We start from the raw sequence: 57069 nt of genomic DNA on the forward strand, positions 1-57069 counted from the left end.
GTGCGGCCCGCCACCCGGTAAGGGTGGCGGCCCGCACTGCTGCGGCGGTCAGCGGTTCTTGCCGCAGGGACCAGCTATCGGTGGATACCGCGCACGGCTCCCCCTGCACGATGTGCCGTGGGCGAACTTCTTCCCGCCCTTCCACGTCCAGCCGACCATGGATGCCTTGGTCAGGGCCGCGCTCACCGGGGTGGCGTCTTTCCAGGCGGTGAGCTTCGAGCGGTACCCGTCCGGGTCGTACGTGATCAGTCGGGCGCGTACCCCGGTCCCGTGGCCTTCCATGCGGGCGCCCACGTCATCGCACCGCACGGCGTAGACGGTGTCCCCGGACCGCACGACACAACGGACGCCGAGCGGCCCCGGGGTGCGCCTACACGAGCGACAACCGACCTTCAGCGGAAAACGACACCCGCCTTCACCAACAAACGACACCGACCTCACACCACCCAGCCCCCGCCACCAGGAACGATCCAACTCACGCCCAGTGCAACGGACTGTCGCCGTCCGCTGCAACTCACACGTCGCATATCACTCAGTGCCAGCCGGTATACCCGTCCTGATTCACGGGCCCGGTGTCCGTGCCCATCCCGGACAGGAGGCCTGCCGGGAAGAGAACCGCCACGATCAGCACGAGCACCGCCAGCCAGAACTTGTCCCCGGCTCCCGGACGGTCCTGGCCCCGTGGACGATCCAGCCGATCACCGTCCCCCGCACCTCCCCGGCCCTCGGCGTCGCGATCCTCGTCGGCCACCGCGCACCCCCTCTCCCCACGCATGGCACCGCGCCGCACCGCCGGCGTCAAGCCTCCGCTCAACAGCCACTCCCACCAGAACGCCCCGGGCACAGCACAGGCGAAGCCGTACGGATGGGTCGTCTGGCTAGCCAGCAGCTCAGAGGGAGATGCCTACGCGCCCGAGCGCGGGCGAAACGGTACACCTCCGCCACATGCTCGCCCGGCTCGGCGGTGGCCCAGTTCGGGTAGTACACCTCCCGGTTGGAGGCACCGCGGGCGTACCCGTGCTCGGCGAGCCACGCACCGACAGCGTCGTGGGCGGCAGCCATCGCCGAGTAGCCCTCATGTCGCTTCGTCAGGGCGGTGTACGCCTCACGGTGCGCCAGCTCGATGCGCACCCCGATCCGCTCCGCCGGTTCGACCGCGTTCTGCGTCGGGGCACAGACCTCCACCAAGCCGTCGGAGTCCGCTCACCAGGCCGTGGTCTGAGCGTTGTACTTGGCCAGCCCAGGCGGCCGGACGCGGTCAACTTCCCCAGGCGATGGCCCCGGCAACGGTCTAAGGCCTCTTCGGCCAGCTCCGTGGTCTCTGAAGCAGCACACCAGCAGGGCCGCTCACGGTGTGGCTGGCCCTGCTGGTGTGCACTGGGGCAACGGGCTGGGGACTTTACTGGTCAGCGATCTGCTGGGTGATCCGGATCTCCTTGAACTCTGCGGGCCGGGCCGGGCCGGGGCGTAGCCGACGTCGATGACGAGCCTGCCCTCTGCGGTGTCGTCAGCGGGGTTGTTGCTGTCGTCGCAGATCACGTAGAAGGCTTCCTCCGCCGTCTTGCCGACGAGTGCGCCCCGGCGCCACTGGTCCGTGAGGAACGAGGTGACGCTCTGGCGCACGCTGGCCCAAAGCTTCTCGTCGTTCGGTTCGAAGACCGCCCAGTGGGTGCTTTGGGTGATCGAGGCTTGCAGGTAGCTGGCCAGGCGCCGGACGTGCAGGTACTTCCAATCCTGGTCTCGGGAAAGGGTGCGGGCGCCCCGAACAACGAGGCCCTGGCCGGGGATGGCCCGAAGGCAGTTCACGCCAACATTGTTCAGGGGACCCTGTTCGGCGTCGGTGAGGTGGTGTGAAAGACCCGCAGCACCGCGGAGGACCTCGTTCCCGGGCGCCTTGTGGACGCCTCGCGCGGCGTCAGTCCGCGCCCAGATCCCAGCAATGTGTCCCGAGGGCGGCGTCCTTCATGTCACCGCCGTCGGCGCTGGGCACGCTCCACGGGTAGTAGATCGTGGCGAACTGCGCCTCCTCCTCGTCCAAGCCGAGCAGTTCGGGGACCTCGGCCGGTTCGGCCTCCTTAGAGGTGTGCAGGAGAGCCATCCGGGTCTGGACGTTCGCGCAGTGCCGGGCGACCGTCTTGGCGATCACGGCGCCGTCGTCCTGGGCCTCCCACAGGTCCGGGGTCATCACGATGTTCACTTCGGTGTCGAGGAAGGCCAGTGCGTCCTCGTACCCCGCGAGCTGGCCGGCTGAGCCCGTACCGGCGACCCAGTATGCACCGCCGCCGTTCTCGAACCAGCCATGCACGGCGTCGGCCAGGTAGGAATCAGAGCCGCCTGCGCCCTCGCCGAACTCCTTCCAGGACCGGATCTGGCGAGGGGCCGCGGCCTTGATGGGGCCGATGAACACAGCGGTCGAGGTTGCCGCTCCACAGATCGTGTGGACCCGCAAGGGGGAAGGTCAGTCATGAGCAACTCCTTCTACGAGAGACAGCAGCCAACGCGCACGGCTCCCCATCGCGGAGAACCGCACGCGTTGCGGAGCGTAGTCAACCAGGCACCTCAAGCGACATTCGGAACTCAGCCACCAGGCGCCCGAAAGACGGCGCAGAGCCGACCCAACGCGTACGCACCCATCTGCCAATCAGACGCCGCGAGCAGCCACCCACGACACCTCGTGTGACTGAGCCTCTACTTGGCCCCTACGGCCGAGTAGAGCGCTCAGCGTGGGGGCGGGACCGAAAAGCCCGGCCTTCGGAAGTCATGTCCCACCCAGGCCCCATGCATCGAGTCCGCCGTAGATATGGGCCCTGAGGCAGTGGCGGACGTCAAAGCCCAAGGCTTCGCCGCGGTAGATGGCGATCAGTGAGTCCTTGCCCCGCCACCAGGTGTCAGCGAGTCCCTGAACTTCAGGTACCGGCTCAAATCCGTCGAGGTCCAGCTCCTCGACGGCGCCACCCTTGATCTTCGTGATGGTCCTGGCCCAGTAACCCGCATGGTCGGCCAGAGCCAGGCACCCACCCCTCTGTGCTGGCGTGCAGCGGTGTCCAGCGGTCAGCGTCGATCCCGAACTCGCCTCCCGGCCCGATCATGAACCCGTGGGCCATGGAGACGCGACAGCCGCCGGCCGGGAAACGCCATCCGTCCGCGGCCGAGCCTTCGGGCACATCGGCTTCCAGAACCCGCGGGCCGCCCTCGTATTCGGGGGCAGGGGGCAGAGCGATGCCGCCCCAGCGCTCCTGGAAGGCCACGGCCCGGTCGATCTCCGCAGGTGGTATTCCGTGTTCGAGCCATACCTCCCGACAGAGCGTGAGGTCGCGGCGGGGAACACGCAGCCCGTGTCCCTCGACGAAGTACCGAGCTCGTCGGCTCAGGCCTTCAGGCGCCTGAGGGATCAGTGGTACGCGGGTGTCCGCCGTCACTGCTTCTGCCTCTCGCGGGAGGACGCCGGTACCGCGGCGATCTCCCATTCAGGGCGACACGCACCACCGTATGAGCAGACGAATCCGAATGCACTGGCCATGACACGGAGCCTACCGATCGCCCTAGCCACCACGTTCGTGCCCCTCTTGCATCGCCGACGACCCAGCCGCCTCCGGCACTCAGGCAGGACACCCAGGGGCCAGCAAAAGCGCTCAGTCACACACACGCGTCTCCGGCTGTGACTGAGCAGCACGACCTTTCGAGCACGGTCCTGGCTGTTCGGCATGAGGTGGGCGGACACCCGGCGGGCAAACCACCGCCGTCGCCCGGGGCCGGGCTCACAGACACCAGGAGCCGCCGCTCCGGCTCGCCCGGGCCTCCACCGTGTAGCCCTGCTCCCCGTCGAATGCCCAGGACACGGCGAGATGGGAGGTGGCGCCGTCGATCTGCTTGGTGAAGCAGAGGCCGATCCGTTCGCCGGCAGGGTCGTGGCGCCAGGCGGGCTCGTCCGGCTCGGGCGGTGCCGGCAGCCAGCCGTTGCGGGCGGCGGCCGCCCTGTAGTAGGCGACGACGTCCTCTCGGCGGGCGGGCTCGGTGTACCCCTGGCCGAAGTACGCGAAGCGGTCGTCGTCGTCGCAGCCGGAGTATGACCCGTCGTCGGCCTGTGCTCCTTGCGGGGTTCCGAGCGTCCGGACCTGGGCGGCCATCGGGTCCTGCAGTGCCGCGTCTGCGGTGGTGCAGCCGTAGATCCCGCCGTTGAGAGCCCACCAGCCGCCCATGACGGTGAGTGTGCCGAAGACCAATCCGCCCGCAACTACGGACGCTCCCACCCGAAGATCGTTCACGGGCGGGAGCGTACCGGTCGGCAGCGGCGGGGAGAACCCGGGCACCCGCACCATGAGCGACAAGGCTGCCCCTACCCCTCAGACCCAGTTCACGCCCACCAGCGGAAACCCACCCATCACTCACGGGCCAGGAGGACCTGGCCGCCGAGCGCAGCCGGACAGCCTTCCTCAGCCGGGCCGTCACCGAACTTTCGATCGAGAACGAGGTGCTCAAGAGTCGGGGCTGAGGACCAAGCGGTGTCACGCCGCTCACCGCCCGTCGCTGGGGCGGGTCAACCTGCCTGATCTGCGCTCGTGGGCCGCCCGATTCGGTGCAGCCCGCGAGGGGACAGCGCTGAGTTGACCTCCCGAACCTTCCGCGGTCCGTTGACCGGGGTGGGGCGGTTTATGCGGAGGGGGCGGGCAGGATGAGAGTGGCTTGCAGTCCTCCGGCTCACGGCCGGGTGCTGCAGGGCGGCTCGTAGGGCCGGTCCGGCAGATAGCGCTTCCACTGCTGGCGGGTGATCGGGTCACCCACTGTGGCGCAGAGGCTTGGAATGATTCGCTCCGGATCGGTGTCCCAGAGTTCCACACCCCATTGCGTCTGGACGGCGAGGGTCTTGCCGTCCGGGCTGAAGGCGAGCGCTTGGGTGCTCCCGTACTCCTCACCCGGCAGCGTGGACTCCCGTACCGGTGCAACGGGATCGGTCAGGTTCCAGAGCTCGGGACGCGTTTCGGACGACAGACCGAGCTTGACGGTTCCGGTCAGAGCGAGACGGGTGCCATCGGGGCTGAAGGCCAGCGGCCCGGTCTCGGAGCCGACATTGACGGTGACCGGGTCGCCGATGAGCTGGTGGCGCTCGACCCGCCACAGCCGCAGCAGCCCGCTGTGGTGGACCGCGAGGAGCGAGTCGTCCGGCCTGTAGGCGAAGTGAGAGCCCAGTCCGCTCGCCGGCAGCGGACGCGTCCAGAGCGCAACCGGGTGGGCCGGGTCGGTCACGTCCCAGGACTGCAGCCGCCGGGTGATTCCCATCTTGTACCCTCCCTCCCGCTCGTCGTCGCTGAAGCCCATGATCGCGGTGAGCGCCTGCCCGTCCGACGAGAAGGCGATCTCGCTCAAATCTCCTTCGATGCGGCCCGTCTCCCGAGGCTCCCGCGGGTTGGACACGTCGTAGATACGGATACCCGGACGCGACTGTCCTTCCTGTTTCCCGCCGCGGGCGGACACGGCGAGGAGCGGGCGGGTGGGGCTGAAGGCCAGTGCGTCCACTCCCCCGTCCAGGCCGAAGACCGTCAGCGGCGGACCGTCCTGGTCCGAGGTGCTCCTCAGCTGAAGGCGGCCGGCCTCAGCGCCGCCGTCTGCCTCGGTGGCGGCGACCAGGGCTCCGTCCGGGCTGAGCGCGATGGCCACGCCGCGGTAGGGCACAGGGGCCGGTCTCCGGGACAACAGTCCGGGGCTCTCCGGGGTCGTGACGTCCCACAGAGCGTTCGAGCCCAGGTTGTTCACCGCGAGAAGCCGTTTCGGCCCTGCCGACCGGTAGACGAGATCCGCTCCGGCGCTGCGGCGCCCGGGCAGGAACGCTATGGCTCCCAGCTCGGGCACGGTGGAGAGGTTCCAGACGCGGATGCTCTCGAAGCCGGCGTCCAGCAACCGGTCGGAGTGGCCGGGATCGATGGCGACGGCTCCGGGCGAGCTGGACGCGCTCGCGCCGACCGTCAGGATCCCGGTGCCGACGCCGGGAGGCGTGCCGGTCAGCCAGGCCTGCCACTGGCTGCCGCATTTCGTCACGATCTGGCGGCCGTCGGGGGAGAACGAGAGCCACTGCACGCCTTCCGCGTTGCATTTGCCCTTCTGCGCGTCGGGGTTGGGGTCACCCGCCGCGACCAGCCGGGGGGTTCGAGGCTCGTCGAGGTTCCACAGGGCCACGCCGCTCATCGGGTCGGATGCCGCAGGTACGGCGAGGTTCCGCCCGGAGGCATCGAAGTCCGCCCGGTGCAGCAGACTCGAGGGGAGGATCGCCTGTTTCGTGGGGTCGGCCGTGCGGAGTTCGGACAGACGGGCGGGGCGCGAAGGGTCCCTGACGTCCCACAACAGCACCTTCCCGTCGATGCTCACGCTGGCCAGGAGATCACCCGTCGATGCCGCGGCCAGCGAGTCGATCCTGTCGGCGTGGCCGGTCAGTGCGGGCAGTTCCTTCGGGGCCGACCTGTTGCCGAGGTCCCAGCGGTGGACCTCACCGGTGTACGACCCCGTGAAGGCCGTGCGTCCGTCCGCGCTCATGGACAGTGCGGTTCCGGCCTCGCCTACCGACAGCTCCACGATCTGCACCGGATGCGCGAGATCGGTGACGTTCCACAGCCGTAGTGTCGCGGCGAGGGACTTCGGACGGTCGAAGGGGTACGTGAGCGCTGCAAGCAGCCCACCGCTACGGTCGAAAGCCATGGGCCCGGGACGGCCCACATCGATCCGTCCGGCATCGGGGCCGCTCGCCCCGCGCAGAACGATTCCGTTGTCGGTCGCGATCGCGAGGGCACGGCCGTCGGCGCTGAACGCGAGGACGTTCGCCGATTCACCGTCGTTGATCACGCCCGGGGTGCGCTGACTGTTGGAGAGCGCACCGCGTCCGCTCCCCGCGTCGATCCGGTAGGCGAGCAGGCTGAGCTGTTTGGCCAAGCCGGGCTGGTCCCTGCGGAGGCTCTCGGCTTCGGATGCGAGGTACCGGGCGAGGTCACGCTCCTGCGCTCGCGACGCCTGCCGCTGGAACATCACGGCGCCCGCCAGGCCCAGCGAGGCGAGCAGGGCGAGGACGGTGACGAAGGCGACGGCGGCCTTGCGGCGTCGCGCGCCCCGGCGTTCCTGTCGCCACGACGCCTCCATGAACGCGGCGGGTCCCGGAGGGAGACCGGCGGCTGTGGTCGGAGCGTTCGCGGCCCTTTCCCGGACGGCGGCCAGCCGATTCCCCCGGTACAGCAACGAGGAGTCGCGCCCGGCCCGCTCCCATGCCTGGGCGTCGTCGGCGAGTTGCTGGCCGGTGCGCAGCCAGTCGCGGTCGGCGTCGATCCATTCCCGCAGCCTGGGCCAGGCGCGCAGCAGCGCCTCGTGGCTGATCCGTACCGTGTCCTGGTCGGCTGTGAGCAGGCGGGCCTTCGTGGTGAACGTGTCGATCGCCCGCTGGGCCGCCTGCGTGTCGGGCAGGCCGTGCAGCAGTTCCGAGCGGTCGGCGGGCCGGGCCGTGTCAGTGGTGTCCGTACCCACCCGGACCAGGCGGGGCAGCATCCGGCGGACGGCCTTGCGGCCCGCCTCGTCGAGTGCGGTGTACTCCCGTTCGGCGGTCTCGGCGATCGCCTGGGAGATGCCACCGGCCGCGCGGTATCCCGCGACGGTGAGGTGCGTTCCCGCCCGCTTCTCCCAGGTCGCCCACAGCACATGGGACAGCAGAGGCAGGGCTCCGGCCTCGGGGCGGTCGTGGGCTGCGGCACCGAACTCGTGCAGGATGACGTCGGCGAGGCCGTCGTCGAGCAACAGGCCCGAGGCCGCGGCCGGTTCTTCGATCGTGGCGCGCAGTTCGGCAGAGGTCATCGGCTCGACCAGGAGCTGGCCGCCGTCCAGGGCGGCCCGCAGCTCGGGGTGGGTGACGGCCTGCCCGTAAAAGTCCGCCCGCAGTGCCAGTACCACCAGGGTCCGTGGCGGGACCCCACCCACCGGAGCAGCGAGAACGGTCAACGCCTGGAGAAAGGCAGAGCGTTCCTCTTCGGCCGGGCAGAGCGTGAACAGCTCCTCCAACTGGTCGATCAGGACGACCAGCTGCCGCGCGGGCGGGTCGTCCGTCTGCACCTCGCCGCTCTGCCCTGCGATCCAGTCGGCCACGAGGCCCGGCTCTGCCCGCAGGAGGTCGGCTGCGTCTGCCGGGCCGCGGGCGCCCAGGGCGGCGAAGCCGCCGGGTGCGACTGCGCCCAGTTGCACGGCGAGGCGCCGCAGCGGGCTCGTACCGGGGGTGAACCGAACGCACGGCCAGCCAGCGGATCCCGGCAGGCCGCCGTCCCGTAAGCCCGCCAGCAGACCGGCGTTGAGCAGCGAGCTCTTACCGGAGCCCGACGCACCCACCAGGACCAGCAGTGCCGGCCGGTCGGTTGACTCGGCGCGGGACCCAAGAGCGGCGAGAACGCGCTCGGTCATCCGGTCGCGCCCGAAGAAGACGTCGGCGTCCTCCACCCTGAACGCTTCCAGCCCGGGGTAGGGGCAGCGGCCGGGGGCCGGCGGCTCCTGCGCCGGGGCCTCGACGGCTCGCCGCGCCGGGTTCGGGGCGATGACGAGACGCCCTGAACGGTCCCCCGCCTGCCGCCGGGGCCAGGGCCGTTGCTGATCGCGCAGGTTCTGGAAGACCGCGTCGTAGACCGCGTCCAGTGTCAGTGGGTGCGGCCCCCGAAAGTCTCCTGTCGTCAGTACGTCGATCAGCGCGCCGGAGAACGCAGTGTGCACGGCGTCGGAGGGCGCGTCGGCGAGCTGCTCGGCGGACCCGATGAAGTACACGCCGTGCGTGGGCTCCACGGCCAGCGCCGGAACGGATGCGGAGGTACCGAGTGAGACACGCCCCGAGAAGCAGCAGTCGAGGACGAGGACGACCGATGAAGCCCGGCTGACTTCGAGGGCCTGCCGCAACGCCGTGAACGACAGCGCCTGGTACCCCGCCATGCCGGGCGTGAGCCGATCGGTCCCACTGGCCGCGAGATGGAGCTCCCCGCCCGGGCCCAGCAGACCATGCCCGACGAAATAGACCAGCAGGACGGTGTCCGCCCGCTGCGCCTCCTCCGTGACTGCCTCTGCCATGGACCGCGCGTCGGGTGGATCGAGCAGCAGGCGCAGCCGGTCCGGTCGTACCCCGCACCGTTCGGTGAACACCGTCCGCAGGTCCTCGAACGTGCGCGCCACCGAGGGGACGGAGGGCAGGTGCGGACCGTGATGGGTGGACGTAGCGATGAGCAGGACCCGTACACCGGGTCCGGACAGGCTGGTCACCGGAGCTCGCGCCGACCGGTTCCGCCTGCCTCGCCGCCGTTCCCGCCCTCAGCGATCTCCGTGATCGCCTCGGCCTCGCCCTCCGCGCCTTCCTTGGCCAAGGCGTCCACCATGTCGGCCACCTGCCGACGCAGCGCTTCGGCGTCCAGACCGGAGACGCGCCGGGCAGTCAGCTCCAGCGAACGACGCCCCGGAAGGGTCAGTTTGATCCGCACGTCGCCACGGCGCGTCCGCAGCCAGGCGAGGACCGCGACGGAGAACGCGGTCACGGCGCCGCCAGGGCCCAAGGCCACGACCACTGTCTCAAGCACCGGCCCCAGCTTGCCGGGCGGCGGAGGCGCCTCCTCGGCCGTGACCCGGCCCCGCAGTTCCTCGACGCCGACCAGCCACTCCTGTAACGACCGGAGCTGATCGGCCGCGTCCTGGCCGTCCGCGAGCACCCTCACATCCATGATCCCCCGATTCTGGACGTCTGTGTTGCGCAATCGATCACAGGCAGCGGCCAGGTTATCGACGGAGCGGAGGAACCGGTAGGCCATTCACTGCTGTTCTCGTCCGCAGCGGCGCGGCCCACAGACAAACAGGGGGCTACAGCCCCGCTGCCGACGGGCTCGTATCGCCACGATCCGAACTCTTGGAACCCGACAGCCTCGGATCCGACACCTCACTTGACTGGTGAATGGTCCAGCTGCCGGAGGCGACCGTGCAGCGGGTACTCGGAGGGCGGGCGGGCCGGCAACTGCGCGAGGTGGCCCGCGGCGTCGACCGCAGGGTGGTGGTGCCGACGGAGCTGCCGCACAGCACGGCCGGGCAGCGGCGGTTCGCCACCGACACCCTGTCCCCCGAGGCAGCCGTGCCGCGCTGCTGTCGCTGGCGGTCGAGCTCGGGGACCGGTTGCGGACTCGACGGCAGGCGGCCGAGGCGATCACGATGACCGTCACCTTGGCCGGCCGCTCCCAGGTCCACCGCAGCCGCCACCTGCCCGGCGGCCCGACCGCACACACCGAGGACCTCCGCGACACCGCGTACGAGACTTCTCAATGCCATTGTCAAGCCGCGCGGGTGCTGTCCAGACGGAACTACGCCGCTGGTTCAACGCTCGCCGCGATAGCTCCTCTCCGAAGGTGAACCGCCAGGACCTCCATCTCGACGAGCGTGCCGATGAGACCGGTGTCGGCGAGTTCCGTCGCCTGAGCTCGTGCTTCGCCCAGGGAAAGTTCCCGTGCACTGCGGAGAGCCTGCAGCACGGGAACAAGGCTCGGCACGGCTCCAGACAGGCGAAGCCGCACTGGCCCGTGCGCTTGCAGCAGAACCTGTCGAATGTTCTCGGGCGTGACGGGGCCGCTGTCTTCCTCGCACCACCCATTCGGGCAGTCCACGCATCGCCCTTCGGTGCCCCAACAGAGCATGCCGCGGTCGAAGAACTGACCGACATCGCAGGTCGTCGTACCTCCGCAGGCACTGCACCGGCCTGTGACCTGCACTCCTTGTGCGATCACAGAGATCTCCTCAGCGTCATGGGTCAATGCTGATGGGATCCTCCCTGAGAAGTCGGCTTTGGTCGATCAGGTTTGCGATCGCCGAGAAGCCCTACTGGGCGATTGCGGTTGCTACCGGTGGCGTGAGTTCGTAGTGCCGCTGGTCTCGCAGAAGTGCCCACAGGACGTTAACTCGTCGCCGGGCTGGCGCCAGGACTGCTTGGGAGTGCCTCTTGCCCTCGGCTTGTTTGCGGTCGTAGTACCGGCGTGCTTCCGCGCACGTTGCAGTACTAGGACACGTATCCGGTTGCGATCAATCTGCGGATTCGCCCGCTCGGAGGGGATATGTCGACCTTCATGTGGTTGCGATGGTGATTCGTGGTCCATCGGAGGGCTCGATAGGAGGGCTGCGGTCAATGGGCGTGGCCGTGGGCGTCTGCCGTCGGCGTCCTCCAGTCGATGCCGTGTCGACGGGCCGCCGCGAGCGCGGTCGGTACGCCGTCCGAGTAGGGCTCGCCGTGACCGGGCAGCAGTGTCGTGGCTGTAATTGCGGCCAGGGACGTCAGGCTGTCCAATGCCTGTGCGGGGTCGTCGTTGAGGGTGCCGGGCATGATCCCGACGGCGCGGCGGCCGGTGACGACGTCAAGGGTCACCAGGGCGTCTCCCGTGATCAGGACATCGCGGTCGGCGAGCAGCAAGCAGCTGCTGCCCGGGCTATGGCCGGGCGTGTGGATCACCCGAGGCGATCCCGGTATGTCCAGGCGCTGCCCGTCGGTGTAGGACTCGGCATTCAGGATCGGTGGCACGGCGAACAGACCCGCGCGCCCCCAGCGCACGGTGAGGGCAAAGACGTGAGGTTTCCACACGTTTTGCCGAATGCGCCGGGGCGGCATGTGCAGTCCGGCGCCTTTGGCCTGAGCCTCGTCGTCGGGGTGTACGTGCACCGGCCGGCCGGTGGCGTCGGAAAGCCGGCGGATGATGCCCAGGTGATCGGCGTGTCCGTGGGTGAGCACGATTGCCCGGACCGCGTCCAGACCTTGCCCCCGCTCCTTCAGCCAGTCCATCAGCGCGGGCCAGTGACCGGGCATGCCGCCGTCCACGACGGTCAGCGCACCCTCCTGCTCGACGACGTACCAGTTGACATGGCCGTCTCCGAAACGGAACACCCCACGGGCAACCTCGATACCGACCTGACGAAGTCTCTGCATCTCGAAGCGCCTCTCCCCCAACAACTTCCACTGTGGAAGCCACTGGGGATACTACCCATTCACTTCCATCATGGAAGCCGCTAGGCTGACGACATGCGTTCGTCCCTCGCCCCCGACAACTGCCCCGCCGCCCGAGCCCTGGACGTGGTCGGCGAACGATGGGCGCTCCTGGTGGTGCGTGAAGCCCTCGGCGGAGCCTGCCGGTTCGACGAATTCCGCGATCGGTTGCAGATGAGCGAGAACACGCTTGCCCGACGGCTGGCTGAGTTGACCGCCGCGGGCGTCCTTGGGCGCACGCAGTACAGCCTCAAACCCGCCCGCTTCGAGTACCTCCTCACCGACAGGGGGCGCGCCTTGGTGCCGGTGCTCGTAGCCTTGGCCGCCTGGGGAAACGAGTGGACTGATCCCGATCCCGATCTGCCGGGGCCGCCCGCGCGACCGGGCTGGCTCGACGACAGTGTCCCGGGCGCCGCCGAGCGGAGGAAATGATCGTCCGCGTCGAGCCGCGGGCATCCGATGCCATCGGCCGGTACGACACCACGCCCGGCCGCGAACCTGCCTCCGCGGTGGAGGCAGCACGCGCCTAGGGCGCGTATGAGTCGTGGTTATTGGGTGGTCCGGGTGCGGTCTTTGAGCCAGATCATCGAGGAGCGCAAGTGGAGGCCGGCAGGGTAGCTGGCTGGGGTCTTGTCGTATCGGGTGGCGATGCCTCGCCAGGCCCTGAGCTTGTTGATCAGGCGCTCGACGGTGTTCCTCTCCTTGTAGAAGTCGGCGTCGTGGCTCACGGACCGACCACCTCTGCCTCTGGAGCCCTTCTTCTTCCGGTTACATCTCGGTGTTGGGTAAGGCCGAAGAGAGCGCCGGTGGGATCGCGCAAGACCACGTCTCCGTTGGAGTCCTGGCGAACTTCGGTCGCACCGAGCTGTCGGGCTTGCTTGGCGTCGGCATCGGGTCTGTTGCTGGCGAAACTGACCAGCCAGAGTGATCGCTGCACCGTTGGTTTCCCTGGCGGGGGGCTGGTGGCGGCGATGGAGTTGTCCGGCAACCGGAACTCGGTGTGCTCGGAGTTGGAGTTCCAGTGCAGCGCTGGTCGGTAGAAGGCGGCGGCATGCGCGAAGTGGTCGGTGAGAAGGCTGATGCCGGCGAAGGTGCCCGGTTCGTGGGCCAGCTGCACGCCGGCATGGGTGCCGGGCTGCCAGAGTGATACGGGTGCGCCGACGGGGTCGAGTGTGACGGCGGCGTGGCCGAGCGTCCCGACCCGCGTGGGTGGCACGATGATCTGGGCGCCCAGGTTCGTGAAGCGGGTGGCGGTGGCTTGGATGTCCGACACGGTAATGTTGATCGTCCAGTAGGGTGCGCCGGCGTCCTCGGCCGGCCCCAGGGCGGCGACGAGATGTCCGCGCAGCGTGCAGAGCCGGTAGCCGTTGGCGTCCGGTTGGGCGACGGTCCAGCCGAACAGCGCGGTGTAGAACGCCCTCGTCGCCTCCATGTCGGGGGTGCCGAGGTCGATCCAGCTCACGCTGTTCTCGGGGTGCCGCGTGATGTGCATTGAGATGACTTTCCGTTGAGGCCGCCTCGCCCCGGCAGTGGAGCGAGGCGGTGTCCAGACCTGACTCGGCGGCGACCTGCGGTGTCAGGCGTAGTAGGGCGAGTTCAGGTCGATACTGGCGTCTTTGACGATGTCGCCGTCGAACAGTCGTGTCGTTGCCGGGGCTCCGGCCCGGCGGGCTTCTTCGGCGAAGGGGCCCTGAGCGAAGGCCAGGGCGTTCTCGGTGCTGTCGAACTCGTAGAAGCCACCGACGGTGTGCGTTCCGATGCCGGACAGCCAGGTCTTGCGGATCAGGCCTGGCGCGGTCTTCAGCGCCGCATTGATCTGGTGCCAGTCGAACTGCTCGAACGGCACTGCCGCCTGGATTTCGGTGTAGAGAAAAGTCTTGCGCATCACGAACCTCCGGTTTCGGGGCCTGTCCGGCCCACGCCACTAGTACGTGCGTCCTAGTAATGTGAGCATGGAGTAGGATGGCCGTACTAGTCAAGGGGGATGCGATGGCCGCGGACACGAAGTCGCGCATGATCAGCGCAGCGATCGGGCTGCTGCAACGCCACGGCCTGGCCACGATGTCCTTCACCGACGTCCTGGCCGAGAGCGGGGCCGCGCGCGGGGCGATCTATCACCACTTCCCGGGCGGCAAACAGCAACTCGCGCTCGAAGCCGCCCGCCGCAACGCGGAGGACGTCCGCGGTCACCTGCACGAACTGCCGGCCCGCACGCCACGCGAAGTCGTGGAGGCGTTCCTTGGCAACGTCCGCCCCGTGGTGCAGGCATCCGCCGGGGGCGGCGGCTGCGCAATCGCGGCGGTCACCATCGACGGCGGTGCGGCCATTGCCGACCAGAGCAGCCTGCGCACCGTCGCAGCCGAAGCGTTCACCGGATGGGTCGGCGAGCTCACCGGAAAACTCACCCACGCCGGAATGAGTCCATCCCAGGCCGCCGATCTGGCCACCCTCATGATCGTCACACTCGAAGGCGCCCACATCCTGTGTCGCGCAGCGGGCAGCATCGCGCCTTTCGACAGCGCCGCCGCGGCCCTGCTCTCCGCCCTCCCGAGCTCGGGTTGACCCGGTGCCAGAACATAGGTTCGGCTCACACTCCGTGTAGCTGTTACGGAGAGTCAGATCTTCGGGGCCATGCGATGCCGGTCGGGTTGGGCACGAAGCTGGGGTGAGGTGAGTTCCAGGGCCCGGTTGTCGCGTCCAGCGCTCATGTGGTTGAGCCAGCGTTCGTACCAGTCGAGGAAGTCGGTGGCGGAGGAGACGTTGGGGCCCCAGTAGCCGTCGCTGTTACCCGTGAGGACGCGGCCCGTGAGGGGACCGGTCACCGCCACGGCACATACGTCGGTGCAGCCCATCTCGATGACGTGGAGGAAGAGGTCGCGTCCGTGAGTCCCGGATCCTGTGCCGTTGAAGCCGCGGGGTGCGCCTGGTTCCCCGCGCGGATTCATGACCAGCAGGGAACACCGTTCCAGCGGCATGAGTCCGTAGAACGGCGCCGCGCCTGAGCCGCCGATCTGCGGTAAGGAACTGCCGATAGGCGTCGGGACGGCGTCGCGGTCACGTTCGATGCCCGCGGCGGGGGTGTGGAGACCGGGGAGGTCGTCGCGTCGGACGGCGTCCCAGCCACTGCGGCCGCCGTTCCCCCTGGCGCTCGGTGAGCATCTGGGCGAAGGACCGGACGTGAGTGGTGAGGGCGTCGAGTTCGGGTCAGTGGACCAGGACGGCCTTGAGTCGAAGAAACGGATCCTCCCAGCTCATACCCCTCACCCTCCCCGGACTCCGACGTCTGATCACCCGACTCACCCACCGCCGGCCAGCACCTGTGTTCAGCACGTCCTGCACTGGTCGAACTGGCGCCGCAGACGCCAGTTCCAGGCTCGCATCAGCCACTACAAACGACGCGGCCACACACCACCAGAAGCTGCCAACCAGTCAACCCAAAGACCGTTGCAGTACTAGGTCAGGGCGAATATGACCTCTCGTGCCGCGCGTTCGCCTTCGGTGGCGCCGCCTTCCATGAAGCCTTGGAAGTCGTAGCTGCAGTGCTCGCCGCCGAGGTGGATGTTGCCCTGCGCTGTGCCTTCGTAGCGCGCGTACCGGTGGAGGTAGCCGGTGGGCCAGTACGAGTAGGCGCCGAGGGAGTAGGGGTTGCGGTGCCAGGCCGACAGTTGGGCTCGTCCGTTCCAGGCGTTTTTGGTTCCGGGGAAGAACGTGTCGATGCCGGTGAGCGTCCGGGTGGCGAGGGTTCGTACGTAGGGGTCGGTCTCGGTGGCGAAGGGGGTCGCGGGGGTGAGCGCGCCGGCCAGGGTGCCGCCTCCGTACTGGAGCAGGATGCCTCCGTTTCCGGGTTGGACCTTGGTCGTGTCCCAGGTCTGCTGGATGTCGGAGTCGGTGAAGCAGTCGCCTGCGGAGACGCCGGGCCAGGGGCCGGTGCCGCGCCAGGGCCGACTGGTGAATTGCATGTTGAGTTTGGTGCAGTAGCCCATGCGGGCGTCGCGCAGAAGGTTCCTCATGAGCGGGTCGAATCCGGCCGCGCTGAGGTCGATGCGCTGAAGGACGGGCAGTGGCAGGCACAGGATGGTGTGGTCGGCGGTGACGGTGCGGGTGGTGCCGGACTCGTTGAAGGTGAGGGTTTGGGTGCCGTCGGCGTTGGCTCGGACCGCGGTGAGTTCGCGTCCCATCAGCAGGGTGCCGGTGGGCAGGGTCTGTGCGATGGCGTTGGGGAGTTGGTCGTTGCCGCCGGTGATGTGGTAGCGCTCGTTGGACAGGCCCCAGATGTTGAAGTGGCCGGGGTTGGGCTGGTAGCCCATGAGGAGGACCAGGGCGAGGGCGGACTGGTCGACGGTGTCGGCGCCGTATTCGACGTTGTAGGCGACGTCGATGAACTGGCCGAGGCGTGAGGTGTGGCCGCCGGGGACCCGGGTCTCGATCCACTGGTACAGGGACATGTTGTCCAGGGCGGTGCCGGTGGGGGTGGTGGTGTTCCAGGTGACCTCACCCGCGTCTTGGAGGTCGCGGCGCAGGGCCTGGTAGACGGCCTTGAAGTCTTCGTCGGCCTGGGCGCGGGGGTAGTAGGCACCGTCGAACCAGAGGACTTCTTCGGCTCCGTTGGGTCCGCCGCCGAGGAAGTCTTCGGTGGGCAGGTTGAAGCGGCGGCACAGCTCGAGGATCTTCTTGTGGCTGGTGTCGATCAGCTCGCCGCCGATCTCCGAGGTTTGGCCGTATGCCCAGTGGTCGCGCTGGGTCCACATGCGGCCGCCGACGCGGGTGGGGTTGGCTTCGTAGACGGTGCAGGCGATGCCCGCGTCCTTGAGGGTGAGGGCGGCGGTCAGCCCGGCGATGCCCGCGCCGACGACGGCGACGCGGGCATCGCCCGTCGGCGGCTTCTTGCCGGCCAGTGCGGTCTCGGCCCGGGCGGGACGGGTGGCGGCGGCGCCCGCCAGGGCGGTGCCCAGGCCCAGAGCGGTGGCACGCTCCAGCAGGGCGCGGCGGCTCAGGCCCCGTACGTCGGCGGCGGGCAGGGACAGTCGGCGGGCGGCGGCGTGTTCGGCGGCGAGTTGCCTCAGGGCGTGCATGACGGAGGTTCGGGCCATGGCGGGTGGCTCCCGGGGGGTGTCAGACGTTCGCGGCGGAAGGGGAGGCGTTCTCGGTGCTGGGATCGGTGCGTTCGGTGGCGTCTTCCAGGACGATCCGGCCGATGACCTCGTAGCGCTCGGGCGCCTTGAACTTGAGGTAGAGACCGAGGGCCAGGCCACCGAGGAAGACGGCGACGACGATCCACGGGATGAGGGTGAAGACGAGGGAGTCGGCGGCGAGTCCGGCCGCGGTCTTCATGTTGATGACCAGCAGGATCACGACGGCGCTCATGGCGATCCCGCCGAGCAGGGGGGCGGTGAACGTCTTGAACCAGTGCCGGTCTTCGGGATGGTTCTTGCGGAAGTAGCCGATCACGGCGAAGGAGCAGAGGGTCTGGACGATGAGGATGGCCATGGTGCCGAGGATCGCGAGCAGGGTGTAGAGGTGGATGTAGGGGTCCTGGCCGGTGAGCCAGAAGGCGGCGACGAGGGCGATCGCGATGGCGCTCTGTACGAGGGAGGCGACGTGTGGGGAGCCGTGTCGGGGGTGGGTGCGTCCGAGGGCCGGGTGGAGGAAGCCCTCGCGGCCGATCGCGTACAGGTAGCGGGCGGCGCACTGGTGGAAGGCCATGCCGCAGGCGAAGGACCCGGTCAGAAGCAGCCACTGGAAGGAGTCGACGGCCCAGGAGCCGATGAAGTGCTGCGTGGGCGCGAAGAACAGGTCGAGGGGGTTGGCGGAGGCGGACAGCTCGACGGACTTGGTCAGGCCGTTGCCGGCGATGGTCATCCAGGAGACGAAGATGTAGAAGAGGCCGACGCCGACGACCGAGATCAAGGTGGCCTTCGGGATGACCCGCTTGGGGTCGCGGGATTCCTCGCCGTACATGGCGGTCGATTCGAATCCGACCCAGGACCAGAAGGCGAAGAAGAGGCCGAGGCCGGCTGAGGTGCCGGTGAAGGCGTTCTTCGGGTTGACCGGTTCCAGCGGGATGCCGTCCGGGCCGCCGCCTGCGAGGAGCACCGCGGTGGCGACGGCGAAGAGGACGGCTATCTCCCCGACCAGCATCACGCCGAGTGCCTTGGCGGTGAGGTTGATGTCGAAGTGCGCGAGGACGGCGGTCACACAGAGCATGACGGCCGCGTACAAAATCCACGGGAGGTCGACGCCGAGTTGATCGTGCACGGTCGTCTTGGCGAAGTACGAGAAGACGCCGACGATCGAGGCCTCGAAGACGATGTAGGCAAGGACTGCGAGCATGCCCGACGCCATCCCCGCGATCCGGCCCAGGCCGTGGGAGATGTATCCGTAGAACGCACCGGCCGCTGTGATCCGCTTGGCCATGGCCACGTAGCCGACGGCGAACACCGTCAGGACCAGGGTGGCGAAGAGATAACCGGCCGGGGCCCCGATGCCGTTGCCGAAACCGACGGCGATCGGCAGGTTGCCGGTCATCGCGGTGATCGGCGCCGCGGTGGCCACGGCCATGAACACCACCCCGACCAGACCGACCGAGTTCGCCTTGAGCCTGTGGACTTCACCGCTGGGACTGTGGGACATGAACGTCCTCTCAACGCTGGCGGCGGGTAGCCGACGGGAAGGCCGCCACTCTCTTACCGCGTGACCCACACCACAACCGACAGAAAGACATCCAATCGGCCCACGAAAACGACGAGTTGTCGGCCCGTCAGACAGCAGAACCGAATGCGTAACCGCCCGGAGATGTTCACGGAACCGGAGAGATGCTAGGACTGCGACGACCCCGACGTGGTCGATGATGCGGTCCGTCGCCGACTTGGACACACGAACAGCGGGGCGAGCCGGCGCTCGTCAGGTTCGTTCGCCAGTATGCGGCGACCGGCTGGACAGAAACCCCCGGCGGTGGTGATCACGGCCGGGCAACGGGGCGACTCCCCGCAGCTCGAGCCGCTCCTTGAAGCGATCCGGGCGCCCCGGCCCGGGCCCGGCAGACCGCGCAAGCGCCCGGACCGGGTTCGGGCCGACAAGGCGTACGACTCCCGCAGCAACCGGTCCTACCTGCGCAGACGCAATATCAAGGCAGTCGTCCCGGAGAAGAAGCAGGCCGCCCACCCAAGCCCTAGCTGAAGGACATGGAGTCCCGATCGCCGCACCTTGGTTCCTACGCGGTACGGCCGGCCTCCGCGACCTCCATCACCCGCACGGTGGCCAGGGCGAGGTACTCGTTCTCACACTCCGTGGGGTCGACCTCGGCGAAGAACGCGGAACGCTTCGGGGGTGTCGCAGCGGCGATTCTTGGTCCTGGGCCCCGACCACCCAACACGCTGGTCTCTGCAACAACCTCGCGTACGCGTACCAGTCGGCGGGACAACTCGCCCCCGAGAACCTGCCGTAGCGAAAACAGCCGAGGCGGAACCGCGCGAGCGGTAGGTGCAGCCAGCGGAGCTGAGCGCCCAGGGTGAGGCGCCTGCCGAGGACTTCCATCGGCACAGTGGAATGGCTCCGTACCGGTCGGTGTTGGTGACAGTGACGGCGGCGACGTCGCCCCATGTGGCCGGGTCACCGAAAACGAACTCACCGCCGTGCTTGGGCGGGCGGCCGCCCTGCGGCGGGCAGATCCACGGCACCGGGACCGACTTGCGCATCACCATGTCTGGGCGGAGTCGGCCGAGTACCTCGACCGGTAGATCACCGAGCAGGTGGGCAATGCGGGGTGCGTCGTAGCCGGCGTCCAGCACGACCAAGATGCTCGGGTCCCCAGCTGCGCTGTCCGGCTTCCACGAGGCGTTCGACGACGTCGCGGACCTGGTCGGCGGTGACCGCGGCGAGGTCGGCGCCGGGCTCCAGTCGGATCGCGTCCAGCAGTGCAGTCCACGAGGTGCGGCCGGCCTCCAGGGCGGCGACGATCGAGTAGGGCCAGCCGGGGACCATCTGGCGTTTGCCCAGGCCGCGGCCGAGAGTGTGGCAGAAGGATCGGTCCGAGCAGGTGTCGGCGTCCGGCCGAAGCCACGGGGAGACATCCACAGCCAACACCAGGCGGCCGTCGCTCGCGCGGGGAAGCAGCACGCCCGCCAGCATGCGACGAAGGCGGGCGACGTCAATCCGGCTCCGGTTGATCCCGGAGTACAGAGCCCCGTGCCCGCGACGGTGTTCCGGCGCGAGCGAAAGGTCCACGAGGGTCCGGACCGGCCCATCGGTGCACAACAGCGCGTCGCACAATTCGAACAGGGCATCCGCCCGCGACGTCAGGCACGCGTACAGCTCGGACCGGAACTCCGACACCGTCGCGAACGGGCCTCTTTGAACGCCGTGCTCGACCCGTTCCACGATCCCGGCCTCCGTGCTGCATCATCGCTGAGCACAGCATCCGGCTCGCGCCTTTCACACAGCCGATGAACTGGGGAAACCCCCACCAAGTTCGAGCCTCGTTCGACGCCGGAGGCTAAATGGCAAGCTGAGTAGGTCGCACGCGCGTTGGACGTTGTCGTTGCTTTGCTTCTCCGCCTCGATGAACGGGTGCACCGTCACCGGGTCTCCTTCGCGAAGGAGGGCGTGGCCCGCTTGAGGATGCCGGCGTCCTCGCGCAGGCGGCGGTCTCCCGCCGTGGCGCGGCCAGCTCCTCGCGGTCGCTGCTGGTCAGCCCGTCACGCTCCCCCGCGTCGACCGGGCCTGTTTGACCCAGTCCCGCACCGCAGTCTCGGTCAGATCGAAATCGCGCCGCCGGCACAGCTCGACGAGCTCGGCCTTGAACTCCGGCGTGAACGAACGGCGAGGGCGAGGCTTCTTCTTCCCCGTGCTCTCCATGATGGACATCCTCCCGGGGACGAACCCCTGATCTCGAACGTCCGTCAAAGCGGATCGAGCCCCATCCGCTCATCGACGGCGATCACGACTGAGGTGAGCAGCAATCCGCCGCCCGCGTGCCACGTGCCGTCGAGCATGTGGTGGTGGCGGCCTGCGATGACCACGCCCGGCGTCCGCAATCGGGCCCGGAAGGTCCCGGCGGACGCGTCGAAGCTGATGGCCGCGTCGAAGAAGCCGAGTCGGTTGCCGGTCGCGGGGAAGCATGCCTTGTAGACGGATTCCTTGGCGCTGAACAGCAGCCGGTCCCACGCGGTCCGGGGATGCAAGAGACGCAGGTGCCGGACATGGTCCTGTTCCTCCGGCCCGGCGATGGTGGGCAGCACGCCGGGCTTCAGATGGCGATCGGGCTCCGCGTCAATGCCGATCGCGGTGACGTACCGGCGCAGGGACACCGCCGCAGCCCGGTATCCCGCGCAATGGGTCATGCCCCCGACCACGTCGGAGGGCCACCGGGGCGCGCCGTGAAGGCCCGGGAGCAGGGGAACAGGTTCGACGCCGAGTCGCGCCATGGCCCGGCGCGCGCACATCCGTACCGTCGTGAACTCGGCGCGTCGCAGCGGTACGGAACCGGCCACGAGATCAGCCTCCTCCGTGAAGAGGAACCCGCCCGGCGGGTCCCCGAACTCCTCGGCGGCTGCGACGTGCGGCGGCAGCAGGGCAGCGATCACGCCGCACCGCCGGGGGCCGGCAGGATCTGCACCGGCCAAGGACGGTCGACGGCGCGCTTCAGGCGTTCCCGAGGGTAGCCGAGGGACACCTCCTCGAAGCGGACCCCGTCGTGCCACGTGGTACGCGGAATGTGGAGGTGCCCATACACGACGGCGGTCGCGCCGTACCGGGTGTGCCAGTCGGCCGTCTGTTCGCTGCCGCACCACTGCGCGAACTCGGGGTGGCGCAGGACAGCGGTCTCCTCCCGTTTCAGGGGGAAGTGGTTGACGAGTACGACCGGCAGTGCGAAGTCGATCTCGGCGAGCCGTCGTTCGGTCTCCGCCAGACGTGCACGGCACCACGCGTCCCGCGTCGGATGGGGGTCGGGGTGCAGCAGGAACTCGTCGGCGCACACCACGCCGGTCGCCACCGCCCGCGCCAGGGACTCCGCCTTGGTGAGCGTGCCGGGCGCGCGGAAGCTGTAGTCATAGAGGACGAACAGGGGCGCTACGACGGCCGGCCCGCCGTCGCCCTGCCACACCGCGTACGGGTCCTCCGGGGTCAGCACACCGATGGAGCGGCACAGGTCGACTAGGTGCGCGTAGCGTTTCTCGCCGCGCAGTCGGCAGGGGTCCTTCGGATGCGTCCACAGCTCGTGGTTTCCCGGGGCCCAGATGACCCGTTCGAACCGCCGCGCCAGGATGCCCAGCGCTCGTTCCACATCAGAGACGAGCTCGCCCACGTCGCCGGCGACGACGAGCCAATCGCCTTCCGATGTCGGGCGTAGACGCTCCAATACCGAACGGTTCTCGGCGTACGCGACATGCAGGTCGCTGACCGCGAGAAGCCTGGCACTTGTTGTGAGCAACCCGCCGGGGTCGGCCTCCGTCACAATTCCCTCCCGTGTCGCAAGATACCTCATTTGATTTCCGCGGTTTCTGTCGGGGTGGGCACGTAAAACAGAACCCCACACCCTGTTTGTTGAATCTTGCATGGTTGTAGTGGGTGGGATCAGCATGGGTTGCACCAGCGAAGGATGCGGCCGGGCGGCCGGTCAAGGTTCCAGCGTCAGAGGATCGATCTTGAAGCCAACCTACGGGGAAACATGGCCGGTTTTCGTCTATCAAGGCAGCAGATCCATTCCGCTTGCGCCCGTGCGCGCTTGGCCCGTGCGGCCTGGCTGCGGGCAAACAGCAAACGGTGAAACTCCACTTCAAGTCCGGGCCGGCGGCGCCCTTGAGCCACTGACCGCCGGACAGGTGGGGTCAGCCCATATCGCCTTGACAGATCGCCTGAGCGGTTGCCAGGGTGGTCGTAGATCAACGGTGCACGGATTGGGCTCTGGCCTGCACATCTGTACATCGTTGCAACGGGGGAGAGGGTTCGGTGAAGTTAGCGCAAGAATTTATATTAAATGTGGCCACCTGGATTCCCGACGGCAGGGAAAGCGCGAGCGCGATGGTCGCCGCCGGACGTTTGACCGTCGGTGACGCCGAGGACCTGGCACTCACAGAGGTGCCGGTCTCGGAAGATCTCGCGGCACCCGAGATGGCTGTTCGAGCCGCTCGCCGTGTGCTCGCCGACGCCGCGTGGGACCCGGCCCGCATCGCCCTTGTCGCCCACGGGTGGACCTATTACCAAGGGCACGACTTCTGGTCGCCGGCCCATTACATCGCCCATCACATCGGCGCCGGCGCCGCTCTGCCACTGGGCGTGCAGCAGATGTCCAACTCCGGGGCGGCTGCTCTGGGGATCGCAGCGCAGAAGCTGGTCGCCGATCCGCGGGCCGAGGCGGCCCTGGTCACTACCGGGGACAGGTTCTCCCTGCCCGGCTTCGACCGGTGGGCGTCGGACTACGGCGTGGCCTACGGCGACGCCGGTACGGCCGCGCTACTGCGACGCCGGGGACCGGACGAGCGTCCCGGGGCTCTGCGTCTGCGCTCCTTGGCCTTCGTCACGGACGCCTCCTTCGAGGAGATGTACCGGGGACGCGACCACTTCAGCGTCGCGCCTCTCGCGCACGGCGGCGGCCGCGTCGACGTCAAGCGCCCGAAGAAGGCCTACCTCGAAATGCACGGGGGCATCGAAGGATTCCGGGGCGCGGCCTTGCGGTGCGTGAACCGAGTACTCCGGCTTGCCTTGGCCGATGCCGAGGTGGAGACGGAGGACCCCCGCATCGCGTGCGTGGTCCTGCCCCGGTTGGGCGACAGCGTTCTCGACCTCATGTACCGCCCCGCGCTGGACGCTGCCGTGAAGGCGGAGGTCTTTGCCGTGCGCGAGTCCAGCGGCCACCTCGGAGCCGGCGACCTGCTGGCCAACGCCGAGCACATCGTGGTGTCCGGGGCACTGAAGTCCGGAGACATCGCCGTGGTCCTCGGCGGCGGCGGCGGCTTCACCTGGTCGTGCGCAGTCCTGGAAGCCCTGTAGCCACGGGACCAGGCCGCCGCCCGGAGCATCTCGGGCGTCAAGTCATTTCTCTTTCCCGGCAGGCGACTTCGCGTCCCAGGCCGGAGCGGAAGGAAACCCAAGCAGTGAGCAACGCATACGACGTGATCATCAACGGCGCGAGCGTCGGCGGATGTACCGCGGCCATTCTTTACGCACAACAAGGGGCACGGGTGGCTCTGTTGGAGCGCCGCTCCGACATGGACGCGCACAAGGTCCTGTGTACCCATTACATCCAGGCGTCCGCGTACCCCGTCATGGTGGCGACTGGTCTGGACAAGGCACTGGAGCAGGCGGGAGCCATCCGGAACACCGCCCACTACTGGACCCGTTGGGGCTGGATCAGACCGCCGCACGACGCGGCCGGCGCCCACGGCTACAGCGTGCGCCGGGAAACCCTCGACCCGCTGCTGCGGCGCCTGGCCGCAGGTACCGAGGGCGTGGACCTGAAGCCGGGCCACACGGTGAACGAGCTCCTCGTCGAGGACGGCCGCGTCGTGGGCGTCGCCGGCACCGCCGGCGAAGAGGCCTTCTCCCTACGCGCCCCGCTCGTCGTCGGCGCGGACGGCAAGGAGTCTACGGTCGCCCGACTGGCGGGGGCCCGTGCCGAGACGACGGAGAACGGCCGCTTCAGCTACTTCGCGTACTTCAAGGGCCTTGCCCGGCAGGCGGGTGACGCCGCACGCGTCTACTACCTCGAGCCCGACAACGCGTACGTCATGCCGATGGAGGACGACGTCACCGTCATCGCGGCCGTCGTGTCGAAGCCGCGCCTGGGCGACTTCAAAGCCGACCTGGAAGGCGCGTACATGAACTTCGTGCGCTCCCTGCCCGAGGCTCCGGACATCGACAGTGCCGAACGGATCTCCAAGATCATCGGAACGGTCAACTACCCGCTCGTCTCCCGCGAGCCGGCCGGCTCGGGATACGCGCTGATCGGCGACGCGGCTCTGGCCAGCGATCCCCTGGCGGCCGTGGGGTGCGCCTGGGCCATGCAGTCGGCCCAGTGGCTCGTATCGGAGAGCGCGCCCGCCCTCACCGGTGGGGGCGACGCGACGACCGACACCGCCCTCGACGCCGCGCTCCGCAAGTACAGCGCGCGCCACACCGCGGAGACCGGGCCCCACCACCACCTCATCGCCGACTTCGCGACGGCCCGTCCCTTCAACGAGATCGAGGAGTTCTCCTTCTCCGCAGCCGCGCGCGACCCCGAAATGGCCGCGCACTTCCACACCTTCGGCTCCCGTCTCATGACGGTGGAGGAGTTCCTGTCCCCCGAGATCGTGGCGCGCATGGAGAAGGTCAACGGACACGGCCTGTCCGAGGCCGTGCTCCGGCAGTTGGCCGGCGAGGACGCGGCCGGCGGGGACGAGGACGGGGGTGCGAGCCGAACCAGCAGCACGGGTCACACGCACCAGGAACTGTGGGACGCGTGGAACCGGCTCTGGAACGGCGACTACGCCATCGCCGACGACTACGTCTCCCGGACCATGCGGGTCAACATCCCCGAGTTCGGCATGCCCGACCCCGCGACGCTGAGCGACGGCCCGCAGATCGCCGCCTGGATAGCGGCCTTCCGGTCCTCCTACGCCGAGGACGCCGCCATCACCGGTGAGCTCGGCCCCTTCTTCGTGGGTGACTACGCCATCGGCCGCTGGGTCTTCCGCGGCACCTGGACGGGCGACCGGCCCGCGACGGCCACGGCTGCGCCGGGCACCGAAGTGACCTTCCGTGGAGTGGACATCCTCCGCTTCGAGGACGGCCGGATCGCCGAGTACTGGCTCAGCGACGACCAGCTCGACCTCTATGCCCGGCTCGGCGCGGTGGCAGGCGCCGAGTCCGGTGATTCGCAGCAGGCGGCACTCCCCGCCCGCCTGGCCGGACTCAGCCCTGACGCCGGCCGCGCCGTACTGGTGGAGCGGGCGCTGGACCTGGTGGCGGAACTCCTGGAGGACGAGAAGGTGAGTGCCGCCGCCGGCGCCGCGACCTTCCTCTCCCTCGGGCTCGATTCCCTCACCGCGGTCGAGCTGCGCAACCGCCTGCAGCAGGAAACGGGCCTGCGGCTGCCCACCACGATGGCCTTCGACTTCCCGACCCCCCAATCCCTGGCCGGCCATCTCTGGACGCGTCTCACCCAGACGGCCGCCGCCGACCCTGCGGATCCCTTCGACGTGCTCGCCCGACTGGAAGAACTGGCGCCCGCTCTCGCCGATTCCGGCCAGGAAGCGCTCCGTAGCGAGATGGCCGACCGCCTCGGCATTCTGGCCAAACGCCTCGCCCCGGCCCCCGGCGCCGCCGGGGAGCAGATCGAGGAGGCCTCCGCCGCGGAATTGTTCGCCTACCTCGACAGCAGGCTCGGCGCGGCCGAGGACCGATGACCCGTCACCGCCAGACGAGTCAGCCCGCCCCCACGCGAAGCAGAGAGACAAGGCGCATGTCCGACGAAGCAAAGCTCCTGCAGTACCTCAAACGCACCACCACCGAACTGAACCGGGCCGAGACCCGCCTGCGCGAGGTCGAGGAGCGCTCGCGCGAGCCCCTCGCGATCGTGGGAATGAGCTGCCGCTTACCCGGCGGTGTGAGCACGCCCGACGAGCTGTGGAACCTGGTCGACGAGGGCCGGGACGCCATCACCGATTTCCCGACCGACCGGGGCTGGGACCTGGAGAACATCTACGACCCCGATCCGGCCCGCGTCGGCAAGACCTACGTCCGGGCCGGCGGCTTCCTGCACGATGCGTCCGAGTTCGACCCGGCGTTCTTCGGGATCTCGCCCCGAGAGGCCCTGACGATCGACCCGCAGCAGCGGCTGCTCCTCGAAACCACCTGGGAGGCGTTCGAGGACGCCGGGATCGTCGTCGACGACGTGCGCGGGACGAACACCGGCGTGTTCGTGGGGATCATGTGCGACGAGTACGGTCTGCGCTTCCTCAAGACGCCGATCGAGGGCATCGACGGGTATCTCGGCGTGGGCAGCGCCGGCAGCGTCGCCTCCGGCCGCATCTCCTACACCTACGGTTTCGACGGCCCGGCCGTCACCGTCAACACGGCCTGCTCCTCCTCGCTCGTCGCCCTGCACCTCGCCGGTCAGTCGTTGCACCGCGACGAGTGCTCGCTCGCTGTCGTCAGCGGCGTGATGCTGATGGCGACCTCGTTCTCCTTCACCGAGTTCAGCCGCCAGCGCGGACTTGCCCCCGACGGGCGGGCCAAGTCGTACGCGGAGGGCGCGGACGGCACTGCCTGGGCCGAAGGAGCCGGAACTCTCCTCGTCGAACGTCTGTCGGACGCGCGTCGCAAGGGCCACCGCATTCTCGCGGTCGTCCGGGGTTCCGCCGTCAACCAGGACGGCGCCAGCAACGGCCTGACCGCCCCGCACGGGCCCTCCCAGGAGAAGCTGATCCGGGAGGCCCTGGCCTCCGCCGGGCTCACAGCGGCCGACGTCGACGCGGTGGAGGGCCACGGAACGGGCACCAAGCTCGGCGACCCGATCGAGGCGCAGGCGTTGCTCGCCACGTACGGGCAAGGACGCGGGGGAAGCCCCCTGTGGCTCGGTTCCCTCAAGTCGAACACCGGGCACACGCAGTCCGCCGCCGGCATCGGCGGGATCATCAAGATGGTCAAGGCGATGCAGCACGAACGGCTGCCCAAGAGCCTGCACATCGACGCCCCGAGCTCGCACGTGGACTGGGAGAGCGGAGACGTACGGCTGCTGACCGAGCCGGTGCCGTGGCCCCGGGCCGGCCGGCCACGGCGTGCGGGTGTCTCCTCGTTCGGCATCAGCGGTACGAACGCCCACGTCATCATCGAGGAACCGCCGGCGCAGGAGGCAGCCGTGCCGGCGCCCGTCGACGGCGCCCTGGTGCCGTGGATCCTCTCGGCCCGCAGCGCCGAAGCCCTGCGCGGGCAGGCGGCCAAGCTCCACACGGCGCTCGCGGCCCAGCACACGGCGGACGCCGCTCTCACCCTCGCCACCGCCCGGACGCCCATGGAGCAGCGCGCCGTCGTCATCGGCAGCGACGCCGGCGAACTGCTGCGCGGCGTGGAAGCCGTCGCGGCCGGTACTTCCGCGGCCCACGTCGTACGTGGCACCACCCGCAACACCGGCCGCACGGCTTTCCTTTTCACCGGCCAGGGAAGCCAGCGCCTGCAGATGGGGCGGGAGCTGCACGCCGCACACCCCGCGTTCGCCCAGGCCTTCGACGCCGTGTGCGATGCCCTCGACGCCCACCTGGACGTACCGCTCACCAAAGTCCTCTTTGCCGAGGACGATCCCGAACGGCTCCTCAACCGGACCGAATTCACCCAGCCCGCGCTCTTTGCGGTCGAGGTGGCGCTCTACCGGCTCGCCGAGTCCTGGGGCCTGCGCCCCGACTACGTCACCGGGCACTCCATCGGCGAGATCGCCGCTGCCCACGTCGCCGGAGTCCTGTCCCTGTCCGAGGCGGCCAAGCTGGTCACCGCCCGCGGCCGGCTCATGCAGGCGCTGCCCGGCGGCGGCGCGATGACCGCGGTCCAGGTGACCGAAGCCGAGGCGCTGGCCGCCCTGGCCGGCCGTGAGCACCTCGCATCGATCGCGGCGCTCAACGGTCCGCAGTCCGTGGTCCTGTCCGGCGACGCGGACGTCGTGGCCGAGATCGCCGGACACTTCCGCGATCAGGGCCGCAGGACCAGGGACCTCCCGGTCAGCCACGCGTTCCACTCGCCCCACATGGACGGCATGCTGGACGAATTCGCCGCGCTGGTGGCCGGCCTGTCCTTCTCCGCGCCGCAGATCCCCCTGGTGTCCGATGTGACCGGAGCACTCGCCACCGCCGAGGAGCTGTGCCGCCCCGGCTACTGGGTCGAGCACGTGCGCCGCCCCGTGCGGTTCAGCGACGCCGTCGAGACGCTCTACGCGGAGCGGGTCCGCACCTTCGTGGAGATCGGCCCGGACGGTACGCTCTCCGGCCTGGTCAAGGCGTGCCTCGGCGACGAGCGCCAGGCCCTGGTCGTACCACTGTTGCGGCGGGGCCGTGCCGAGCCGGCGGCGGTGCTGACCGCGCTTGCCGAACTCTTCGTCCACGGCGTCGCCCCCGACTGGCAGGCGGTCCTCGGGGATCTCGGCGGACGCCGCGTCGACCTGCCGACGTACGCCTTCCAGCGCGAGCGCTACTGGCTCGACGAGCCCACCACGGCCGGGGATGTCACCTCGGTCGGGCTCAGCTCCGCCGAGCATCCGCTGCTCGGAGCGGTGACCCACATCGCCACCGACGACAGTGTGGTGTTCACAGGCAGGCTGTCCCAGCAGTCACACCCGTGGCTCGCCGACCACGTCGTCCACGACACGGTCCTCGTACCCGGCACCGCGCTGCTTGAACTGGCCAACCGGGCCGCCGCCCAGGTCGGCTGCGACGTCGTGGAAGAACTCACGCTCCAAGAGCCCCTGGTGCTCCCCGCACAGGACGCCGTCCGCCTGCAGCTCACCGTGGGCGCGCCGGAGGAGGACGGCCGCCGCGCGGTCGTACTCCACTCCCTTCCCGAAGAGGAGCCGGACGAAGGCGGCTGGATGCGCCACGCCGCCGGCTGGCTGGCCCTCTCCAACACCGCCGCGGCTCCCGAGGGGCTGACGGACTGGCCTCCGCACGACGCCTCCGAGGTGGAGCTGGACGGCCTGTACGACCGCCTGGCCGACATCGGCTTCTCCTACGGGCCGGCCTTCCAGGCGCTGCGCGCCGTCTGGCAGCGGAACGACGAGTTGTTCGCCGAGGTCGCGCTGTCCGCCGACCAGCAGGACGCGGCAGGCGCCTTCGGCCTGCACCCGGCGCTGCTCGACGCGGCCCTGCACGCCCTGGCCTGGGACGGGATACGCCACGGCGACGCCGTGGGCCGGCTCCCGTTCTCCTGGAACGGCGTACGGCTGCACGCCGTCGGCGCCGATTCCCTGCGTGTGAGGTTCTCACGCGAGAACCCCGACTCGATCGCCCTGACCGTCGCCGACCAGGAGGGCAACGCCGTCGCCTCGGTGGAATCCTTCGTCTCCCGTCAAGTCGCCGGGGACCGGATCGGTGGGGGCCGCCGTACCTTCAACGACGCGCTGTTCCAGGTCGAATGGGCACCGGTCGGTGCTCCTGCCGCCTCGGCCGTCGAGGAGAGCGTCCAGTACTTCGCCTCTCCCGCGCAGCTGCTCGACGCCCTCGCTTCGGACTCGGTCAGCGCCGGGGCAACGGTGGTGGATTGCGTCCCGGCCGCTTCGGACGATCTCGCCGCCGCGGTCAGGACCACCACCGGCGAGGTGCTGGCCCTCCTGCAGCAGTGGCTCGACCGGGGACCTGAGGGCCCCGCCCGGCTCGCCCTCATCACCCGGCGGGCCATCGCCGCCGGTGCCGAGGACGACGTGACCGACTTGGCGACCGCTCCCGTGTGGGGACTGGTCCGCTCGGCTCAGTCCGAGGCTCCGGGGCGCTTCGTCCTGGTCGACCACGACCACCAGGCCACCGCCGGTCCCGACACCCCCGGTCTGTCCGCGGCCCTCGCCACGGGCGAACCGCAGGTGGCCGTCCGCGACGGCGTGCTGCTGACGCCGCGACTGAAGACCAAGACCGTGTCGACTGCCGAAACCGACTCCCCGGGAGCCGCCTGGCAGGGCACCGTCTTGATGACCGGTGGCACGGGCGGGCTCGGTGCGCTGCTCGCCCGCCACCTCGTGACGGCACACGGGGCACGACGTCTCCTGCTGGTCAGCCGTCGTGGTCCGCAGGCCGCGGGCGCCGAAAGCCTGGTCGCCGAACTGGCCGAACTGGGGGCGAGCGCCAAGGTTGTGTCCTGCGACGTCACCGACCGCCGGGCTGTCGCCGAGCTGCTGGCAGCGATCCCTGCGGAACACCCGTTGACCGCCGTGGTCCACACGGCGGGTGTGCTCGACGACGGCATCCTGACCTCGCTGACCCCCGCGCGGCTCGACAAGGTACTCGCCCCCAAGGTCGATGCCGCCCTGCACCTGCACGAGCTCACCCAGGACATGGACCTGGGCGCCTTCGTGCTCTTCTCCTCGGTCGCCGGCACCCTCGGCAGCCCGGGCCAGGGCAGCTACGCCGCGGGCAACGCCTTCCTCGACGCCCTCGCACACCACCGTGCCCGGCGCGGGCTGCCCGCGACAGCGCTGGCTTGGGGCGTATGGGAGCCCACCGGTGGCATGGCCGACACACTGCAGGACGCGGACCTCAAGCGGATGGAGCGCTACGGCGTCCTGCCCGTCTCCGCCGAGCTGGGCATGGAGCTCTTCGACGCGGCATGCGGGGATTCCGCCGCCGCACTGGTGCCCGTGCGGCTGGACCGCAAGGCCCTGCGCACCTCCGGCCAGGCCCTGCCGCCGCTGCTGCGGGGACTCGTGAAGACCGCCGCACGCCGCGCCGGCAACGGGACGCAAGCCCTCCCGTCCGCCGTCGGCGGCTCGGCGGCTTCGGCCGAGTCCCTGCGCGAGAAGCTGGCGGGGCTGCCCGAGGACCGCCGTCTCAAGGCGGTCACCGACACGGTGCAGGACATCGTCGCCGCCGTGCTCGGCCACGGCAACGTCGACGCCATCGACACCGAAACCCCCTTCCGGGACCTCGGTTTCGATTCGCTGACCTCGCTGGAGCTGCGCAATGCGCTCAACCAGGCGACCGGCCTGCGACTGCCGGCGACCGTCGTCTTCGACCGCCCCAGCGTGGGCGACCTGTCGGAGCACGTCTTCGGCCAACTGGGCACCCTCGCGCCCGGTGCGTCGGCACCGGCCGCGCCGTCGGGCACCCTGGTCTCGCTCTTCCGTGCCGCGCACGAGAGCGGGCACCTCGACCGGGCGATCGCACTGCTGGTGTCGGCGGCGGGGATCCGTCCGCACTTCGAGGACGCGGCTCAGCCGCCGTCGTTCCCGCGGGCGTCCGGCCCCGCTCAGGCGCCGGTCGTCGTCTGCTTCCCGTCCATGATCGCCATTTCGGGGCCCCAGGAGTACGACCAGTTCACCCCGCACATCGACGGCCGCGCGGTCTCGGTCCCGCCGCTTCCCGGGTTCACCCCGGACCAGCCGCTGCCGGCCTCGCTGCCGGCCCTCGTCGACCTGCTGGCCCAAGGCGCGGCCCGACTCGCCGACGGCAGGCCGCTGGTACTGCTGGGCCGCTCCACCGGCGGCTGGATCGCGCACGCCGTGGCCCAGCGTCTGGCCGAAGAGGGCACGGCCCCGCGGTCCGTCGTACTGATCGACACCCTGGCGAGCCCGCTGGACATCAGTGATCTGTCCATGGTCGCCGACCAGATGCTTGACGAACACAGCAGCCAGTGGCTCGACGACGACCGGCTCATCGCGATGGGCGGATACATCCAGCTCTTCGACGGATGGACTCCGCAGCGGCTGTCCGTGCCCACCCTCCTCGTACGGGCGGGGGAACGCACCGGCACGCACGACCGGCCGCGCTGGCCGCTCGCGGACACCACTCTGGATGTCCCCGGCGACCACTTCACCATGCTGGCGGAGCACGCGGGGACCACCGCGCAGGCCGTCACACACTGGCTGGACTCGGTCCTCGCCGGGACGGACCGGGACGGAGCACGGTCATGACCGCTCCGATCGCCACCCTCGAACGGGTGGAGAGCCATCTGCCGGACCGGCGGGTCGTCATAGAGAGCCTGTCGGAGCCGCTGGGCCTGAGCCGGGCCAAGATGTCGCTGTTCCGCAAGGTCCACGGCCTGCACACCCTGCGCCAGGAGCCCACGGCATCGCTGTTCGACCTGCTCCTGCCGGCGGCCCGGCAGGTCGTGGACGGCCTCCGGGACCCGCGCCGGATCCGGTTCGTGGTCTACGCGCACGCCATCCACGAGGTCGCGCCGGCCGGCTTCGACGCGGCCACCGCCCTGCGCGACGCACTCGGGCTCACTGACGCGGAGGCATTCGCCCTCAGTCAGCAGAACTGCGCCAGTGGGCTCGGGGCCGTCGAGGTAGTGGCCCGGCTCCTGGCCGACGGCGACCCGGCCGACCGGGCTCTGCTCGTCATCGGCGACAAGCCGTACTCGCCGCTGATCCAGAAGGTGCCGAACACGGCCCTCATGGGAGAGGGCGCCGCGGCGTGCCTGATCGCTGCGGCAGGTTCGGGCGACCCCGTCCTTTCCCACGTCAGCCGCACCTTGGGGCAATACGCGCGCCTGATCTCGCTGCCCCCGGAGGAAGCGGCGCTGTACGGCAAGGCATACGCGCCGGTGCTCGCCGACGTGATCCGCAGGGCGGTGCGGGAGGCCGGACTCGCCCTGGAGGACATCGACCTGGTGATCCCGCACAACGTCAACATGCTGGCCTGGCGCAACACCATCGCCGAGCTGGGCATCCCGGCGGAACGCGTGTTCCTGGAGAACATCGCCCGCTACAGCCACTGCTTCGCCGCCGACCCGTTCGTCAACTACGCGACGCTCCGCGCCGCGGGACGCCTCGTCGCCGGCCGGCACTACCTGATGGCCGGGGTCGGTGCCGGAGCGACGTTCACCGCCCTCGCCCTGACCCACCGGGGAGGTGCGAGGTGACCAGCCACCGAGCGGAGCCGGACCAGCCTGCCCGCCTGCCCGCCTGCCCGACGAACCTGGAGAGTGCGATGACGGCGCCCGTCACGACATTGGAGGCCGTGGAGTCCTTCACACCTGAGCGGATCGTGCCCATCAGCCAACTGGCCGACAGGCTCGGCCTGCGCAGGACCAAGCTCCGGCTCTTCGAGCGCGTCCACGGGCTCAAGGAGATCCGCTTCGACCAGGAACTCGACCTGTTCGACGTAGTGCTGCCGGCGGCGCGACGCATCACGGCCGACCCGCTGGTGCGGGAACGGATCAGGTACGTCGTCTACGCGCACACCACCCAGGCGGTGGCGCCGGCGCACATCAGCCCCGCCCAGGAGATCAAGGACCGCCTCGGGCTGGCCGATGCCGAGGCCTTCGCCCTCAGTCAGCAGAACTGTGCCAGCGGCATGGCCGCGGTGGACACCGCCGCGCAACTGCTCAGGGCGGAGGGCCGACCGGGCGACCTCGCCCTGGTGATCACCGGCGAACAGGCGTTCTCGCCTCAGATCCAGCTCATCCCCGACGTCGCCATCATGGGCGACGCCGGAGCGGCCTGCCTGCTGACGCTCGACGGCGGCGGAGACCGCGTGCGCTCGTACGCCACCCGTACCCTGGGTGAGTTCTCGGCGGCCATGCTCCTCGACGAGGAGAAGTCGCTGGAGGTCAGCAAGTTCTACGCGCCGGTGCTGGCCGAGGTCGTACGGGAAGCGGTGGCTCAGGCGGGGATGACCCTCCCCGACATCGACCTGATCATCCCGCACAACGTCAACCTCCAGTCCTGGCGCCAGACCATCGGCGAACTGGGCATCGACCGCTCCCAGGTCTTCCTCGACAACGTCGAGCGCTACAGCCACTGCTTCGCCTCGGACATGTTCCTCAACTACACCACGCTGCGCGACGCCGGCCGCCTGACAGCAGGGCGCAACTACCTGTTCGCCACGGTCGGTCTCGGCGCCACCTTCGCCGCCATGGTGATCACCCATCAGCACACCGACCCGACCGGGGGCACGGCATGACCAACTCCGGCGAGTTCCAGGTACAGGGCCTGCCCGTCTCCGAGATCGCCGCGGAGTTCGGCACACCGCTGTACGTCTACGACTCCGACGTGCTGCGGGACGTCTACCAAGGGCTGCGCACCCGCATGCACCCCGGAGTCGACATCTTCCTGTCCCTCAAGGCCAATCCCAACATCAGCGTCATCGGTTTCCTGGGCACCCTCGGGGCGGGAGCCGAGGTCTCCTCGCTGGCCGAGCTGGAAACGGCCCGTCGCGCCGGGATCGCCCCGGGGGACACGATCTTCCTCGGGCCGGGCAAGACCCGCGCCGAACTGGAAGCGTGCGTGGCCGCCGATCTCCACGCCGTCGTCTGCGAGTCGCTGGAGGAACTCGAAGCACTCGACGACCTGGCCGTCGCGTCCGGGCGCGAGCGGCTGCCGGTGATGCTGCGCATCAATCCGGGCTTCCGCACCAAGGGATCCGGGCTGGCCATGGGCGGGAAGCCCCGCCAGTTCGGCATCGACGAGGCGGAGGTGCGGGCCGCGCAGCGGTTGCTGAAGGGGCTGCGCCGAGTGGACGTCATGGGCGTGCACGCCTACATGGGCACCCGCTTCCTCAACCACGAAGACCTGGTCCACAACACCCGGCAGATCCTGGCGATGGCCGAGTCGTTGTCCGAGGAGACCGGTATCGAGCTCAGGACCGTCGACTTCGGCGGGGGCTTCGGCGTTCCGTACTTCGACAACGAGACCGAGCTGGACCTCCCCTCACTGACCGAGGGGATCAACGAGGCCGTCACGGAGTTCCTCGACCGGCACCCTGAGTGCCGCCTCATCAACGAGCTCGGCCGCTACCTCACCGCTCCGTGCGGCACGTACGTCACCCGGGCGCTGTTCGTGAAGGAGTCGATGGGCGAACAGTTCGTCGTCGCCGACGGCGGCACCAACCACCACATGGCCGCGGTGGGGGTCGGCAGCTTCGTCAAGCGCAACTTCCCCATCCGCTCGCTGACCCGGTACGCCGAGGAGCCCGTCGGCACCTACACGGTCACCGGCCCGCTGTGCACACCCAACGATGTGATCGGCAAGCGGGTGGCGCTCCCTCCCGTCACCGCCGGCGACCTCATCGGCGTCGAACTCTCCGGCGCGTACGGCCCCTCCGCCTCCCCGGGGCTCTTCCTGAGCCACGGGTTCCCCGCAGAGGTCATGGTCCATGACGGCACGGCCCGCCTGGTGCGGAGCCGGGACACCGTCGAGGACCTCCTCGGCAAGCAACGACTCATCGATTTCTGATCACCCCCACAAGGAGCATGACCATGGACAACAGCACGATCGTGGCGCAGGTCGAGACCGCGCTCGGCGAAGTACTGGAGCGCGAGGTCACCGGTCTGACCGAGGACATCCGTCTCTTCGAGGACCTGCACCTGGACTCCACCTCCGTGATGGAGATGCTGATGGAGCTCGAGGACAGCATGAAGATCGTCATCGATCCCGAGAACCTCGACATGGACGACTTCCAGTCCATCGGCACCCTCACCGAGTACCTGCGCCGGATCAGCCCCGAGCCGCAGGACGCGGGTGAATGACATGACGACCGTAGCCGCATCATCCGTCGTCCGGGCGCCGGACGGCCGTGCCTTCCACGAGGACCAGGCCATCCTCGGCTTCTATCGCGATCTGGTCGAGCCGTTCGGCTCGACCGTGGACGAGCAGTTGCTGCGCGACGGCCGCAACGTGTTCCACCAGGACCTCGTCGACCGGCTGGTGGGCAGCGAGGACATCGACGTCGCCGCCGACCTGGTCATCGTCACCCACGCGCTGCCCGACGTGCACCCCTTCACCGCGGTCGCCTCGCACCTCAACATGCTGCTCGGGGGAGGTGCGCAGAGCTTCAGCATCAGCGAACAGGGGCTGGCCGCTCCGTTCACCGCGCTGCGGATCATCTCCGCCTACCAGCGCGGGGGCCGGTCCGAGCGCGCGGTGCTCGCGGTGCTGGAGCAGACCACTCTGCCCACTCCGCACCCCCTGGTGGACTCCGGCGACCTGGTGGACTCCGGCGCGCTGCTCGTATTCGAGGGCGGCCAAGGTCTGCAGGTCGGGGGCGTCGAGTCCTTCCCCGACGCGGAGGCCACCTCGGCCCGGCTGAGGGAACTGGCCACGGACGGGGGCGCCGATACGCTCCTCGTCCTGGGCCCCTGGGTCCAGGAGCAGACGTCGGAGGCCGGGGCGCAGGTCCACCGGGTCCCGTCCGGCAGCTACTGCACCAGCGTATGGCTGGACCTGGCCCAGCACTGGCGGACATGGCAGAGCGACTACCGGCGGGTCGTCCTCTGCGACGTCGACCCGCTTTCCGGCCGTGGGCAGTTGGCCCTGTTCACCACCGCTGCCGTCGCCACGCCCTAGCGGAACCAGCGGATCAGGGGCCACCACGCCCAGACGAAAGGAACGGACGCGAGATGCGCATCGGGGTCGACGTGCTCGCCCTAGGTGAACTGGACCGGCTGAACACCCGCGGCTGGTTCCGCCGGCACACCTACGACCAGGAGGAGCTGGCGCTCGCCCAGTCGCTGTCACCGAGCCGGGCGAGGGAATTCCTCGCCGGTCGGTTCGCCGCCAAGGAGGCCGTCCTGAAGGTCCTGGGTACGGGCTTCGGCAAGGGAATCAGCCCCGCGCACGTCCGCGTACTGCGCGACGACCGCTCCGCCCCCGTCGTCCGGCTGGCCGGAGCGGCCGCGCGGCGGGCGGCCGAGCTCGGACTCGGCACCATCGCGGTCTCCATCGCCCACAAGAACGAATGCGTTGTCGCCGTGGCGATCGGCGGCGCCCCCGACGACGACCCGACACTCGGCCCCGGCCAGGCCGCGGTGGCCACCCGGATCGCCGTACAGAAGATCGCCCGCTTACGAGCCGGCATCGGAACAGCGAGGAACGGCAATGCCTGAGGAAGTCAGCGCCACCCTCAGGGTGCGCATGAGCCAGCAGGACGTCCACTACGGCGGCAGCCTGGTCGACGGCGCCCGGCTGCTGCAGTTGTTCGGGGACCTCGTCACCGAAATCACCATCCGCAGCGACGGCGACGAGGGCCTGCTCACCGAGTACCAGCGGGTGGAATTCCTCGCTCCGGTGCATGCGGGGGATTTCATCGAGGCCACCGCACGGCTCGTCGCCCGCGGCAGACTGCGAAGAACCGTCGAGTTCACCGCGCACAAGACCATCGAGGCCCGGTACGACCTCGGGGCCACCAGAGCCGAGGCGTCCGGCGAGCCGACCCTGGTCTGCCGCGCCGTCGGCACCGCGGTCGTTCCCCCGGCAGCCGCACGCCGCAGAGCCCGGGAGGCCGCCCCCACGAAGGACCCGGCCCAAGCCCCTCCGTCCCGGGTGTGACCCGGGCATTGACCAAGATGACCGAAGGACTTTCTTCATGACCACCCCCACCTCGGCCACAGCCCTGCCGGGCCGTGTGCTGGCCGTTGCCGTGTGCAGCGCGTTCCTCGTCGGCCTCGATTCGATGATCACCGTGCCGCTGATCCCCGAGATCGCGGCCGACACCAACACCGCCGCCCGTGCCGGCGGTCTGTTCGTCAGTGCCTATGCGCTGTTCTTCGCCCTCGTGGCACCGCTGTGCGGCGCCATGTCGGACCGCCTGGGACGGCGCCGGATCCTCTGCACGGGTCTGGTGATCTTCGCTCTGGCCAACGTGCTCACCGGCCTGGGTGGCGACTTCACCCTCATCCTGGTCAGCCGCGCGGTCGCCGGCCTCGGGTCGGCCATGATCATGCCGAGCGTCTACGCCATGATCGCCGAGAACTTCCCGTTCGAGAAGCGCGGCAAGATCATGGGCATCGTCGTGGCCGGCCTGCTCAGCTCCACCGTGCTCGGCGTACCGCTCGGCTCCTACCTCGCCTACCTGATGACCTGGCGCGCCGCGTTCTTCGCCGTCGCGGTCGTCGCCGTCGCCGTCTACCTGATGGTCCTCCTGCGGCTGCCGGCCGTGGCTCCCAAGGACCCGAAGGAGCGGGCTCCGGGCCACCCGGTGGCCGGCTACCTCGGCATGATCCGACGTGCCGTCACCACACCGGCGCTGCTGTGTGTTCTGGGCTCGACACTGCTGTGGAGCGCCGCCCTGTACGGCATGTTCTCCAACATCGGAATCTTCTTCGCCGAGCGCTTCGACTTCAACGAGGCCCAGACCGGATTCGCGATCATGGGATCCGGAGCGGGCAGTATGACCGGCGCCCTCCTGGGCGGACGGATCGCCGACCGGCTCGGCAAGCGCCGTGTGCTCGTCGTCGCCGCAGTGGTGGCGGCCGCAGGGGTGACCGCCGTACCGCTGATCGGCGAGCACCTCGTCGCCGTGCTCGTCGTGTTCATCCTGTGGGGCACCGCCGTCGGCGTCGGGCAGCCCGCCCTCAACGCCCTCGTGAGCGAGCTCCGCCCGGAAATGCGCGGCACCGCGCTGGCCCTCAACGGCTCGGCGCAGTACACCGGCATGATGCTGGCCACCAGCATCGCGGCGGCCCTCCTCCAGGGCAGCTTCTCCTTCACGGTCATCGGCGCGCTCTGCGGGGTCTGCGCCCTGGCCGTCCTGCCCCTGCTGATCGGGGTACGGGTCACCGCGCCCCAGGAGACCCCGGCCCAGCCCGCCACCAGGACGGAGACCTCGGCATGAGCGCCCCTGCCGGCCAGGAGACGGATCCCGGAAAGATCCTCTTCGAGCGGTTCGTCGATCTGTGGAACGGCGAGGTGGACTTCCCGGACGCCGCGGAGTTCATCGCCGACGAGTTCACGGTGCACAGTGCCGAACTCGCCCGCTACCTGGGTTTCCCTGATTCCAATCGGATCACCACCCGTGACGGGCTCCTCGACTGGGTCGGGGCCGTCCGTGGGCTCCTCCACGACGTGCGGTTCACGACCGACCCCGGCCCCCTCCGGGACGGCGATTACGTGGCCGGCGGCTATACGGTGACCGGTACGTATGCCGGCGGAGCTCCCAAGGCGACCGTCGAGCCCGGAACCCCCGTGCGGTATGCGGGCATGTCCATCGTGCGCCTGCAGGACGGCAAGATCGCCGAGTACTGGGTGCTGTCGGACGGCCTGGGCCTCCTGTCACAGCTGGGAGCCGTGACAACTCCCTGACCGCCCGCCCTTACCCGTATTCAGAGGATTGTTGACCCATGCCTGAAATATCCTTACTGCACGATGTGCTGGACTCGGCCGCCGAACGGTGGCCGGACCGCCCCGCGGTGTCCCGGCTCGGCTCGACCGCGACGTACGCCGAACTACGGGACGCGAGTCTGCGGCTGGCCGCATGGCTCCACTCCGAGGGTGCTTCCCAGGGACGACGGCTCGTCATCTCCCTGCCGCCCGGCCCACTGGTGCCCGCACTCGTCTTCGCGGCCTCGCGCGTCGGCGCCGTCTACACGGTGCTCCACGAGCAGGTTGTCGGAGCGCCGCTGGAGCATGTCCTCGGCGACTGTGAACCCACCCTGGTCGTGGCCGACGGCGCGTCCGTGCTGGACACCGTCCGCGCCCTGGGCATCAACGCAGTCACCGCACCCCAGGCACAGGCACGGGCGTTCCCCGTCCCGGCCGCACCGGCGCACTCGGCACAGATGCTGCCCGCACCCCTCGCCGTCGACCCGCTCTCCCTCATCTACACCTCGGGCACGACGTCGGCACCCAAGGCCGTGGTGAGCACGCACCAACAGGCCGTCTTCGCCGCCCAGGCCATCCAGCAAGTCCTGGACTACCGCGCCGACGACGTCGTCTACTGTCCGCTGCCCCTGTCCTTCGACTACGGGCTCTACCAACTGTTCCTCGGCGCGCTCAGCGGATCCCACATCGTGCTGGGCAGTGCCGCCGAAGCCGGGCCGGCGCTGCTGCGCAACCTCCTGGAGAGCGGCGCGACCGTACTGCCGGCCGTCCCCTCGGTCGCCGAATCCCTGGCCTGGCTGCTCAAGCGTGCCTCGCGGCGACCCGCCCTGCGCCTCGTCACCAACACCGGTGCGGCCCTGTCCACCGAGACGCTCAACGCCCTGCGCGCGGCGATCCCGGAGCTGAAGGGGCAGGTGATGTTCGGACTGACCGAGTGCAAACGCGCCACCATCATGCCCCCGGACGGTGACCTGCTCCGCCCCGGATCATGCGGCCTCCCGCTGCCCGGCACCGAGGTCTTCACCGTCGACGAAGAGGGCAACAGACTGCCGGCCGGTGAGATCGGCGAGATCACGGTCCGCGGTCCGAACGTCATGTCCGGCTACTGGCGGCGTCCCGAACTGAACCAGCAGAAGTTCCCGCTGCGCGACGGTCTCTTCCCCGAACTGCGGACCGGCGACTACGGCCGGCTGGACGAAGACGGCTACCTGTACTTCTCCGGTCGTCGCGACGACCTCTACAAGGAGCGAGGTTTCCGGGTCAGTGCCACCGAGGTGGAGGCCGCGGCTCACCGGATCCCGGAGGTCGCCTCCGCCGCCGTCCTCCCGCCGTCCGGGAAGAAGTCGGCGCTGCTTGCCGTGGTCACCGACCTGGAACCCCAGGCCGTCCTCGAGCGGATGCAGGAGCAGATCGAGGAGTACAAGATTCCACGCCGCTGCGTGGTCCTTGAGACCCTTCCCCTGAGCCGCAATGGGAAGGTGGATCGCAAAGCACTGGCGGCCCTCCTCGAAGACCGGGCCCGCTCGTCCACCACCGTGCGCTGAGGCTCCGGGCGCTGACTGTACGGCTGGGTCATGAGGGCTGCGGCGTGAGGGGCCGATCAGCCCTCCGGGCGGCGCCAGGCGGCGGTCGGCCCTGTGGGCCCATTCGGGTGCCCCGCCAGCGCCGCGCGGAGGATCCGGGTTGGTCAGCACCTCCGGCTCGGCCTCGTCGGTGGCGTCCGAGTCCGGCCAGCACCCGAACGGCCCGGCCCGGTGCGGACGCTGGCGCCAAGCCCGCAGCGGTGGCGAGAAGCTCGCCGGGGGTCCCGCTGACAGGCGAGCCTGCGATCGGGTTCCCCACTTTGCTTGACCAGGTCAAGGGTGTGAGGAGGAAGGGCATCGGAGAGTGCGTGCGTGGCCAGCCGACCGGAGGTCGGCCGGGGCCCGATGGTTAACGGTGGGTCAGGTAGCCGAGGTGGGGGAAGCCATCGCAGCGGGGGGGGAGTTCGCATGCGGGGTGGATGACGGCCGGGCGGCGTCGGGGGTGGCCAGCAGGGGCGGCGATGGTGATCGGCTGGCCGCAGTGCGGGCAGTTTCGGGCCACCTCGGACTCCAGAACGTCGCGGCCCCAGGGCTTGGCGGTGCCCTTGACCACCGGCAGCCGGGGCAGGGCCGGGAGCCCGGTCCGGGCCGGGACGACGGGCTGCGGGGAGTGGGGGAAGGGGGCGACGCCAGCCGGTCGTCCCCTCCTGTCGATGAGTTGCTCAGTTAGCGCAGGGAATGGCGGCCCGCAGGGCGACAGCTGTCTTCGCGGAGAACCGTCTTCTGTGAGAGAGCGGCGGTGTGGTGCGGTCACGGCGTCTCCTCGAGAACCTTGGCCAAGACGGCTTGGATCCTTGCGCTCGGTCGAGAAGCGGCGCCTGTCCGCCACTGTGTCCAAAGCCGCGCGGGCGTCGCTGCTGGCGGACCTGGAGCACTGGCCGAAAGAGGGCGCCCGGGCGTGTCTGCGAGAGCGGCATGTCGCTGGGGCAGCCATGAAGAAGATTCATTCCCTCGTCATCTCCGTGGGCCTGGTCGCTGCGCTGACCGGAACCGCGCAGGCCAGTGGGCACCCGGCCGTGCACCGCTGCCGACCAACCAGATCACGAACGTGATCAGCGGCTACGTCATCGACAGCGCCGGGAAGACCGACAGCACCCGGGTGCCCGTCTACATCTACAAGGACGCCGCCAACCCCTCGGACAACCTGAGGTGGAGGTACGACCCGGCCACACAGCACATCATCAACATCGCGACCGGCTACGTCCTCGACAGCGGCGGCGACACCAGCAGGCCTGAAGTGGAGGTGGGACGCCGAAAGGCAGCACATCGTCAACGTCGCCACCGGCTACGCCCTCGATGCCGGACCCACCCATCCGCTCGACCAGCCCCAGCTCACAGTCCCTCTTCGCGTACTGGGACAACACCAGCACCTCGGAAACACTCAGGTGGAAGACCGACATCTTCAACTGATCCCGGCAGCGCTGACGTCCAGTGCACGGACCGCCCCATGACACTACGAAGGGCTCGCGCTTTGCGCGGGGCCGTTCTTACGAACGAACGCCACGGAGGCCCCCAGCAGGAGTCCTGGCCCGAGTCGGACACGCATCCTCGCTCTGACCGCCGCCATCTGGTACAACCGGGCCAACGCACACCTCGAAGTCGCTCGTGTTGCTGGCGAGGACGAGCCAGGCGTTCCCTTCGGGTGTGGGCTCGTCCTGCAGGATCTCGAAGCCTGATCCGCCGTAGCCCCCGCCCGTGACCACCTTGCCGGCGGGACACAGTGCTGCGACGAATCGGACGGCATGCGCCTCGATGGTGACAAAACCGATATCGGCCGCTTCATGCCCTGTCACACTTCCGCCTCCAGCGGGGGGTGGTGGAAGAAGCGCTCTGACTGCAACTGACCTTCTGGGTACCGGTGAAGGTGTTGCCCTGGCCGACTTGTCCCGCTGGGAAGCAGGCGACGGTGAGCGATAGCACGTCGAGGAGAGGCAGCAGCGATCCGTCGTCCGCGGCGGGCGTGCGCGCTGCCCGCCCCGAGGAGCAAAGCGGCCAGCGCGGTGCTGGCGGCGGCCGCCCACCTTTGCTGCTTCTTGCGTTTGACTTGGACTCTTCCTTTCGTCGTCTACTTGAGCAGTTGGCCAAGGCCGGCGGCATTGGCCGGCGTCGGCGACAGCCCAGAGGCGAGGCCGGTGATCTGGCGCTTCGCGTCCCGGACCGTCGGGGTGAGGAAGCGGAGCGACAGCAGGTTGTCGAGGGTGAGGGGACCTGCCAGGGCGCTGGTGCTCGACCGGTCGATGGAGGGGGCGGCCTGGGCGGTAGGAGTGGAAACGAGCCCGACGGCAATCGCGAGTGCTGCCACCGACAAGACGTGGGCAACAGCGGGGTGAGCCATGAACGCCCCAACGTATCCGCAGTGCCCCCGTTATGGGCGATGGACAAGGCGGGGTGGCTCGTTCACTCGAGTGGCCGCCCAGCTACTGAGGTTTTCGGGTTGTCGTCGGTAGTGACGGTCCATGATCCCTGCGGTATGCCGGTTAGGTGAGGTATCCGGAGGGTGGGGGCCTGACCGCTGAGCGTCGGGCGTTTCGTGAGGGGATCCGGCTTCAGGCCGGCGAGAGGTTCGCGGCGGGTGAGAAGACCGCGGTCATCGCGAAGGACCTGCGGGTGAGTGTGCGGTCGGTGGAACGCTGGCGCCGTGCCTGGCGCGAAGGCGGCATGGAGGCCTTGCGCTCTGCGGGCCCGGCGAACTCCCCGACCGTCACCGATACCCAGTTCGCCGCGCTGGAGGACGAACTCGACAAGGGCCCCTCAGCGCACGGTTTCGAGGATGAGCGGTGGACTCTGACCCGGGTCCAGACGGTGATCCGCCGCCGGCTGCAGGTGAGCCTGTCGGTGGCGACGGTGTGGCGGCTGCTGAAACGGCACGGCTGGTCATGGCAGGCACCCGCCCGCAGAGCACTCGAACGCGACGAACACGCGGTCGAGCTGTGGAAGAAGGAGGTGTGGCCGCGGGTAAAACCCTCGCGGCGGCGTGTGGGGGCTGTATCGTCCTTGAGGACGAGGCCGGATTCTCCATGACGCCGCCCCGCGCCCGCACCTGGGGCCGGCGCGGACACACACCCGTCATCCGCGTCCGCGGCCGCTCCCGCCGCAGGACCTCGGTCGCCGCCCTGTGCTGCTACAAACCCGGCGAGAACAGCCGCCTCATCCATCGCCCCCGCAACCATCTCCTGCTCAAGGGCGCCCGAAAGAGCTTCTCCTGGCAGGACTACCGCGACCTGCTGGTGAGGGCACATATCCAGCTCGGCGGCCCGATCGTGGTGATCTGGGACAATCTCAACACCCACCTGGCCGCCGGGTTGAAACGCTACGAGGCCGAGCACGACTGGCTCACCACCATCCGCCTCCCGCCCTATGCACCCGACCTGAACCCCGTCGAGGCCATCTGGTCACTCGTGCGCAGAGCAATGGCCAACACCGCCTTCGACACACCCGACGACCTCGACCGCAAACTCCGCCGCGAGTTACGCAGGACCCAACTCCGGCCGGACCTGATCGACGGATGCCTCACCGCCACAGGGCTGACCCTCACACCACCGAACCCCACCCTGAAAAGCTCAGTAGCAGAATCCTGGAGCGCGAACAGCCGGAACCCGTACACCGGTCCCTGGGTCGAGGGGGCCGGTGTACGGGTTCCGGCCACAGCGCTAGTCGGCGTTGTAGCGGATCACCGTACGGGCCAGCCAGGCGCGGGATGGTGCCAGTTCGGCCGCGATCGACTGCGCCCGGGAGGCGTCGCAGACCACCCGGGCCGGCTGCGGGTCGGCCGAGGCGAGGCAGCGGCGGCGCAGGTGGGTCGGTGGGTGGGTGTCGTCGATGCTGTGCCCGCGTCGGGCCGAGACCCGGCGCAGTCGCTCGTACTCGCTCTCGGGTATGGAGCCGATCCGTGCGGCCAAGCGCTCCCATAGTGCTTGCTCGGCGGCTTCACGCGTTTCGCGGTCGTGGGAGGCGCCGTTGGCCTGGGGCGCCGTTATCGACTCGCGTTGCAGGTGGGCCGCTACCGCGTCGCCGATCAACAGCCGGTCCAGCAGCGTGATGGCCGCCGCGGTCGAACCGGCTCGGGCCGCGCCCGCGTCGGCCCGGTACTCGGCCCGCTGCGAAGCCCGCATTGTCAGGCCGTCGAGCAGGACGATCAGCCCGTAGACCGCCCAGCGCGGCAGGAACACCAGGGCGTTCCCGCACAGGTACACAAGGCTCACCACGGGCTGCGGGAGCAGGAAGGAGTACCAGTGGGCCAGGGACCGCAGCGCTCCGTGCGTCACGAACGAGGAGCGGACGTCGCCATTCGCGAAATGCCCGAGCTCGTGGCCCAGCAGGGCCACGCGTTCCTGGGGCGAGAGGACCTCCCACAACCCGGCGCCCAGGCACATCACCCGCCGGTTGCGGATCCCATAGGTGCGTACCCAGGCGTTGTGCGCAGTGTCGAGCACCACCGCGTGCACCCCGGTCGTACCCACCGCCGCCCCCACTTCGTCGATCAGCTCGAAGAGCCGGGGCGCGTCGGCGCGGTACAGCACCGGCGCGTGCCGCGGCAGCCGGCCCGGCCGGGGCAGCAGCGCCGCCACGACCATGAGGAGCCCGACGCCGAAGACCGGCAGGATCCGCGTGTGCCACCCGCCGATGATCAGCGCCCCCGCAGCCAGCACCAGGCCCCCGGTGACCGAGTGCACCAGCAGGGAGACGCCGAAAGCCAGGACGGTCGACCTGTCCGGCCCGACCCGGCCGGCCGCCTGCCCATGCCGCTCAATCTCCTCCGCGAGCTGCTGCCCGTAGCGCATGGCCAGGCGCCGGCGGAACACCGTGAGGCGGCCCCGGTCCGGATCCGGTGCGCCCGGATCCACGTTCCAATCGCAGGCCGCGCACCAGCTCACGAACCGTGCTTGCCCAGAGATGGTGGCCCCGCACTCCGGGCACTGCCGCACCTGCGGTGCGTCCACCTTGTCGACCGTTTCCATGCCTGTTGATCCCCTCACCGCCGTGGACCAGTTGTGATCCCCGGTCCGCGCAGGATATGGGCGGTCGGGGCGGGACCGGCGGCCGCCCCAGGGTGGATGCTTTTAGCCGGGAACATGCGCGTTGTCATGCCACGGGGTGAATTGAGCGCGACCTCTAGAGCGGTGGCCGCGAGAGGGGGGTGTGCTGGCTACGGATCGAGCCAGGTGCGGGGCGGCCACGGTGCCGTGGAACCCGGGCCCGTCCTGGGTGTCACCGGGGCAATTGCGACGTGCGCTCGGGGTGCGTGGCGCCGACGTAGTGCATCGCGGTCTGCTCCGCGATCCCGAACAGGCGCATCAGCGGTCAGCGGTCAGCGGTCTCGAACGCCTCGTTCAGGATCCGGTCCTGCCGCAGGCCGTCCAACGTCACCCCCTTGGGCAGGACCCTTTGGAGCACGGTCCTGCTGATCGGAGGATGGTCGGGGTCGAGCGCGGTGCGCTGGCTGACGAGCAGGTGGGGGTTGGTCGAAGCCGGCCAGCGTTGGTGGCGGTAGGTAAGCCACTCGGAGGCGAGGAGGTAGGTGAACTCCTCGATTCGGAAGATGACGCGCTCCTGGCGCAGTGCCCTGAACAGGCTGCGCAGAACGACGGCAAGCTGGCGGCGAGGGCCCCGAGCGAGGCCGTCGACAGCGCTGACGACATGATCGCTGGTGATCTCCCGTAACGTCGTGATCCCGCTGCCGGTCCAGGCGGTGAGGACCGGACGGAGAGCGAGCGAGATAGCGGCGGATGCTGTCATGTGCACGAGCCCCGTGCTCGCGTCGGCCCTGACCGCGCAAGACCTGCACCCTCAGCCGTACTTCGTCGGCGACGGGCGGCGGCAGCTTGGCGATGGTGGCCTCGACCCATACCTGGTCCGCGTCCCGGTGCAGTTCGGGATCCTCGACCAACAGGTCGCGGGCGGCGAGGAACTGGCAGACCCGCTTGGCGGCGAGGTTGGTCCGGAGCAGTGCGAGGTCATGGACGTCACGCTCCTGGAAGGCTCCCTCGGCCCCCAGCCAGTACACCAGGATCGTGAGGGTGCGGATGTCCTTGCGGTACCCGGGCAGGCTCTGTCGGCGCCGCCGCAGCTGGCCAAATTCCCGGTCAGCATGCGGGCCTTGCCGGTCAGGGGAAGCTCCGAGCAGCTGCGCTGGCGCAGTCGGGCCAGGCCGTATCGTTTGGATCACGGAGCCAGGCCGGATTCCACTTCGCTGCCGCGTCGGTGTCAGATGCTGCCGAAGGGTTCGGGGTAGATGAATTCGCCTTGTACGGACGGATCGTAGGCGGCCAGGGTGCGAATCTGGAACAGGTGCTCCCAGGCCGGTTCCTCGCCGACGATGCCGAAGTCAGTGCTCGGGCGGAAACCGAACCGCCCGTAGAAGTCGGGGTCGCCGAGGACAACGACCATCGGGGCGTCGAGGGCGTCCGCCGCGGCGAGAGTGGCGTGGACCAGGGCCGTTCCGAAGCCGCGGCGGCGATGGTCGCAGTGAACACCGAGCAGGCTGAGGTTGGGGACTCGGGCGGTACCGATTCGGCCCCAGGTGCAGAGGGCATGGCCGATGATCGCGCCGTCCTCGCCCTCGGCCACCAGCGAGAGCGCTGGGATCCAGTTTTCACCCTTTTGCAATGCGTCCCGCAGAATTACCTCCACAGGTTCCTCCTCGTGCGGTTTGTAGGAGGAGGCGATGGTCACCGCACGGACAGCGGCCAGGTCGGCAGGGGTTTCTCGTCTGATCAGCACCTACGCAGTGTGCCCTCCGGCGGACCTGGTGTGCGTGCGGGGGCCGTCAGAGAGATGGCTTCGTCTCGCGGACCAGATGGATATGCCCGCGATGTGGAGCCCGGCGAGATGGATGGTGGCGGCCTTCTCGTAGCGGGTGGCGATGCCGCGCCACTGCTTCAGGCGGTTGATGCACCGTTCGACGGTGTTGCGCTGCTTGTAGGTCTCGCGGTCAAAGGCCGGGAGCCTGCCTCCCCGGCTGCCTCGGCGCAGGCGGTGGCCCCGCTGGTCCGCCGGGATGGGGATCACCGCCCGGATGCCGCGCTTGGGCAGGTGTTCGCGGATGGCGCGTGAGGAGTAGGCCTTGTCGGCCAGGACCACGTCCGGACGGGTTCGGGGCCGTCCACGGCGGCGAGGACGCGCAGGCGGGCCATCACGTGTGTGAAGCCGGGCTCGTCGCCGGCCTGTCCGGCGGTGAGATGGAAGGCGAGGGGTCGGCAGTGCGCGTCAGCTGCGAGATGGATCTTCGTGGTCAGTCCGCCGCGTCACATCCGCCTCACCCGGTCGGTGAGGCCGTTCACCCCCTTGCCAAGAACGCCCTCGCTACTCTCGAGGCCATCAAGCACACCGCCGCCGAGTTCGCCGATGCCGTCCGCGGCCGGGTCCCTCTCGGCATGATCATGGGCTGCTCGATCCCGGCCTTCCTCGACACCCTCGCCGACCTCGGCCGCGTTTACCGGGTTGGCGGCGGCGGGGCCGGAACCGGTTGGATGAGACGGACATCCGACGGGTTTGGGGGCGTGGTGGCGGAGCTGGTCAAGATCAGGAGGCTGACCGACCGGGGACCAGGAGGGCCGGCAGTTACAACGGATCGTGCGCCGGGGCAGCACCAACACAGTGCGCTATCGACGGGCGATGATGCTGCTGGCCTCGGCCGGCGGCAACCGAGTTCCAGTGATCGCCCAGTTGGTGCAGGCCGACGAGGACACGGTGCGGGACGTGATCCACCGGTTCAATCAGATCGGCCCGGCCTGCCTGGACCCTCGGTGGGCGGGAGGCCGTCCCCGCCTGCTCAGCCCTGACGACGAGGACTTCGTCGTCCAGACGGCCACCACCCGCCCGACCAAGCCCGGCCAGCCTTTCACCCGCTGGTCCATCCGCAAACTGCTCGCCTACCTGCGCAAGGTGCACGGCCGGGTGATCCGCATCGGCCGCGAGGCCCTGCGCTGCCTGCTCGCCCGACGCGGCGTCACCTTCCAACGCACCAAGACCTGGAAGGAGTCCACCGACCCCGACCACCACGCCAAACTCGACCGGATCGAGCACGTCACGGTCCGCTTTGCCGACCGGACATTCGCGTTCGACGAGTTCGGGCCGCCCTGCATCCGCCCCACCGCCGGCTGCAGCTGGGCCGAGCAGGGACGGTCCGACCGGCTCCCGACGACCTACAAGCGCACCCACGGCGTCACCTACTTCCACAGCTGCCACTCGATCGGCGACGACACCCTGCGGGCATCAACCGCCGCCGGAAGGGCACCGCGAACACCCTCGCCGCACTCCGTTCGATCCGCGCCGCCCGCCCCGACGACGCCCCGATCTACGTGTCGCCGTACTCCTCCGAGTGCTCCACGAAGTACAGAGTTACGTGCACCGGTCTTGTGGGACTGCGGAGGGTTCGGTTGAGGTGGGGCCGGGCTGGCAGGCTGCACTCGTGGCCCTCAACGATGCCTGGCCGCAGGATGGCCGATCGCCACGGGCATCGTGGAAGGCGCCTGCCGCCACCTGATCGGCGACCGCCTGGACATCACCGGAGCCCGATGGTCACTGGCCGGCGCCGAAGCCGTCCTGAGACTCCGCGCCCTGCTCGCCAACGGCGACTTCGACCGTTACTGGACCTTCCACCTCGACCAAGAACACCAGCGCAACCACCGGGCCCGCTACCGACTCGCTGCTTGATCTACGAGGTCAGTCCCAGCAATCTGCACCCGCCGCGCACTGTCCCCCAGTCGAGCGCGAGCCGCCCGCAGGTGCGCCTTTCGCCCTTGAACAGCCGGCCCGCAGCCTGCCCGCAGCCGCGCGATGTCCGCAACCCCGGGCCCAGTGGCGCCCGCAGGAGCGCGCACAACCGACAGATGCGTCACAAGTGCGCGTTTTACGCGTTCGGGTCCCAGTCTGCGAGCTGCTCCATCGGCTCGGTGTCACCGGTGGTCTCCAGGCCGTCGAGCGGGACGCGATCGTAGAAGTAGAGGACCAGTTCGCTTGCTGCGCCTCGCATCGCCATGTCGCCCGGCTCCGCGTCGGCGGCGAGGTCGTCGCAGCGGACGCCGTCGGCGTTGAGGGTCAGGCGCCAGGAGCGGCCCTCGGTCGTGTGCAGGTCGATGGTCGCCGGCTTGAACGGCCAGGGGACGGTCGTCGCCGAGACGGTCGTCAGGAACTCGTCGACGCCCTCGACCGCGACGTCCGTCGGCAGCGGCTGTGCGGCCCCCTGGATGAGCTGGGCGTCGTAGGTGTGGACGGCGATCTCCTGGATCTGGTGCCGGGCCACGGCTCCGCTGGTCTCCGGGGCCTGCGAGCGGCCCCACCAGGTCCAGCAGCCGCGGTCCGGTCCGGCCTCGCGCATCGCCTCGAGCATGAGCTCGGTCGACTCGGCGAGCCAGGCGTCCAAGGCTTCGCGGTCGCGGGGCGCGGTCGGGGCGCCCTTGGGGTCCGTCCTCGCCGGGGGCTCAGCGCCCGGGCCCGCCGCGACGATGGCGGCCTGGCGGCGACGGCCGTCGCCGAGGTGCTGCGCCAGTTCGCGCAGCGTCCAGTCCGGGCAGGTCGGGACCTGGACGTCAAGGTCGGGGGCGGACGCGATCGCGGCGCGGAACGCGGCCGAGCGGTCTTCGATCAGCCGCAGGACCTCGGGGTACTCCAAAATGTTTTGCACTTCGGTTGTGTATCACGGCGCTCCGGCCGCCGGGTAGCGAATTTGTCGGACGAACGCGTCGACGGCCGGGCGGAGCGCCGGCGCCGAAGCCGTCCTGAAACTCCGCGCCCTGCTCGCCAACGGCGACTTCGACCGCTACTGGACCTACCGTCTGGGCCAAGAGCACCAGCAGCAACCAACAGGCCCGCTACCAACTCGCTGCTTGACCTACGAAGTCACTCCCAGCAATCCGCACCCCTGGCCGATGTCAGCGGCCTGAGTAGTGTGCGGCCCGGCGGCGCCAGCGCCAGAGGAGTGAAACGAGAGCAAGTGCTCTGACCGGGAACGTTCACCGGATGGGCCCGGGGCAGCCTGCGCCCCTGAAGGTCTGTCCCCTCTGGCACATCAGCCACCAGAACGAAGCCGGCCCCAACGACGAGACGATTCACCTCGACGACGAGGGCGTGTTCATCAACGAGCAGGACGGCGACGACGTCAAGCTGCTCGGCATCTACTCCCTCCGAGGTCGTAGCCGAAGAGCGGATCCGCCGCGCGCGTCTTCTACCGGGCTTCGCCGACGAGCCAGACTGCTTCCAGATCGGAGAGTACGACCTTGATGAGGACCACTGGACCGAGGGCTTCGTCGCGTGGGGTCCGTAAAGTTGCCGACGACAACGAAGAGCGAGAAGAGCACAAGGCAGACGGGACTGCCGAGAAGGATGCTGCCGGCGTACGGCTCGTGGAGGACCTGGTCGCTCAGGTACCCGGGTTCGAGGACGCCTACGAGTGCCACGTCTTCAACGAGAACGGGGTGCTCTCGCACGTGTTCTTCTGGGACGTCGTACAGGACACCGTTCACTCGTACCTGGCGGAGGGCGACCCGGACGGTCCCAACTGGCGCCGGGTCCTTGCGTTCCTGGAAGAGGAGACACAGCGTCGCGTGCCCGGGGCAATCGAGGTCATCGTGACCTCGTTCCTCTACGACCTCCCGTACGAGGGAGAACCCGGGTACGGCATCGAAGCGCATCTCGGGCCGGCCATGAGGGAGAGGTACCTACAAATTCGACCCTGGTACGGGGAAGAGGGCCCGGGCGCTACGGGGAAACCGGCGGCGTAGACGGGGCGGCTGGGGCGGGCGGGGCGGCTGGGGCGGGCGCAGCCTGCAGTCCTCGGCGAAGGCTGCCAAGGACGGCAACCCCTCGCCTCCCAGCGGATCGCTGAACAGCGGTCCGCTGGTGCCGGCCCCGATCCGCCAGAGCAAAGCGGCCGCCCGCAGCAGGGGGCGAGCCCAGTCGGGAACGGCGTAGGTCATGCAGCCCCGGCGCAGTCCGTGGTCGTACAGGTGATGGTCGTGTTGTCCGCGCCAAGGTCGCGCACCTGCGCGGTGGCGAGCTGGGTGGTGGAAGCCGCGGTGAACGCGGCCGTGGCGAGCTGAGTCGCCAGGTACGGGTGCGCCGTCCCGCGGTGGAGCCGCCACGCCACCTCCGCCTCGGTGACCGGCGGCATCATCGGCGGGAAGAAGTCCCGGTCCGCCGCCAACGGTGCGGCGCAGCGGCACGGACCGGTCGCCTCGTCGAAGGCCTTGAGCAGAGTGGTCAGGGCGGGCAAGCCGATCCAGCGGTTCGCCAACGGCCACGTCACCTGGGATGCCTGTCGTTGCGGATGGTCAGTTCTGCCTCAGCCCTGGCCCGCGGCAATTACGGCCTGCGGGCCCACTTCCGGGGCGTGCTGCGCCCAGGGTGGTGCCGGCTGCAGAGCCGCTCCCTGATCATCGGCATGGCGGCCGCCCGAACCGGGCGGCGTCACCCGCGTGGCCATGACCGGCGGCGTCCGCATCCCGTCCCGGGCCGCCATCGTCCCCTTCGGCGCGGCGGCGGAGCTGTCTCGGGCGATGGCCCGCCTGACGGCGCGCGTGGGGCCCCGGGGCGACGGTAGCTCCCGCCGCCCGGCAGTCGGCGCCCCGTGCGGCCGGGCCGGGCCCGCTGTGCGGCGCCGCCTCCAACGGCACGGCCAGGGGCGGGGCAGTCGTGCCCTCCGGGTCCCGGCGGGAGGCGAGCTCGTCGTGGGCGCCCGCAGCCAGTCCGCCGTCCCCACCCTCGTCGACCGACGCACCCGCTATCTCCGCCTGGTCCCGCTGCCTGACGGGCACTCGGCCGCCCAGCTGCGTGATGCCCCCATCGCAGCCTTGGCAAGCTGCCGGAACAGGCCCGCCGGAGTCTCACCTGGGACCAAGGCTCCGAGATGACCCGCCATCATGAACTCGCGCCCTACTTCACCGACGGGATCTTCTCCGCGCGCCTGGTCAGCTCACGATTCAAGCGCCGCCGACACGGATTGTGGTTCGCGGGTTTCAGTACCAGTACTTGCGCACGGTCGAAGCACTGTTGGCGAGTACGAGGACCAGTGATGGGGCTTCCTCCCGCATTGCGGGACCCGGGACGCTGGTACCGCCCAAAGCGGCTTTCACACACTCGGAAGGATGCCGCAGTCCGGCGATGCTGAGGAGGAGAGGCGGCCGCACGTCCAGGCCGGCCAGGGAGCCTGGCGAGAGTTGCGCCTGCGAAGTCCGACGTTGGTCGAGATGTCTCGCAGTGTGCCGGCTACCGTCTGTGCCTCGTCTCGTTCGGGCGATTGCCGCGTGACCTGTGCATGCGGGGTCGCGTTCATCGGCTATGCGAAAGATCATCACGTGTGGCCGGGGTGTGCTCCGGGGATCGGCCTTCTCGGTACCGTGACCATCTGCTGCATGGAGTGGAGTGTCCATGTGTCCGGCTGGTCCGTGCGAGGGCTTCCGACGGAGAGAGATGAGGCGGCAATGAGTGAACTGACGAAGCCCGAGGTCGACGTTCCGGCGGGTGACGCTCCTACCGAGCTGACCATCCGGGACCTGGTCGTCGGGGACGGGGCTGAGGTGAAGCCGGGCATGGTGGTCAGGGTCCACTATGTCGGGGTGGCCTTCGAGTCCGGGAAGGAGTTCGATGCCTCCTGGGACCGGGGCCAGCCGTTCAAGTTCGCCCTGGGCAGTGGCAAGGTCATCAAGGGCTGGGACCGGGGGGTGAGGGGGATGAAGGTCGGCGGTCGGCGCGAGATCATCGTTCCCCCGCGTCTCGGCTACGGCAATCAGTCGCCCTCGCCGTTGATCCCGGCGGGCTCGACCCTGGTTTTCGTGGTGGACCTGCTTGACTCGTTTTCCAGGACAGCCGGGTGGAGCAACGCCTAGTGACCCTGGCCGCTCCTCGCTGCCAACGGTTCAGCCACCCTCCGATGCACCCCTCTCCTGCGCCGCTCGCCCCGTGGGCCGCGCCATCGGAAGCCGTGGCGGAAGAACACGGCCAGCAGCGCGAGTTGACCGCATCGGACGTCGGTACGGGTACCGGCTTCTCCAGGACCCCTCCACAGGAAGTAGTCGGCGTACCTGCGCCCCCTCTGGGGCCGGTGAGCTGCCTGTTTGGTGTTCCTCGGCGAGAATGGAACGGGACCCGAAACGGGACCTCCAAGGGGACCCGGAACGGGGCTCCAAAGAGGACCCGAAACGGGACCCCCGTCAGCTGTGCCTAGGCATGCGGACGAGCCCTAGCTGGCCAGGCTCTGCAGCGTTGGATAGTCCGATGACCACCATCTCGACGCGAGTGTGCGCGGGTGATCCCCGATCAGCGGCGGCCGGTGGCCAGGATGACGAGGAACTGGCCGCCGCCCGCCTCGATGCCGGCGGTCACCGGCAGCCCCGGTACCAGTCGGGAGAACCGGTCCACCAGCCAATCCGCCGCCTCTTGGGCGTCCTTCCTGGTCGGACAACGGCCCACCACCTCGCGGCCCCCCTTGCGCTCCAGCCTGTCGGCAACGGCGATCAGCGGCGCGGGTTCGACTACGTACAGGCGCTCCGGCCAGGCGATGACCACCTTGACCGCACCCTTGCGGGTATTGCACCCGCGGTGCGCGAGCCGCTCGGCGACCTTGGCTTTCCGGTCGGCGGTCCGGCTGTCGACACTGGGCCCCCGCGGGTCGTTCACCGACTCGTCGGGGTCGACCGGTTCGTCACACACCCAGCACCGCCAGCCGTCGCGCTTGGCCACATCATCAAGGAGACTCATCCAAGCAAACTAGCCTGCCCGGCCGCCACCCGCGCACCAGGGCCCCGGCAACGTGTCAACACCGGCCAACAGCTTTGCGACATCTGACCGGCTAGCGTCCCCGACCACAGGCGTGGCGCGGGCCAGGCCGGCTCCCACGGTGGCCGAGCGGCGCGGGAGATCGCCGTGGTGCAGTTCCAGTTCTGCGCGCTGCGGCAGCCGAGGGCAAGCCCCCGTTCGAGGGTGGCTTGCTTGCCCACACTCACCGGGGCTTGCCCGCCTGGGCCTCAGGAGGCTTGCCCGGCGGTCAGAACGCTTGCCCGGGGCGGAACCGGGAGAGCCAGGTCCCGCCGACCTTCTGCTCGGGCCGGCCCTCCAGCGCCACCGACTCCACGTCCATGCCCGGAAGTCTCCCGCCCAGATCACCACGTGGATGGCATCCCACACACGACCCCGCGTCGGGGCCGGCCAACCACCCTGTCCGGCGCACAGCAGGGCTGAGGACCTGGAGACGCAGGCCGGTGCGTCGCTCTCGGGGCGATCTCCCGATGACGTCACCGCCCACGGATGCCACCCAGCGAGTCGTATCGGCGCCGGGCTCTGGGGGGGAAGGGGGCGGTGAGGACGAGATCGTTGTGTACTGGGACCGGGGGTCTTGCGGAGATTTCGAGTCGGGGTAGGGCCACCACCCGACGGCGGCCGCCGCCAGAGCGGCCCGCCGCACCCGCAGCCGCCTCGCGGCCAGGGCCGCCACGGCCACCCGCGCGCGGCGCTCCCGGCGGGAGGCCAGCAGGGACATCAGCGCTTCCGCGTCCGGCCGGTCGGCTGGCGTTTAGCCAGGCAAGCCGTCACCACCGGGAGCAGGGAAGCGGGTAATCCGGCCAGGTTAGGGTCCTCTTGGACTACTTTCCAGGCGACCGCGTAGGGATTGTCCGCGTCGAAGGGACCATGCCCGGTGGCCGCGTGGACCAGAACCGCCCACAGCGCGAAAACGTCCGCCGGCGGTCCCGCCTCCCGCCCACCCTGGAAATGTTTAGGCGCCATGAACGGCGGCGTACCCAGCAGCTCCCCGGTATGCGTGAGCACGGTGGCGTCCGCGACCCTCGAGATGCCGAAGTCAATGACGCGCGGGCCGTCCGTGTACGCGTCGGCTCTGGCGGTTCGAGCGACGGGCAAGGCTGGTGTCAAGGCGGGTGTCCAACACCGATCACGACGTCGACACCCTCGGCGCCCGCCTGCTGCTCGAGGCGGACTGATGCCCAGCCTGGCCGACACATGACCTAAACCGTGCCGCGAGGAAGGCAGATGACGCCGGACGCCGGCGTCGTCGGCACCGGCCCCAATGGTCTCGCCGCTGGCGTGACCCTCGCGCGGGCTGGCCTCCGTGTGGAGATCATCGAGCACACGACGCCACCAGCGGAGGACTGCGCAGCGAGGCGCTGTTCGAGCGTGACGTAGTGCACGACACCTGCGCGGCCGTCTCCCCGATGGCTGCCGCCTCCCCCTTCTTGGGGTCCACAACTGGCGATCCCAAAAGGGGCAGTGGGGTGATCTTGGCTGGAACCCAAGCACGTGCCTTCTCTGCCCCGCGCGACCGCGTGGGCCGCCACGTCGAGCAGGGCTTGTCCTGGCTCGTCGTCACGTCCGCTGCTGCGCGCCCAGGAGCTGGAGGATCCTGTTCACCGTTTCCACGATCGGCACGCCCAGGGACCCGGCGGTCGCGGCGACGCCGGCGACGGTCAGCAGGGCGCAGGCCTGCGGCTGGACCACGGCGTTGGGGGCGAGGACCGGCAGGGATTCGTCGATCGTCCGCGCGCCCAGAGGCGACGCTTCCGCGCGCAGGTGTCGCAGCTGCTTCGTCAACGCTGCTATGGCGGAGCGCAGTTCAGGGGCCCATGGCGGCCGGCGCGCCGCGTTCTTCACCATGCCGGTGTTGTTCGTGCCGCCGTGCATGGTGACGTTGTTCACCGTCATCGGTGGTCGCCGCTCATGACTTCGCCATCCCCACGTTGCCCGATCCGCCGTACATGTTGACGTTGTCGCCGAAGTGGTAGTTCCTGGGATTGATCAAGAGCGTCTCGACCTTCACCTGGAACTCGATT

General features: G+C 69.5%; 47 protein-coding genes and 10 pseudogenes (1 of these 57 only partly in view). 26 read left to right on the forward strand and 31 right to left on the reverse strand.

The genetic code is table 11. The annotated features are described in order from the left end of the window. Positions 1-48: 48 nt before the first annotated feature. The 9 genes and pseudogenes from ACFWBF_RS19705 to ACFWBF_RS19745 form a co-directional block, all read right to left on the reverse strand. On the reverse strand, positions 49-336 hold the full coding sequence (locus ACFWBF_RS19705; RefSeq protein ID WP_385603174.1) for a hypothetical protein: 288 nt from the start codon (positions 334-336) through the stop codon (positions 49-51). A gap of 196 nt (positions 337-532) precedes the next feature. Beyond that, positions 533-751, reverse strand: coding sequence for a hypothetical protein (locus tag ACFWBF_RS19710; protein ID WP_385603177.1), 219 nt, complete (start codon positions 749-751; stop codon positions 533-535). Between the two features lie 596 nt (positions 752-1347). Next, positions 1348-1806: a phage tail sheath C-terminal domain-containing protein gene (locus ACFWBF_RS19715; RefSeq protein ID WP_385603180.1), complete on the reverse strand. Its 459-nt coding sequence runs from the start codon at positions 1804-1806 to the stop codon at positions 1348-1350. Next, positions 1807-1941 (reverse strand): annotated as a pseudogene (locus ACFWBF_RS19720) (hypothetical protein); the annotation flags it as partial. Then, positions 1916-2407, reverse strand: coding sequence for a hypothetical protein (locus tag ACFWBF_RS19725; protein WP_385603183.1), 492 nt, complete (start codon positions 2405-2407; stop codon positions 1916-1918). The pseudogene ACFWBF_RS19720 and the gene ACFWBF_RS19725, both read right to left, overlap by 26 nt. Before the next feature lie 351 nt (positions 2408-2758). Continuing rightward, a pseudogene (locus ACFWBF_RS19730) lies at positions 2759-3467 on the reverse strand (hypothetical protein). 291 nt (positions 3468-3758) lie between these two features. Next, positions 3759-4265 (reverse strand): hypothetical protein, encoded by a 507-nt coding sequence (locus ACFWBF_RS19735; RefSeq protein WP_385603185.1) that lies wholly within the window; start codon positions 4263-4265, stop codon positions 3759-3761. A gap of 433 nt (positions 4266-4698) precedes the next feature. Continuing rightward, positions 4699-9261, reverse strand: a complete 4563-nt coding sequence (locus ACFWBF_RS19740) for a hypothetical protein (protein ID WP_385603188.1) — start codon at positions 9259-9261, stop codon at positions 4699-4701. Next, positions 9258-9800 carry a hypothetical protein gene (locus ACFWBF_RS19745; protein WP_385603191.1) on the reverse strand — a complete coding sequence of 181 codons (543 nt, stop codon included), beginning with the start codon at positions 9798-9800 and terminating at the stop codon, positions 9258-9260. The genes ACFWBF_RS19740 and ACFWBF_RS19745 overlap by 4 nt, the downstream gene beginning before the upstream one ends. Positions 9801-9936: 136 nt before the next feature. Between ACFWBF_RS19745 and ACFWBF_RS19750 the strand changes: the two genes are divergently transcribed. Next, a complete protein-coding gene (locus ACFWBF_RS19750; protein WP_385603194.1) occupies positions 9937-10389 on the forward strand; it encodes a hypothetical protein in 453 nt (150 codons plus the stop codon). A gap of 462 nt (positions 10390-10851) precedes the next feature. Here ACFWBF_RS19750 and ACFWBF_RS19755 read toward each other — a convergent pair. Beyond that, positions 10852-11031: pseudogene (locus ACFWBF_RS19755) on the reverse strand (IS110 family transposase); the annotation flags it as partial. Positions 11032-11152: 121 nt separating this feature from the next. Next, complete coding sequence (locus ACFWBF_RS19760) at positions 11153-11947, reverse strand: MBL fold metallo-hydrolase (RefSeq protein WP_385603197.1); 795 nt, start codon at positions 11945-11947, stop codon at positions 11153-11155. Positions 11948-12040: 93 nt separating this feature from the next. On the opposite strand from ACFWBF_RS19760, the gene ACFWBF_RS19765 reads away from it, so the two are divergent. Next, positions 12041-12436: a winged helix-turn-helix transcriptional regulator gene (locus tag ACFWBF_RS19765; RefSeq protein WP_385603200.1), complete on the forward strand. Its 396-nt coding sequence runs from the start codon at positions 12041-12043 to the stop codon at positions 12434-12436. 116 nt (positions 12437-12552) lie between these two features. Here ACFWBF_RS19765 and ACFWBF_RS19770 read toward each other — a convergent pair whose 3' ends face one another. The 3 genes from ACFWBF_RS19770 to ACFWBF_RS19780 form a co-directional block, all read right to left on the reverse strand. Continuing rightward, positions 12553-12732: a hypothetical protein gene (locus ACFWBF_RS19770; RefSeq protein WP_385603203.1), complete on the reverse strand. Its 180-nt coding sequence runs from the start codon at positions 12730-12732 to the stop codon at positions 12553-12555. After that, the gene (locus ACFWBF_RS19775) at positions 12729-13496 is read right to left on the reverse strand and encodes a VOC family protein (RefSeq protein WP_385603205.1); all 768 of its coding nucleotides are present in this window, start codon (positions 13494-13496) and stop codon (positions 12729-12731) included. The genes ACFWBF_RS19770 and ACFWBF_RS19775 overlap by 4 nt, the downstream gene beginning before the upstream one ends. A gap of 84 nt (positions 13497-13580) precedes the next feature. Beyond that, complete coding sequence (locus ACFWBF_RS19780; RefSeq protein WP_385603208.1) at positions 13581-13889, reverse strand: hypothetical protein; 309 nt, start codon at positions 13887-13889, stop codon at positions 13581-13583. A 104-nt stretch (positions 13890-13993) separates the two neighbouring features. Here ACFWBF_RS19780 and ACFWBF_RS19785 point away from each other — a divergent pair, with 104 nt between their 5' ends. Then, entirely contained in the window at positions 13994-14566 is a 573-nt protein-coding gene (locus tag ACFWBF_RS19785) for a TetR/AcrR family transcriptional regulator (protein WP_385603211.1), read from the forward strand. A 53-nt stretch (positions 14567-14619) separates the two neighbouring features. Here ACFWBF_RS19785 and ACFWBF_RS19790 read toward each other — a convergent pair. From ACFWBF_RS19790 to ACFWBF_RS19800, 3 genes and pseudogenes are all read right to left on the reverse strand, one after another. Further along, a pseudogene (locus tag ACFWBF_RS19790) lies at positions 14620-15046 on the reverse strand (SMI1/KNR4 family protein); the annotation flags it as partial. Between the two features lie 410 nt (positions 15047-15456). Continuing rightward, on the reverse strand, positions 15457-17094 hold the full coding sequence (locus ACFWBF_RS19795; RefSeq protein WP_385603213.1) for an FAD-dependent oxidoreductase: 1638 nt from the start codon (positions 17092-17094) through the stop codon (positions 15457-15459). 22 nt (positions 17095-17116) lie between these two features. Continuing rightward, entirely contained in the window at positions 17117-18634 is a 1518-nt protein-coding gene (locus tag ACFWBF_RS19800; RefSeq protein WP_385603217.1) for an APC family permease, read from the reverse strand. A gap of 288 nt (positions 18635-18922) precedes the next feature. Here ACFWBF_RS19800 and ACFWBF_RS19805 point away from each other — a divergent pair, with 288 nt between their 5' ends. After that, entirely contained in the window at positions 18923-19180 is a 258-nt protein-coding gene (locus tag ACFWBF_RS19805) for a transposase (protein ID WP_385603220.1), read from the forward strand. Between the two features lie 101 nt (positions 19181-19281). On the opposite strand, the pseudogene ACFWBF_RS19810 reads toward ACFWBF_RS19805, so the two are convergent. From ACFWBF_RS19810 to ACFWBF_RS19825, 4 genes and pseudogenes are all read right to left on the reverse strand, one after another. Further along, positions 19282-20380: pseudogene (locus tag ACFWBF_RS19810) on the reverse strand (transposase). Between the two features lie 309 nt (positions 20381-20689). Further along, complete coding sequence (locus ACFWBF_RS19815; RefSeq protein ID WP_385603223.1) at positions 20690-20857, reverse strand: transposase; 168 nt, start codon at positions 20855-20857, stop codon at positions 20690-20692. A 44-nt stretch (positions 20858-20901) separates the two neighbouring features. After that, positions 20902-21585, reverse strand: a complete 684-nt coding sequence (locus tag ACFWBF_RS19820; RefSeq protein WP_385603226.1) for a 4'-phosphopantetheinyl transferase — start codon at positions 21583-21585, stop codon at positions 20902-20904. Continuing rightward, complete coding sequence (locus tag ACFWBF_RS19825) at positions 21582-22457, reverse strand: metallophosphoesterase family protein (RefSeq protein ID WP_385603229.1); 876 nt, start codon at positions 22455-22457, stop codon at positions 21582-21584. Before ACFWBF_RS19825 ends, ACFWBF_RS19820 begins: the two co-directional genes overlap by 4 nt. A gap of 494 nt (positions 22458-22951) precedes the next feature. Here ACFWBF_RS19825 and ACFWBF_RS19830 point away from each other — a divergent pair, with 494 nt between their 5' ends. The 13 genes from ACFWBF_RS19830 to ACFWBF_RS19890 all read left to right on the forward strand — a co-directional run bounded on the left by ACFWBF_RS19830 (position 22952) and on the right by ACFWBF_RS19890 (position 41254). After that, positions 22952-23992, forward strand: a complete 1041-nt coding sequence (locus ACFWBF_RS19830; protein ID WP_385603232.1) for a ketoacyl-ACP synthase III family protein — start codon at positions 22952-22954, stop codon at positions 23990-23992. Between the two features lie 104 nt (positions 23993-24096). Then, positions 24097-26388: an FAD-dependent monooxygenase gene (locus ACFWBF_RS19835; protein ID WP_385603235.1), complete on the forward strand. Its 2292-nt coding sequence runs from the start codon at positions 24097-24099 to the stop codon at positions 26386-26388. A gap of 56 nt (positions 26389-26444) precedes the next feature. After that, the gene (locus ACFWBF_RS19840; protein WP_385603238.1) at positions 26445-32582 is read left to right on the forward strand and encodes an SDR family NAD(P)-dependent oxidoreductase; all 6138 of its coding nucleotides are present in this window, start codon (positions 26445-26447) and stop codon (positions 32580-32582) included. After that, positions 32579-33535, forward strand: coding sequence for a 3-oxoacyl-[acyl-carrier-protein] synthase III C-terminal domain-containing protein (locus ACFWBF_RS19845; RefSeq protein WP_385603241.1), 957 nt, complete (start codon positions 32579-32581; stop codon positions 33533-33535). The genes ACFWBF_RS19840 and ACFWBF_RS19845 overlap by 4 nt, the downstream gene beginning before the upstream one ends. Before the next feature lie 68 nt (positions 33536-33603). After that, positions 33604-34578 (forward strand): 3-oxoacyl-ACP synthase III family protein, encoded by a 975-nt coding sequence (locus ACFWBF_RS19850; protein ID WP_385603340.1) that lies wholly within the window; start codon positions 33604-33606, stop codon positions 34576-34578. Next, positions 34575-35849 carry a type III PLP-dependent enzyme gene (locus ACFWBF_RS19855; RefSeq protein ID WP_385603244.1) on the forward strand — a complete coding sequence of 425 codons (1275 nt, stop codon included), beginning with the start codon at positions 34575-34577 and terminating at the stop codon, positions 35847-35849. Before ACFWBF_RS19850 ends, ACFWBF_RS19855 begins: the two co-directional genes overlap by 4 nt. 23 nt (positions 35850-35872) lie before the next feature. Further along, positions 35873-36142, forward strand: coding sequence for an acyl carrier protein (locus ACFWBF_RS19860; RefSeq protein ID WP_385231876.1), 270 nt, complete (start codon positions 35873-35875; stop codon positions 36140-36142). Between the two features lies 1 nt (position 36143). After that, positions 36144-36959 carry a hypothetical protein gene (locus ACFWBF_RS19865; RefSeq protein WP_385603247.1) on the forward strand — a complete coding sequence of 272 codons (816 nt, stop codon included), beginning with the start codon at positions 36144-36146 and terminating at the stop codon, positions 36957-36959. 53 nt (positions 36960-37012) lie between these two features. Continuing rightward, entirely contained in the window at positions 37013-37498 is a 486-nt protein-coding gene (acpS, locus tag ACFWBF_RS19870; protein ID WP_385603250.1) for a holo-ACP synthase, read from the forward strand. Further along, positions 37491-37940, forward strand: coding sequence for a hotdog fold domain-containing protein (locus ACFWBF_RS19875; RefSeq protein ID WP_385603253.1), 450 nt, complete (start codon positions 37491-37493; stop codon positions 37938-37940). Before acpS ends, ACFWBF_RS19875 begins: the two co-directional genes overlap by 8 nt. 37 nt (positions 37941-37977) lie before the next feature. Beyond that, the gene (locus ACFWBF_RS19880) at positions 37978-39225 is read left to right on the forward strand and encodes an MFS transporter (protein ID WP_385603256.1); all 1248 of its coding nucleotides are present in this window, start codon (positions 37978-37980) and stop codon (positions 39223-39225) included. Continuing rightward, complete coding sequence (locus ACFWBF_RS19885; RefSeq protein ID WP_385603259.1) at positions 39222-39692, forward strand: ester cyclase; 471 nt, start codon at positions 39222-39224, stop codon at positions 39690-39692. The genes ACFWBF_RS19880 and ACFWBF_RS19885 overlap by 4 nt, the downstream gene beginning before the upstream one ends. Before the next feature lie 38 nt (positions 39693-39730). Beyond that, positions 39731-41254: a class I adenylate-forming enzyme family protein gene (locus ACFWBF_RS19890; RefSeq protein WP_385603262.1), complete on the forward strand. Its 1524-nt coding sequence runs from the start codon at positions 39731-39733 to the stop codon at positions 41252-41254. Positions 41255-43358: 2104 nt separating this feature from the next. Here ACFWBF_RS19890 and ACFWBF_RS19895 read toward each other — a convergent pair. After that, complete coding sequence (locus tag ACFWBF_RS19895; protein ID WP_385603265.1) at positions 43359-43595, reverse strand: hypothetical protein; 237 nt, start codon at positions 43593-43595, stop codon at positions 43359-43361. Positions 43596-43774: 179 nt separating this feature from the next. On the opposite strand from ACFWBF_RS19895, the gene ACFWBF_RS19900 reads away from it, so the two are divergent. Both ACFWBF_RS19900 and ACFWBF_RS19905 read left to right on the forward strand, forming a co-directional pair. After that, on the forward strand, positions 43775-44314 hold the full coding sequence (locus ACFWBF_RS19900; RefSeq protein ID WP_385603268.1) for a winged helix-turn-helix domain-containing protein: 540 nt from the start codon (positions 43775-43777) through the stop codon (positions 44312-44314). Then, positions 44311-44835: pseudogene (locus ACFWBF_RS19905) on the forward strand (transposase); the annotation flags it as partial. The gene ACFWBF_RS19900 and the pseudogene ACFWBF_RS19905, both read left to right, overlap by 4 nt. 108 nt (positions 44836-44943) lie before the next feature. Here ACFWBF_RS19905 and ACFWBF_RS19910 read toward each other — a convergent pair. Together ACFWBF_RS19910 and ACFWBF_RS19915 are read right to left on the reverse strand one after the other, a co-directional pair. Next, a complete protein-coding gene (locus ACFWBF_RS19910) occupies positions 44944-46251 on the reverse strand; it encodes a M48 family metallopeptidase (protein ID WP_385603271.1) in 1308 nt (435 codons plus the stop codon). A gap of 343 nt (positions 46252-46594) precedes the next feature. Next, positions 46595-47029, reverse strand: a complete 435-nt coding sequence (locus ACFWBF_RS19915; RefSeq protein ID WP_385603274.1) for a hypothetical protein — start codon at positions 47027-47029, stop codon at positions 46595-46597. On the opposite strand from ACFWBF_RS19915, the gene ACFWBF_RS19920 reads away from it, so the two are divergent. After that, positions 47028-47525, forward strand: a complete 498-nt coding sequence (locus tag ACFWBF_RS19920; RefSeq protein WP_385603277.1) for a hypothetical protein — start codon at positions 47028-47030, stop codon at positions 47523-47525. The genes ACFWBF_RS19915 and ACFWBF_RS19920 overlap by 2 nt on opposite strands. Here the strand turns inward: ACFWBF_RS19920 and ACFWBF_RS19925 are convergent. Next, on the reverse strand, positions 47498-48013 hold the full coding sequence (locus ACFWBF_RS19925) for a GNAT family N-acetyltransferase (protein ID WP_385603280.1): 516 nt from the start codon (positions 48011-48013) through the stop codon (positions 47498-47500). The two genes, ACFWBF_RS19920 and ACFWBF_RS19925, sit on opposite strands and share 28 nt — an antisense overlap. Then, a pseudogene (locus ACFWBF_RS19930) lies at positions 48014-48537 on the reverse strand (IS5 family transposase); the annotation flags it as partial. 370 nt (positions 48538-48907) lie between these two features. On the opposite strand from ACFWBF_RS19930, the pseudogene ACFWBF_RS19935 reads away from it, so the two are divergent. Together ACFWBF_RS19935 and ACFWBF_RS19940 are read left to right on the forward strand one after the other, a co-directional pair. Beyond that, a pseudogene (locus tag ACFWBF_RS19935) lies at positions 48908-49596 on the forward strand (helix-turn-helix domain-containing protein); the annotation flags it as partial. Positions 49597-49720: 124 nt separating this feature from the next. Next, positions 49721-49948 (forward strand): annotated as a pseudogene (locus tag ACFWBF_RS19940) (ISKra4 family transposase); the annotation flags it as partial. Between the two features lie 196 nt (positions 49949-50144). On the opposite strand, the gene ACFWBF_RS19945 reads toward ACFWBF_RS19940, so the two are convergent. Beyond that, positions 50145-50918, reverse strand: coding sequence for a maleylpyruvate isomerase N-terminal domain-containing protein (locus tag ACFWBF_RS19945; protein ID WP_385603283.1), 774 nt, complete (start codon positions 50916-50918; stop codon positions 50145-50147). A 79-nt stretch (positions 50919-50997) separates the two neighbouring features. Here ACFWBF_RS19945 and ACFWBF_RS19950 point away from each other — a divergent pair. Both ACFWBF_RS19950 and ACFWBF_RS19955 read left to right on the forward strand, forming a co-directional pair. After that, positions 50998-51177 (forward strand): annotated as a pseudogene (locus tag ACFWBF_RS19950) (hypothetical protein); the annotation flags it as partial. Positions 51178-51513: 336 nt separating this feature from the next. Next, a complete protein-coding gene (locus tag ACFWBF_RS19955) occupies positions 51514-52014 on the forward strand; it encodes a hypothetical protein (protein WP_385603286.1) in 501 nt (166 codons plus the stop codon). Positions 52015-52205: 191 nt separating this feature from the next. On the opposite strand, the gene ACFWBF_RS19960 is transcribed toward ACFWBF_RS19955, so the two are convergent. After that, positions 52206-52538 (reverse strand): hypothetical protein, encoded by a 333-nt coding sequence (locus ACFWBF_RS19960; RefSeq protein ID WP_385603289.1) that lies wholly within the window; start codon positions 52536-52538, stop codon positions 52206-52208. Positions 52539-53712: 1174 nt separating this feature from the next. Here ACFWBF_RS19960 and ACFWBF_RS19965 point away from each other — a divergent pair. After that, positions 53713-54117 carry an FKBP-type peptidyl-prolyl cis-trans isomerase gene (locus ACFWBF_RS19965; RefSeq protein ID WP_385603291.1) on the forward strand — a complete coding sequence of 135 codons (405 nt, stop codon included), beginning with the start codon at positions 53713-53715 and terminating at the stop codon, positions 54115-54117. 430 nt (positions 54118-54547) lie between these two features. Here the strand turns inward: ACFWBF_RS19965 and ACFWBF_RS19970 are convergent, their stop codons facing one another. After that, positions 54548-54988, reverse strand: a complete 441-nt coding sequence (locus ACFWBF_RS19970) for a hypothetical protein (protein WP_385603294.1) — start codon at positions 54986-54988, stop codon at positions 54548-54550. A gap of 1284 nt (positions 54989-56272) precedes the next feature. Between ACFWBF_RS19970 and ACFWBF_RS19975 the strand changes: the two genes are divergently transcribed. Beyond that, positions 56273-56425 (forward strand): NAD(P)-binding protein, encoded by a 153-nt coding sequence (locus ACFWBF_RS19975; RefSeq protein WP_385603297.1) that lies wholly within the window; start codon positions 56273-56275, stop codon positions 56423-56425. Between the two features lie 180 nt (positions 56426-56605). Here ACFWBF_RS19975 and ACFWBF_RS19980 read toward each other — a convergent pair whose 3' ends face one another. Continuing rightward, complete coding sequence (locus ACFWBF_RS19980; protein WP_385603300.1) at positions 56606-56941, reverse strand: hypothetical protein; 336 nt, start codon at positions 56939-56941, stop codon at positions 56606-56608. A 13-nt stretch (positions 56942-56954) separates the two neighbouring features. After that, a protein-coding gene (locus tag ACFWBF_RS19985; RefSeq protein WP_385603343.1) for a DUF6232 family protein crosses the window boundary here: on the reverse strand, positions 56955-57069 show its 3' portion. It continues 443 nt past the right edge of the window; the window shows 115 of its 558 coding nt (coding positions 444-558); its start codon lies off the right edge, out of view; its stop codon occupies positions 56955-56957.

Source organism: Streptomyces sp. NPDC060028 (assembly GCF_042736725.1).
Classification (GTDB): Bacteria; Actinomycetota; Actinomycetes; order Streptomycetales; family Streptomycetaceae; genus Streptomyces.

Excerpts from the sequence above, each read along its gene's own strand:
- ACFWBF_RS19745 (WP_385603191.1), bottom strand. The coding sequence starts at position 9,800 with ATGGCCTACCGGTTCCTCCGCTCCGTCGATAACCTGGCCGCTGCCTGT.
- ACFWBF_RS19760 (WP_385603197.1), bottom strand. The coding sequence starts at position 11,947 with ATGCAGAGACTTCGTCAGGTCGGTATCGAGGTTGCCCGTGGGGTGTTC.
- ACFWBF_RS19765 (WP_385603200.1), top strand. The coding sequence starts at position 12,041 with ATGCGTTCGTCCCTCGCCCCCGACAACTGCCCCGCCGCCCGAGCCCTG.
- ACFWBF_RS19775 (WP_385603205.1), bottom strand. The coding sequence starts at position 13,496 with ATGCACATCACGCGGCACCCCGAGAACAGCGTGAGCTGGATCGACCTC.
- ACFWBF_RS19780 (WP_385603208.1), bottom strand. The coding sequence starts at position 13,889 with ATGCGCAAGACTTTTCTCTACACCGAAATCCAGGCGGCAGTGCCGTTC.
- ACFWBF_RS19785 (WP_385603211.1), top strand. The coding sequence starts at position 13,994 with ATGGCCGCGGACACGAAGTCGCGCATGATCAGCGCAGCGATCGGGCTG.
- ACFWBF_RS19795 (WP_385603213.1), bottom strand. The coding sequence starts at position 17,094 with ATGGCCCGAACCTCCGTCATGCACGCCCTGAGGCAACTCGCCGCCGAA.
- ACFWBF_RS19800 (WP_385603217.1), bottom strand. The coding sequence starts at position 18,634 with ATGTCCCACAGTCCCAGCGGTGAAGTCCACAGGCTCAAGGCGAACTCG.
- ACFWBF_RS19805 (WP_385603220.1), top strand. The coding sequence starts at position 18,923 with ATGCGGCGACCGGCTGGACAGAAACCCCCGGCGGTGGTGATCACGGCC.
- ACFWBF_RS19815 (WP_385603223.1), bottom strand. The coding sequence starts at position 20,857 with ATGGAGAGCACGGGGAAGAAGAAGCCTCGCCCTCGCCGTTCGTTCACG.
- ACFWBF_RS19840 (WP_385603238.1), top strand. The coding sequence starts at position 26,445 with ATGTCCGACGAAGCAAAGCTCCTGCAGTACCTCAAACGCACCACCACC.
- ACFWBF_RS19845 (WP_385603241.1), top strand. The coding sequence starts at position 32,579 with ATGACCGCTCCGATCGCCACCCTCGAACGGGTGGAGAGCCATCTGCCG.
- ACFWBF_RS19850 (WP_385603340.1), top strand. The coding sequence starts at position 33,604 with ATGACGGCGCCCGTCACGACATTGGAGGCCGTGGAGTCCTTCACACCT.
- ACFWBF_RS19855 (WP_385603244.1), top strand. The coding sequence starts at position 34,575 with ATGACCAACTCCGGCGAGTTCCAGGTACAGGGCCTGCCCGTCTCCGAG.
- ACFWBF_RS19860 (WP_385231876.1), top strand. The coding sequence starts at position 35,873 with ATGGACAACAGCACGATCGTGGCGCAGGTCGAGACCGCGCTCGGCGAA.
- ACFWBF_RS19865 (WP_385603247.1), top strand. The coding sequence starts at position 36,144 with ATGACGACCGTAGCCGCATCATCCGTCGTCCGGGCGCCGGACGGCCGT.
- acpS (WP_385603250.1), top strand. The coding sequence starts at position 37,013 with ATGCGCATCGGGGTCGACGTGCTCGCCCTAGGTGAACTGGACCGGCTG.
- ACFWBF_RS19875 (WP_385603253.1), top strand. The coding sequence starts at position 37,491 with ATGCCTGAGGAAGTCAGCGCCACCCTCAGGGTGCGCATGAGCCAGCAG.
- ACFWBF_RS19880 (WP_385603256.1), top strand. The coding sequence starts at position 37,978 with ATGACCACCCCCACCTCGGCCACAGCCCTGCCGGGCCGTGTGCTGGCC.
- ACFWBF_RS19885 (WP_385603259.1), top strand. The coding sequence starts at position 39,222 with ATGAGCGCCCCTGCCGGCCAGGAGACGGATCCCGGAAAGATCCTCTTC.
- ACFWBF_RS19890 (WP_385603262.1), top strand. The coding sequence starts at position 39,731 with ATGCCTGAAATATCCTTACTGCACGATGTGCTGGACTCGGCCGCCGAA.
- ACFWBF_RS19910 (WP_385603271.1), bottom strand. The coding sequence starts at position 46,251 with ATGGAAACGGTCGACAAGGTGGACGCACCGCAGGTGCGGCAGTGCCCG.
- ACFWBF_RS19920 (WP_385603277.1), top strand. The coding sequence starts at position 47,028 with ATGTGCACGAGCCCCGTGCTCGCGTCGGCCCTGACCGCGCAAGACCTG.
- ACFWBF_RS19915 (WP_385603274.1), bottom strand. The coding sequence starts at position 47,029 with ATGACAGCATCCGCCGCTATCTCGCTCGCTCTCCGTCCGGTCCTCACC.
- ACFWBF_RS19955 (WP_385603286.1), top strand. The coding sequence starts at position 51,514 with ATGAGGACCACTGGACCGAGGGCTTCGTCGCGTGGGGTCCGTAAAGTT.
- ACFWBF_RS19965 (WP_385603291.1), top strand. The coding sequence starts at position 53,713 with ATGAGTGAACTGACGAAGCCCGAGGTCGACGTTCCGGCGGGTGACGCT.
- ACFWBF_RS19970 (WP_385603294.1), bottom strand. The coding sequence starts at position 54,988 with ATGAGTCTCCTTGATGATGTGGCCAAGCGCGACGGCTGGCGGTGCTGG.
- ACFWBF_RS19975 (WP_385603297.1), top strand. The coding sequence starts at position 56,273 with ATGACGCCGGACGCCGGCGTCGTCGGCACCGGCCCCAATGGTCTCGCC.
- ACFWBF_RS19980 (WP_385603300.1), bottom strand. The coding sequence starts at position 56,941 with ATGACGGTGAACAACGTCACCATGCACGGCGGCACGAACAACACCGGC.